Source organism: Candidatus Brachybacter algidus (genome assembly GCF_016707225.1).
Classification (GTDB): domain Bacteria; phylum Bacteroidota; class Bacteroidia; order Chitinophagales; family Saprospiraceae; genus Parvibacillus; species Parvibacillus algidus.
Genome location: NZ_JADJID010000002.1, coordinates 403,701 through 461,371 on the forward strand (window position 1 = coordinate 403,701; position 57,671 = coordinate 461,371).

Annotated in this window: 52 protein-coding genes and 1 pseudogene (1 of these 53 only partly in view); 14 read left to right on the plus strand and 39 right to left on the minus strand. The window is 36.3% G+C overall.

Annotated features, from left to right (window positions below; genetic code table 11):
* Positions 1–52 carry the start of a glycosyltransferase family 2 protein gene (locus tag IPI15_RS07555; protein WP_287400423.1) on the minus strand. It extends 872 nt beyond the left edge of the window, so 52 of the gene's 924 nt are visible here — the first part of the coding sequence; the start codon lies at positions 50–52; its stop codon lies beyond the left edge, outside the window.
* Positions 53–235: 183 nt separating this feature from the next.
* On the minus strand, positions 236–1,792 hold the full coding sequence (locus IPI15_RS07560; protein WP_287400424.1) for a YifB family Mg chelatase-like AAA ATPase: 1,557 nt from the start codon (positions 1,790–1,792) through the stop codon (positions 236–238).
* Between the two features lie 133 nt (positions 1,793–1,925).
* Here IPI15_RS07560 and IPI15_RS07565 point away from each other — a divergent pair, with 133 nt between their 5' ends.
* Both IPI15_RS07565 and bshB1 read left to right on the plus strand, forming a co-directional pair.
* Complete coding sequence (locus IPI15_RS07565) at positions 1,926–2,429, plus strand: nuclear transport factor 2 family protein (protein ID WP_287419756.1); 504 nt, start codon at positions 1,926–1,928, stop codon at positions 2,427–2,429.
* A gap of 4 nt (positions 2,430–2,433) precedes the next feature.
* The gene (gene bshB1 / locus IPI15_RS07570) at positions 2,434–3,162 is read left to right on the plus strand and encodes a bacillithiol biosynthesis deacetylase BshB1 (RefSeq protein ID WP_287400426.1); all 729 of its coding nucleotides are present in this window, start codon (positions 2,434–2,436) and stop codon (positions 3,160–3,162) included.
* 481 nt (positions 3,163–3,643) lie between these two features.
* On the opposite strand, the gene IPI15_RS07575 is transcribed toward bshB1, so the two are convergent.
* Entirely contained in the window at positions 3,644–4,741 is a 1,098-nt protein-coding gene (locus IPI15_RS07575) for an LptF/LptG family permease (RefSeq protein ID WP_287400427.1), read from the minus strand.
* Positions 4,742–4,955: 214 nt separating this feature from the next.
* On the opposite strand from IPI15_RS07575, the gene IPI15_RS07580 reads away from it, so the two are divergent.
* On the plus strand, positions 4,956–6,086 hold the full coding sequence (locus IPI15_RS07580; protein WP_287419757.1) for an HU domain-containing protein: 1,131 nt from the start codon (positions 4,956–4,958) through the stop codon (positions 6,084–6,086).
* A 408-nt stretch (positions 6,087–6,494) separates the two neighbouring features.
* Here the strand turns inward: IPI15_RS07580 and IPI15_RS07585 are convergent, their stop codons facing one another.
* Positions 6,495–7,592, minus strand: coding sequence for a putative type IX sorting system protein PorV2 (locus IPI15_RS07585; protein ID WP_287400430.1), 1,098 nt, complete (start codon positions 7,590–7,592; stop codon positions 6,495–6,497).
* A gap of 134 nt (positions 7,593–7,726) precedes the next feature.
* Between IPI15_RS07585 and ggt the strand changes: the two genes are divergently transcribed.
* Entirely contained in the window at positions 7,727–9,421 is a 1,695-nt protein-coding gene (gene ggt, locus IPI15_RS07590) for a gamma-glutamyltransferase (protein ID WP_287400431.1), read from the plus strand.
* Between the two features lie 841 nt (positions 9,422–10,262).
* Positions 10,263–10,838, plus strand: a complete 576-nt coding sequence (locus IPI15_RS07595; protein ID WP_287400432.1) for a nitroreductase family protein — start codon at positions 10,263–10,265, stop codon at positions 10,836–10,838.
* A gap of 114 nt (positions 10,839–10,952) precedes the next feature.
* Here IPI15_RS07595 and IPI15_RS07600 read toward each other — a convergent pair whose 3' ends face one another.
* Positions 10,953–12,413, minus strand: a complete 1,461-nt coding sequence (locus IPI15_RS07600) for a T9SS type A sorting domain-containing protein (RefSeq protein ID WP_287400434.1) — start codon at positions 12,411–12,413, stop codon at positions 10,953–10,955.
* Between the two features lie 189 nt (positions 12,414–12,602).
* Between IPI15_RS07600 and IPI15_RS07605 the strand changes: the two genes are divergently transcribed.
* Positions 12,603–12,857, plus strand: a complete 255-nt coding sequence (locus IPI15_RS07605) for a SemiSWEET transporter (RefSeq protein WP_287400435.1) — start codon at positions 12,603–12,605, stop codon at positions 12,855–12,857.
* Between the two features lie 59 nt (positions 12,858–12,916).
* On the opposite strand, the gene IPI15_RS07610 is transcribed toward IPI15_RS07605, so the two are convergent.
* The 4 genes from IPI15_RS07610 to IPI15_RS07625 all read right to left on the minus strand — a co-directional run bounded on the left by IPI15_RS07610 (position 12,917) and on the right by IPI15_RS07625 (position 16,922).
* Positions 12,917–13,858 carry a YihY/virulence factor BrkB family protein gene (locus IPI15_RS07610; RefSeq protein ID WP_287400437.1) on the minus strand — a complete coding sequence of 314 codons (942 nt, stop codon included), beginning with the start codon at positions 13,856–13,858 and terminating at the stop codon, positions 12,917–12,919.
* Between the two features lie 440 nt (positions 13,859–14,298).
* Positions 14,299–14,538, minus strand: coding sequence for a hypothetical protein (locus tag IPI15_RS07615; RefSeq protein WP_287419758.1), 240 nt, complete (start codon positions 14,536–14,538; stop codon positions 14,299–14,301).
* A 192-nt stretch (positions 14,539–14,730) separates the two neighbouring features.
* Entirely contained in the window at positions 14,731–15,318 is a 588-nt protein-coding gene (locus IPI15_RS07620) for an REP-associated tyrosine transposase (RefSeq protein ID WP_287400440.1), read from the minus strand.
* Positions 15,319–15,623: 305 nt separating this feature from the next.
* Entirely contained in the window at positions 15,624–16,922 is a 1,299-nt protein-coding gene (locus IPI15_RS07625; RefSeq protein ID WP_287400441.1) for a DUF2851 family protein, read from the minus strand.
* Positions 16,923–17,187: 265 nt separating this feature from the next.
* On the opposite strand from IPI15_RS07625, the gene IPI15_RS07630 reads away from it, so the two are divergent.
* Positions 17,188–18,639 carry an oligosaccharide flippase family protein gene (locus IPI15_RS07630; protein ID WP_287419759.1) on the plus strand — a complete coding sequence of 484 codons (1,452 nt, stop codon included), beginning with the start codon at positions 17,188–17,190 and terminating at the stop codon, positions 18,637–18,639.
* A 42-nt stretch (positions 18,640–18,681) separates the two neighbouring features.
* On the plus strand, positions 18,682–19,593 hold the full coding sequence (locus IPI15_RS07635; protein ID WP_287400444.1) for an FkbM family methyltransferase: 912 nt from the start codon (positions 18,682–18,684) through the stop codon (positions 19,591–19,593).
* Positions 19,594–19,766: 173 nt separating this feature from the next.
* Here IPI15_RS07635 and IPI15_RS07640 read toward each other — a convergent pair whose 3' ends face one another.
* Positions 19,767–22,646 (minus strand): fibronectin type III domain-containing protein, encoded by a 2,880-nt coding sequence (locus IPI15_RS07640; protein ID WP_287400446.1) that lies wholly within the window; start codon positions 22,644–22,646, stop codon positions 19,767–19,769.
* 261 nt (positions 22,647–22,907) lie between these two features.
* A complete protein-coding gene (locus tag IPI15_RS07645) occupies positions 22,908–23,420 on the minus strand; it encodes a DinB family protein (protein ID WP_287419761.1) in 513 nt (170 codons plus the stop codon).
* A gap of 211 nt (positions 23,421–23,631) precedes the next feature.
* Here IPI15_RS07645 and IPI15_RS07650 point away from each other — a divergent pair, with 211 nt between their 5' ends.
* Together IPI15_RS07650 and IPI15_RS07655 are read left to right on the plus strand one after the other, a co-directional pair.
* Positions 23,632–24,702, plus strand: a complete 1,071-nt coding sequence (locus tag IPI15_RS07650) for a WG repeat-containing protein (RefSeq protein WP_287400448.1) — start codon at positions 23,632–23,634, stop codon at positions 24,700–24,702.
* Between the two features lie 185 nt (positions 24,703–24,887).
* Entirely contained in the window at positions 24,888–26,381 is a 1,494-nt protein-coding gene (locus tag IPI15_RS07655) for a T9SS type A sorting domain-containing protein (protein WP_287419763.1), read from the plus strand.
* A 226-nt stretch (positions 26,382–26,607) separates the two neighbouring features.
* Here the strand turns inward: IPI15_RS07655 and IPI15_RS07660 are convergent, their stop codons facing one another.
* From IPI15_RS07660 to IPI15_RS07760, 23 genes and pseudogenes are all read right to left on the minus strand, one after another.
* On the minus strand, positions 26,608–27,318 hold the full coding sequence (locus IPI15_RS07660) for a LytR/AlgR family response regulator transcription factor (protein ID WP_287400451.1): 711 nt from the start codon (positions 27,316–27,318) through the stop codon (positions 26,608–26,610).
* Positions 27,311–28,372, minus strand: a complete 1,062-nt coding sequence (locus tag IPI15_RS07665; RefSeq protein ID WP_287400452.1) for a sensor histidine kinase — start codon at positions 28,370–28,372, stop codon at positions 27,311–27,313. Before IPI15_RS07665 ends, IPI15_RS07660 begins: the two co-directional genes overlap by 8 nt.
* 9 nt (positions 28,373–28,381) lie before the next feature.
* Positions 28,382–29,446, minus strand: a complete 1,065-nt coding sequence (locus IPI15_RS07670; protein WP_287400453.1) for a sensor histidine kinase — start codon at positions 29,444–29,446, stop codon at positions 28,382–28,384.
* Between the two features lie 33 nt (positions 29,447–29,479).
* Positions 29,480–30,139 carry a hypothetical protein gene (locus tag IPI15_RS07675; RefSeq protein ID WP_287419765.1) on the minus strand — a complete coding sequence of 220 codons (660 nt, stop codon included), beginning with the start codon at positions 30,137–30,139 and terminating at the stop codon, positions 29,480–29,482.
* Positions 30,140–30,278: 139 nt separating this feature from the next.
* Positions 30,279–30,932: an outer membrane beta-barrel protein gene (locus IPI15_RS07680; protein WP_287400455.1), complete on the minus strand. Its 654-nt coding sequence runs from the start codon at positions 30,930–30,932 to the stop codon at positions 30,279–30,281.
* Between the two features lie 10 nt (positions 30,933–30,942).
* Complete coding sequence (locus tag IPI15_RS07685) at positions 30,943–32,664, minus strand: serine/threonine-protein kinase (RefSeq protein WP_287400456.1); 1,722 nt, start codon at positions 32,662–32,664, stop codon at positions 30,943–30,945.
* A complete protein-coding gene (locus IPI15_RS07690; RefSeq protein WP_287419767.1) occupies positions 32,661–33,956 on the minus strand; it encodes a protein phosphatase 2C domain-containing protein in 1,296 nt (431 codons plus the stop codon). Before IPI15_RS07690 ends, IPI15_RS07685 begins: the two co-directional genes overlap by 4 nt.
* A 20-nt stretch (positions 33,957–33,976) precedes the next feature.
* Positions 33,977–34,714, minus strand: a complete 738-nt coding sequence (locus IPI15_RS07695) for a MotA/TolQ/ExbB proton channel family protein (protein ID WP_287400458.1) — start codon at positions 34,712–34,714, stop codon at positions 33,977–33,979.
* 39 nt (positions 34,715–34,753) lie between these two features.
* Positions 34,754–35,767 carry a hypothetical protein gene (locus IPI15_RS07700; protein WP_287419769.1) on the minus strand — a complete coding sequence of 338 codons (1,014 nt, stop codon included), beginning with the start codon at positions 35,765–35,767 and terminating at the stop codon, positions 34,754–34,756.
* 20 nt (positions 35,768–35,787) lie between these two features.
* Positions 35,788–37,044, minus strand: a complete 1,257-nt coding sequence (locus tag IPI15_RS07705) for a protein kinase domain-containing protein (protein ID WP_287419771.1) — start codon at positions 37,042–37,044, stop codon at positions 35,788–35,790.
* Positions 37,045–37,052: 8 nt separating this feature from the next.
* The gene (locus tag IPI15_RS07710) at positions 37,053–37,964 is read right to left on the minus strand and encodes a double zinc ribbon domain-containing protein (protein ID WP_287419773.1); all 912 of its coding nucleotides are present in this window, start codon (positions 37,962–37,964) and stop codon (positions 37,053–37,055) included.
* Positions 37,965–38,005: 41 nt separating this feature from the next.
* A complete protein-coding gene (locus tag IPI15_RS07715) occupies positions 38,006–38,881 on the minus strand; it encodes an outer membrane beta-barrel protein (protein ID WP_287400463.1) in 876 nt (291 codons plus the stop codon).
* Positions 38,882–38,924: 43 nt separating this feature from the next.
* A complete protein-coding gene (locus tag IPI15_RS07720; protein ID WP_287419775.1) occupies positions 38,925–39,533 on the minus strand; it encodes a T9SS type A sorting domain-containing protein in 609 nt (202 codons plus the stop codon).
* Positions 39,534–39,545: 12 nt separating this feature from the next.
* Positions 39,546–39,644: pseudogene (locus IPI15_RS19820) on the minus strand (hypothetical protein); the annotation flags it as partial.
* The gene (locus tag IPI15_RS07725) at positions 39,601–41,289 is read right to left on the minus strand and encodes a M12 family metallo-peptidase (RefSeq protein ID WP_287419776.1); all 1,689 of its coding nucleotides are present in this window, start codon (positions 41,287–41,289) and stop codon (positions 39,601–39,603) included. The pseudogene IPI15_RS19820 and the gene IPI15_RS07725, both read right to left, overlap by 44 nt.
* Positions 41,290–42,269: 980 nt before the next feature.
* Positions 42,270–42,617 carry a single-stranded DNA-binding protein gene (locus tag IPI15_RS07730; RefSeq protein WP_287400466.1) on the minus strand — a complete coding sequence of 116 codons (348 nt, stop codon included), beginning with the start codon at positions 42,615–42,617 and terminating at the stop codon, positions 42,270–42,272.
* Between the two features lie 526 nt (positions 42,618–43,143).
* Positions 43,144–43,284, minus strand: coding sequence for a hypothetical protein (locus IPI15_RS07735; protein WP_287419777.1), 141 nt, complete (start codon positions 43,282–43,284; stop codon positions 43,144–43,146).
* Positions 43,285–43,307: 23 nt separating this feature from the next.
* Positions 43,308–43,607, minus strand: a complete 300-nt coding sequence (locus IPI15_RS19825) for a DUF1801 domain-containing protein (protein WP_353845290.1) — start codon at positions 43,605–43,607, stop codon at positions 43,308–43,310.
* The gene (locus tag IPI15_RS07740) at positions 43,582–44,244 is read right to left on the minus strand and encodes a DUF2306 domain-containing protein (protein ID WP_287400469.1); all 663 of its coding nucleotides are present in this window, start codon (positions 44,242–44,244) and stop codon (positions 43,582–43,584) included. Before IPI15_RS07740 ends, IPI15_RS19825 begins: the two co-directional genes overlap by 26 nt.
* Positions 44,245–44,297: 53 nt before the next feature.
* The gene (locus IPI15_RS07745) at positions 44,298–44,978 is read right to left on the minus strand and encodes a nitroreductase family protein (RefSeq protein ID WP_287400470.1); all 681 of its coding nucleotides are present in this window, start codon (positions 44,976–44,978) and stop codon (positions 44,298–44,300) included.
* A 404-nt stretch (positions 44,979–45,382) separates the two neighbouring features.
* A complete protein-coding gene (locus tag IPI15_RS07750) occupies positions 45,383–45,934 on the minus strand; it encodes a hypothetical protein (RefSeq protein ID WP_287400471.1) in 552 nt (183 codons plus the stop codon).
* A gap of 320 nt (positions 45,935–46,254) precedes the next feature.
* Positions 46,255–46,653, minus strand: coding sequence for a hypothetical protein (locus IPI15_RS07755; RefSeq protein ID WP_287400472.1), 399 nt, complete (start codon positions 46,651–46,653; stop codon positions 46,255–46,257).
* Between the two features lie 111 nt (positions 46,654–46,764).
* Positions 46,765–47,934, minus strand: coding sequence for a dipeptidase (locus tag IPI15_RS07760; RefSeq protein ID WP_287400473.1), 1,170 nt, complete (start codon positions 47,932–47,934; stop codon positions 46,765–46,767).
* Positions 47,935–48,642: 708 nt separating this feature from the next.
* Between IPI15_RS07760 and IPI15_RS07765 the strand changes: the two genes are divergently transcribed.
* A complete protein-coding gene (locus IPI15_RS07765) occupies positions 48,643–49,296 on the plus strand; it encodes a porin family protein (protein ID WP_287419779.1) in 654 nt (217 codons plus the stop codon).
* 660 nt (positions 49,297–49,956) lie between these two features.
* On the plus strand, positions 49,957–50,859 hold the full coding sequence (locus tag IPI15_RS07770) for a mechanosensitive ion channel family protein (RefSeq protein ID WP_287419782.1): 903 nt from the start codon (positions 49,957–49,959) through the stop codon (positions 50,857–50,859).
* Between the two features lie 22 nt (positions 50,860–50,881).
* On the opposite strand, the gene IPI15_RS07775 is transcribed toward IPI15_RS07770, so the two are convergent.
* From IPI15_RS07775 to IPI15_RS07795, 5 genes are all read right to left on the minus strand, one after another.
* Positions 50,882–51,985 (minus strand): alanine/ornithine racemase family PLP-dependent enzyme, encoded by a 1,104-nt coding sequence (locus tag IPI15_RS07775; protein ID WP_287419784.1) that lies wholly within the window; start codon positions 51,983–51,985, stop codon positions 50,882–50,884.
* Between the two features lie 36 nt (positions 51,986–52,021).
* Positions 52,022–53,137 carry an alanine racemase gene (alr, locus tag IPI15_RS07780; protein WP_287419786.1) on the minus strand — a complete coding sequence of 372 codons (1,116 nt, stop codon included), beginning with the start codon at positions 53,135–53,137 and terminating at the stop codon, positions 52,022–52,024.
* Entirely contained in the window at positions 53,130–53,951 is an 822-nt protein-coding gene (locus IPI15_RS07785; protein ID WP_287419787.1) for a M20/M25/M40 family metallo-hydrolase, read from the minus strand. Before IPI15_RS07785 ends, alr begins: the two co-directional genes overlap by 8 nt.
* Positions 53,906–54,259 carry a zinc-binding metallopeptidase family protein gene (locus IPI15_RS07790; RefSeq protein WP_287419788.1) on the minus strand — a complete coding sequence of 118 codons (354 nt, stop codon included), beginning with the start codon at positions 54,257–54,259 and terminating at the stop codon, positions 53,906–53,908. The genes IPI15_RS07785 and IPI15_RS07790 overlap by 46 nt, the downstream gene beginning before the upstream one ends.
* Positions 54,260–54,423: 164 nt before the next feature.
* Positions 54,424–54,837: a GNAT family N-acetyltransferase gene (locus IPI15_RS07795; protein WP_287419790.1), complete on the minus strand. Its 414-nt coding sequence runs from the start codon at positions 54,835–54,837 to the stop codon at positions 54,424–54,426.
* Positions 54,838–56,007: 1,170 nt separating this feature from the next.
* On the opposite strand from IPI15_RS07795, the gene IPI15_RS07800 reads away from it, so the two are divergent.
* Together IPI15_RS07800 and IPI15_RS07805 are read left to right on the plus strand one after the other, a co-directional pair.
* A complete protein-coding gene (locus tag IPI15_RS07800; protein WP_287419792.1) occupies positions 56,008–56,805 on the plus strand; it encodes an alpha/beta fold hydrolase in 798 nt (265 codons plus the stop codon).
* A gap of 61 nt (positions 56,806–56,866) precedes the next feature.
* Positions 56,867–57,061, plus strand: a complete 195-nt coding sequence (locus IPI15_RS07805) for a hypothetical protein (RefSeq protein WP_287419793.1) — start codon at positions 56,867–56,869, stop codon at positions 57,059–57,061.
* Positions 57,062–57,671: the final 610 nt, after the last annotated feature.

The window sequence follows — 57,671 nt, forward strand, 5'->3', positions numbered from 1 at the left end:
CCTGATTGTAGATAGGGATACAGATGGATATAGATGTAATACTCTTTGCCAAAATAATGAATTTTAACTACTTCAAAAATTGGTAGCTGTTTGAAAAGTAAAGTTAGAAATAAGAAATTAGAAATTAGAATGAAACTCCGATGATTGTGTCAAGCAAATGAATTGAAAAAAATTGTTTTAAATGATAATAAACTTCAAAAATATTATGCAATTATATGATTCCTTTCCATATCATTTACGCCGCCCAACTCTCCCTGTCCAGACTCCTGAAATGTATAGCCTCGGCCAGATGCTCAATTTTTATCTCTTCACATCCTTCTAAGTCAGCTATCGTGCGACTTACCTTGAGTATTCTGTCATAAGCACGTGCAGAAAGCTGTAGTTTATTCATAGCATTTTTCAGCAAAGTGACTCCCGCCGTAGAAAGTTGACATACTTCTCTGACCATATTACCTGGCATCTGAGCATTACAATATATATCTTGGAGAGATTCAAATCTGAGATCCTGGACCTTTCTAGCAGCTTCTACACGAGCCCTGATTAGTGTGCTGTTTTCAGGTGAAGGTGCATAATCTGCCAACTTATCATAGGAAACAGGTGTCACCTCCACGTGCAGGTCTATTCGGTCAAGTAATGGTCCAGAGATCTTGTTCAAATATTTTTTAACAATTCCCGGAGCGCATACGCAATCTTTTTCCGGATGATTGTAATATCCGCAAGGGCATGGATTCATAGAGGCTATAAGCATTAAACTGGCGGGATAATCGATCGTCTGGCGGGCCCGACTGATGGTCACCTTGCGGTCTTCCATAGGTTGTCGCATTACTTCAAGCGCTTCTCTTTTGAATTCAGGCAATTCATCCAAAAATAAGACCCCGTTGTGCGCAAGGGATATTTCACCCGGACGAGGATTGGATCCGCCGCCTACAAGGGCTACATCACTAATTGTATGGTGTGGTGACCGAAATGGTCTTTGTGTGATTAAAGAAGCACCTTTTGATAGAATACCCGCCACTGAATGAATCTTGGTGGTTTCCAAAGCCTCTTTTAAAGTAAGCAAGGGTAAGATAGTTGGCAAACGTTTGGCCAGCATAGTTTTTCCGGCTCCCGGTGGCCCGATGAGTATGACATTGTGCCCACCTGCTGCGGCTATTTCAAGTGCTCTTTTTATGTTTTCCTGACCTTTGACATCCGCAAAATCTTCCAGATATGTCATTTGATTTTCGAAAAATTCTTCTCTGGTATTGACCTCTACCCGCTTTAGTTCGCCATGTCCATTGAAGAAATCAGCAACAGATTTTAAATTATCTGCAGCAAATACTTCAAGGTTATCGACAATGGCTGCTTCCCGTGCATTTTCAGCAGGTAATATAAAGCCTTTAAACCCTTCTTTACGTGCTTGAATAGCTATTGGCAAAGCTCCTTTTATGGGGCGTATTGCTCCATCAAGTGATAATTCTCCAAGGATGATATATTTATCCAGGAGGTCTTTTCTGATAAAACCTGTAGCAGCCAACATACCGATGGCGATGGGTAGATCATATGCTGCTCCTTCCTTTCGGATATCTGCAGGGGCAAGATTGACAGTCATCCGGATCCGGGGTAATTTCATGCCGCTGTTTTTGGCAGCAGCTTCAATGCGCATATATCCTTCCTTGACAGCATTGTCAGGGAGTCCGACTAAAAAATAGCCAAGTTTGCCGGCTGGTATTTCTCCTCCGGAATTTACTTCGACATCAATTGTTTGGGCATCTACGCCGTGCGTAGCACTAGCAAAAACTTTTACTAACATAATATTTTGGTGTATTTGATTAATTGGTAGGCGAATATAAGCATTTTGGCATTAATATGTACAGACTTTGTTATTTTTACGAAGATAATTCTACTTTTATCCCGAATCTTTCATTTACATAATTCAATTTTCCATGAAATTTACCTCAGGAAATTTCCTCTACCTTCTTACAATAGCCTTTTCACTCACTGGTTTGTCTTTTACAAATGTTCAAGTAGCATCATCTAATAAGGAGTTTGACGAAATCATAGATGCTTGGCATCATGCTGCTGCGACAGGCGACTCGGTTGGATTCTTCTCTCGTATGACCGAAGATGCATTATACCTTGGAACCGATGAAACTGAAAGATGGACCAGAACGACTATGGGGAAAGATCTCGGCAAGTTTTTCAACGGAAAAAAGGCTTGGCATTTTATTGCTTACAACAGAATTTACACCGCACTTGATGATAAAAATACCATCCTTTTTGATGAAAGTCTGAAGACATGGATGGGGCCTTGCAAGTCTACAGGTATGATGCGCAAGGTCAAAGGGAAGTGGTTGATATCATATTATAATCTCAATGTAGCTGTGTCTAATGCGGTTGTTCAAAATTATCTTAAATTATTAAAGGAAGAAGAGATCCTCAAAGATTAACGAAATGTACAAAGTAGATATATTAGCCATCGGGGCGCATCCCGATGACGTTGAATTGTGTGCCGGAGGAACTTTGCTTAGAGCGATCCATCAAGGCAAGACGGTTGGATTGCTGGACCTTACTCATGGAGAATTGGGCACAAACGGTGACGGACCTACCAGACTTCTGGAAGCGGAAGAAGCAAAAAAGCGCATAGGTGCCTCATGGCGTTCCAATCTTGGAATAGCTGATGGATTCTTTACTGTTTCAGAAGATAATATAAAAGCTGTCGCCAGGTATATTCGTTTGGCAAGACCACAAGTAATTCTAGCGAATGCCGTTTCAGATAGACATCCGGACCATGGCCGTGCTGCCAAATTGGTCAACGATGCGGTATTCATCAGTGGGCTTTCTAAAGTGGATTTGAGAAATGATGATGGTGAGATCATAGAACGATGGCGTCCTAAAATCGTCTTGAACTATTTACAAGATATGCATCTTGCACCTAATGTAGTTGTGGACATCACCCCTTATCAAGAGCAAAAAATGGAAGTCATCAGAGCATATGCTTCACAATTTTTTTGGAATAAAGACAATATTAAGACTCCTATCAGTGGTGAAGACTTTTGGGCATTTCTGGAAGCAAGAGCCAGAGAAATGGGTCGTGCAGGTGGTGTTGTTTTGGGAGAAGGGTTTACTAGTATGTTGCCTACGCTCGTTAATGACCTCTTTGATGTGCTTCCTGAGGCTTAACTTTTCTCTATATTTGAATCGTTCTTGACAAATTATGCTCAATCGCTTATAAGTAGCTTATTAAATTGCTATATACCAAATAGTTAGATTGATTTCTAATTTCTGACTTCTTCTATATAACTAAAACTAAATTTTAATAGTTCAAGTATTTGACATATGTTGTTTAGATTTAAATTTTATAATCTCATTTGAGCATTCGCCCAAAAAAAGAATTATTAGCCACGAATAACACGAATGATGCTTCGCATCTATCACGAATTTATTCGTGCAAATTCGTGCAATTATCTGCGATGCTGCTTGCTCGGTCGTGGCTAAAATATATGGAGTTTTGATCTATCATAAAAGTTAGTATCATCTCTGTTCTATTTTCATCAAGTTATCTATTTAGATTTTGGAAGCAAAGTATTACATGTGTACTAATTTCTGACTTCTGACTTCTAATATTTTTAGAGTTTATTGATAGAGCTGAAACTTCAGTTATCTATTTCTGTGCGCGTGTGATCAACCATAGCGAGACTCCAATAAATAATAAATTCGGGATCCAGACTCCAAGCATCGGAGGGATTAAATTACTCAAAGCAAAAGTCACTGAAAATCTTGAAAGTATCATATAAGATGCCCCGAGAGACACGCCCACAGCGAGATTTAGTCCCATACCACCCCTTACTTTCCGCGAGGCAACTGACACACCTATAAGCATAAGTATAAATAAAGTAGCTGAATCAGCCGTTCTTCGATGAAATTCTATCCTGTATTCTCCTGCTACTCCGGTGCCACGGGATTCTTCTTTGGCTATGAATTTTAGCAGTTTGGGTGTGGTGAGCGTTTCTTTATAGTTACGGATGGTGAAGAAATCATCCGGCGTTAGATTTAACTTCATCCTAACCGTATCCCTTGGTTTTATAAATAGTTTTTCATCGAGACCATTAAAGAGGTGTTGCTCGATTCCCACTAATTGCCAAATATTAGAATCGCCTGTAAACTTAGCTTCTCTTGCTTTGTACTCTTCTGTAAGTTGCCCATTTTTAAACCTTTCAATGCGCAGATCTCTGGCCATACTGTCAGAGCGGTTATAGAATCTAACGAAGACCTTATCATCTTGGTTGAGCATCAGATGCACATCATTATTCTGATTTTTATCACTTACCTTCTTGATATATTTGGCTTCGAATTCGATACGATTTTTGTTAAGCATTGGTATAAAAATATGATTACCCAATGCATGGAAAAAACACAATAAACCTGCTGAAATAAAGTAGGGTCTGAGGAATCTATTGTAGCTCACACCGGCATTCAAAATGGATATCACTTCAGAATTAGTAGCCATTCTAGACGTAAAAAAAATAACACTGATGAGAGAAAACAGTGGCCAAAGCAACCAATTAATGTGTGGAATAAATGCTCCATAATACTGAAATATGATCTCATGTAAGGTACATGGTTCCCGAAGAAATTTCTCAAGTTTATCACTCGTATCTATCACCACAGCGATCATCGTAAAGATAAATGCAGTGAAAAAGAAGGTAGTCAAGTACTTCTTTATTATGAATTGATCGAGGATCTTAAGCGGGTTTGCCACAAATATATTGAGTTATAATTCAAATGATAACGGTCAAAGGTATGAAAGATGTATTAATCGTTTCTATAAAAAGAATTGTAAAGGATTCCTGTAGAATTTATTTAGAAATTTACACTTATCGGATTTGTTTGTTAACTGCTGTGAATAATTACAATTCAACACTAAAACATTCCTATAAATTACATATGTTTGTGAACTTAATAAAAAGTGAATTGTGGTCGAACTGAGTGAACATTTATTGGATCTGGTTTTTAGACAAAAATCCGCCATTATACCCGATCTGGGTACTTTCAGATTTGTTACTACAAGTGCAAAATTGAATTTTGGCGAAAACGTCTTGGCTCCACCCAGCCAGACTTTAGTATTTACTGAATCTACTTTTGATCAGGGCGATTTAACATTTTTGGATTTCTTGGTCAAAGAAAAAGGTTTTGATCCATATGAGGCCAATATCAGGATCAAGGCTTATGTGCATCAAATCAGAAATAATTTTAAACAATTAGGATATTCTTATATCCCGGGGTTTGGTACCTTGCATCTACTTGAAAACGATACCTTGAAATTTGTACCTGGTGATAAGATCAAAGCAATCAAGCCAACTTTGGGACTTCCGGATCTTACAATCAAGCCAATCGCCAGAGAATTTGTAAAAAATGAAATACATGAAACGGAGGTTCCTATCAATTCATTTATTGACACAAGATCTGAAAAAGTTGCCTCTCAAAAAAATAAGTGGGCCCAACCCGCATTAATAGCTTTCTTTTTATTCGGCATCTCCTTAATTGCTTATTATCTATATACTACTTCCTATGGAGATAATATGGATGAAAAGGCAGTAGTTGCTATTCCCATCAACGAAGACAGTATCAAATTGGCTACAAGTGGTTTCGTGGACAGTACCATCATTGAAGTAAAGGATAGTGTATCTGATAAAGCTGCTATGGTAGATGAGATTGACTATGATCAGAGTTTGAATAAAGTACAAGAAGTTCCTATTGTTTCAGAACCTGTAAAGGAGAAGAAAGTCGAAAAGACAAAACAAGTACCTTCTATTGTCAAAACGACACCAGTCAAAACAACAACGGTCAAACCAGATACCAGCGAAGAAATTACAAGCCCTTCAGGTAAAACCTGTGCGGTAATTGTAGGAGCAATGGCGAATCCCGATAATGCCAAAAAACTTGCCAGACAAGTCAAAAGTAAAGGATTTACTCCATTTACATTCAAAACTAAAAACCTCACAAAGGTCGGTGCCGCATGCAATTGCGATTCCGAAAGTATTGAAAGTACACTTGAAGCCATGAAGAAAATCAATAGCTCAGCTTGGGTGTATGAGTCTGAGTGAGAGGTGAAGGAGTGAGGTAGTTAAGAGGTGATAGGTTGATAGGGTGATAGGGTGAGAAAGTGAGGATGCTCTTCTCAATGAAATTAGAAGACAGTTCACATAGAGTGCGTTGCTTCCAAAATCAAAAAGATAACTTGAGAAAAAGGGAACGCAGATGACGCAGATATTCATGATCAATTATGATAAAGGATGTCGATGTACGAATTTCCCCCTTTTTTAGGAGGCAGGGGGAGGAGTTATTGATACACAGATCTTATTTGACTGATTAACAGCACATTAAATTTAGTTATATAAGAGATTGGTGCTTCAAATGAAGATTGAAAAATAGAAAATAAAAAGATTTAAGACCTAATCTATTAAACTACTTTCTGCGTTGAATATTACTGATTACTGATTACTGATTATGAATCACTGATCCACTTCCACCTTCTTCGGTGATAAACTCAATTTCAAAGAGAAAACATGAGACAATCGCGTCTCAGATACATTACCGATATTGGTGAGTGCATAATCGATGTTGACTGCACCAATGTTAATACCCACACCGACATTGGGTTGAACATTCCAGGTCTTTTTGTTTTGGTTTGTGATGTCCACAATTTGCTGCAGGTTGTTGATTCCTCCTCTTAGGAAAAACAATTGTTTATATCTATATTCTACACCAATATGTGGATTGATAGAGATAGGATCAGCGCTGATCAATACATTTCTCTTGCCATCAGTAGTTGCGTCCAGGTTGAGTTCGAATAACAGGCCACTATTCTTGCCAATTAATGTCTTCACACCTCCGGCGATGATGATTGTTGGTCTGGTTGTTTCTGTGCCTTTCACGATGACATCATTGCCTGTGGCAGTAAGTATCGCCTTGTCTGCTTCAGAAAATGTTCCTTTCCATGTATTGAATGTGGTGGTGATATCCTTGGCCATTATTCCAAAATAAAACCTTTCACCTAGATGTTGTAATCCAAGATCTACACCAAAACCAATAGAATTAGCAAAATCACCAATAGTCCTGCGTACGATTTTGACACTTCCACCTACTCTCCAGTTTGGATTTTTTAATGCTCTAGCATATGAACCGAAGATACCGTAATCAACTGCACTGAAGGTCTTGATCCTGTTATAATCTATTTCACCATTTTCATCAATGAGTTCAAGCGTATTTGGTATACCATCGATCCCAAATCGGATCAACCCGATTGAAATAGCCGAATTATTATTATTGAGTTTTTTAGCTACACCAATGTAATCGTAATTACCCACGCCTGAAAACCATGATGTATGCATCGCAGCCACCTGAAAACCTGATTCAATCTGACTTAGTCCGGCAGGATTCCAAAAATTTGAAGTAACATCATTGACCGATCCCGTCACAGCTCCGCCCATACCAAGCGCCCTGGCACCTACTCCGATAGAAAGGAATTCATTACTATATTTGACTTGACCTAAGGAATAATAAGAGAATCCAAGGGTGAATAGCAAAAATAATATGTGTATTTTCTTCATAAAAAAATTCCAAGTGATAACGCAAAAGTATCTGATAAACGATAAACACGGAAATAAAAGTGTTACTAACTTACCAAATGATAAAAAAAAGCTAATTTTCACCATATTTTAGTATCCACATAAATCAAAAGATTATGCGTCATATCCTATTTAGTGTGCTCTTTTTTGTAATTGTTTTTAGCGGTTGTAAGACTACTAATAATGCTATAAGCAAAAATGGTTCCAAACTTTCACAAGGAATGGTTGTTTGTTCACATCCTGCTGCTTCCAAAGTAGGAATAGATATCCTCAAACAAGGTGGTAATGCTTTTGATGCTGCGATCGCTACTCAACTTGCGCTGGCAGTGTGTTATCCCAGAGCCGGAAACCTTGGTGGAGGAGGATTTATGGTATACAGAGATCAAAATGGACAAGAAGGATCACTTGATTTTCGGGAAAGGGCACCTTACACTTCCAGTACGGACATGTTTCTGGATAACCGTGGGCAGGTTATCGACAATATGAGTCTGGTAGGTGTTTATGCTTCGGGTGTGCCGGGGTCAGTGGATGGTATGTGGCAAATGCACCGTGAAAAGGGTAGTCTTCCCTGGTGTCAATTAGTCCAACCTGCAGTTGATCTGGCTCAGAATGGCGTAATTTTAACCTTCAATGAAGCGGAACATATGAATGAATATGCCCAGATTATTGATTCTGTATCAAAATTCTCTACTGCCTACGGTCAAAAGAAATGGAAAGCTGGTGATCGTTTTATACAACAAGATCTGGCCACAACACTTACTGCGATAAGGGATTATGGGAGAAATGGCTTTTACAAAGGTGCTGTTGCTACAAACATAAAAGCAGCTATGATCACTCATTATGGCCTTATTTCTCAAAAAGATCTGGATGAATATCATGCAGTATGGAGAGCACCGATAGTGACATCTTACAAAGGTTACCAAATAACTATGATGCCGCCTCCTTCCAGCGGTGGGATTATGATATCACAAATGCTATATGGATTCGAGCAATTAAATCTTAGTCAATATCCCCTTAATTCTGTTCAATATATTCATGGTCTTACTGAATTGCAACGACGTGCGTATGCAGACAGATCCACTTATTTTGGTGATCCTGATTATGTAGACAATCATGAAACGGAACTATTATCAAAAGAATTTGTAAAAAACAAGATCAAGAATATAAGCATGGACCATGCCACCCCAAGCCAAGAGATATTGCCTGGAAAAGCATCCACTGTTGAAAGTTTCGAGACAACTCATTTTTCAGTCGTCGATGGAAAAGGAAATGGAGTCGGAATTACTACAACTCTTAATGATAACTATGGTTCTAAACTAGTAGTTAATCATGCCGGATTTTTATTAAATAATGAAATGGATGACTTCAGCTCTAAACCGGGGGAAGCAAATATGTTTGGATTAATTGGCGGCACTGCCAATAGTATAGAACCCGGCAAGCGCATGTTGAGCAGTATGACCCCTACAATTATCTCGAAAGATGGTAAGCTATTTGCCGTTGTCGGAACACCTGGTGGCTCAACAATTATAACAGCGAATTTTCAAACAATTGTTGATGTGATTGATTACAAAATGCCTATGCTGCAAGCCGTACTATCCCCCAAAATGCACAGTCAATGGGTTCCGGATGTGATATACCTGGAGCAAGGAAAGTTTTCAAATGAAGTTATTTTGGGCCTCCAAAAGATGGGTCACAAAATAAAAGAAACAAAAGCACTTGGCAAATTGGATTGTATCATGGTGCACCCTGATGGCACACTAGAAGGTGGCACTGATAAAAGTAAAGGCGATGGTACAATCTCGGGTTATTAAATAAAGGTAGAAGTTAGAATTCAGAAATCAGAAGTCAGAAATCAGAAGTTGGAAGTCAGTTAACCTGTTATGCTTTGCTTCCAAATTAAAGAAATAACTTGAGAAAAAGGGAACGCAGATTATGCAGATATTTATGATATAAAAAGTCGTTTAGTACAATATCCCCTTCTGCAAGCTAGGGTTCATACACAAAAATTGATATCAACCAAAAATGATTGATATCCGATTTGATACATTGACATATTTTTGTATTATTAGGATCGTTTAATTACTCTATTTACTTTTTTTTCTTGGCAAAAAAAAGTAACAAAAAAACCCAAGGCTAGACACCCCGCCTTTGGCACCCCTCTGCAAGCTAGGGTTTATACACATCTTTTTTGTTAAGTTCAAAGTGAACTTTGGTGACACAACGACGTAGGTTAACCTACGCCGAGCCTCACGATCTAAGTTTTTACTTTAAATTTTGTTCATCATTCGCTATGAAGTGTTGAGCGTAGGTTAACCTACGTTCGGGTGTCTGCAAAATTAATTTTGCTTATAAGTAAATCAATAACAAACAAACAATTATATTAATATTCTAATTAAGCCTTTTATTGAAAAGGGGAAACTTCGATGGTTGTGTCCGGTAAATAAAATCATTTTAATAAAATTAGAATATTACACAATTAAGCTAATTATGTGATAATCAATAATGTAGTCAATGTTATTATAAAATATTAATTGTTTATACTAATGATTGTCAATATGATATGCAACACCAAACTTTAAGATATTATTTTTTTTATTAACTCGTGACAGAACAATATTTACAAAAATCTATTTACTAAGAAAAAAAACGAAGATGCAATCTAATATAGATACGTTAAGGGCGATTATTGCCTCCAGAAAAAGTGTTTTTCCTACTGTATATAACGATAGAAAGATCGAGAGACCTGTTATGGAAGCTGTTCTTGAAAGTGCAAATTTTGCCCCTAGCCACAGACTCACACAGCCATGGAAGTTTGTGGTTTTTGAAAACGATTCTTTGAAATCGTTGGGAGACAAAATTTCTGAAATATATAAGGCGAATGCACCTGCAGACAAATTCTCCGAGAAAAAATTTGAAGAGTTTTCAAAAAAAATCACAAAGTCTGCTGCTGTCATAGCAATAGTATTGGATGCACATCCGGATCTTTTGCCTGAATGGGAAGAAATTGCATCGACCGCATGTGCTGTACAGAATATGTGGCTTACCTGCACTGTTCATGGATTGGGATGCTACTGGAGCTCTCCGAGTATGATCAGGCACATAGGCCCTTTCCTTAGCCTTTCAGAAAATCAAAAGTGTATAGGCTTATTTTACATGGGCTACACGGATGTTTCTATCCCTACTTCGGAAAGGACACCGATCGGAAGTAAGGTGGAATGGCGGGATTAATTTCAAGAGTGTTCATTCTATGTTGCGCTGCAATTGGCTATTTTGACTAATTGCAGCGCTCCGTAATAATCATAGAAATTATAGCTATTTCAATATGCAGTGCAACGTCATTTCTTAAATCTTGACAAAGCGGCTGATCCATTTTTTATCTTTTGAATTCAAGACCACTTGATAAGTTCCCGGAATTAAATCACCGACACTTAAAGTGATCTGTTCATCACCTGATAATACTTTTCCTGAAAGTAAGTTTTTGCCATGGCAATCGATTATGGTGTAATTAATCAGTGAATTAATTTGGGATGGTATTTCCAAAATTAATTGTTTGTCTGCAGGGTTTGGATATAACAAAGTCGTTTGGACATCTTCACCAATAATAGAGGCAGGGCCACGATATCCAAATTTTAGAATGGTTGAGTATCCAGATAGAAAATCAAAGATTATGTCCTGTCGGAATTCTACCAATCTATCTTGATCATCCTTCACATAATTATCAAATTCCTGGCTATGCATTTGATCACTTTCATAGGTGATCTCAGAGATTCTTCCATGCTCATTGTATTTAAAAAATGCAAACTCAGAAGTATCACCTAGAATCTTAAAATAATATCTATCTAACTTATTGTCATCATTCAAACCATAATGAATCTGGTAAATTTCTGTTGAGAAACTAGTTTGAACAATAGTTCTTATTAAATCAGTCTTTTCGAAAACACATTTTTCGAAAAGTAGAGGAGGCTGAGTAACTCCATCAAGTAAGTATTTTTTATATTGGATGGGTCTATTTACATAAAACTGTGCAGCATCTTCTCTACTGAGAAAGAAATTGTCAACTCCTGCTGAATCTATTTCAAAAAATTCCTGTATTCCTTTGAATAAAAATGATTGGTCATTATTTAAAAAAACAAGATCATCATACAAGTAATCAATAATAGTGTCATTCCCCTGCTGCGTATATTCCTCTTCCTCTTTGGAATATTTAATTACAGCGTCACCATTATATTGGACATTATATATCCGGCTTCCTTTGTTCCACGCTCCTCCCTGATAAAATAAATAAGTTTGTGATGTCACTCTTTCATTGCTGTCGAAAGTAATGTTTAATGAGTCTGCATATACCAATTCATTGTCTTTTGTAAACTCTTTCGAGGAGATCAAAGTCCCTTTTATATTGTAAAGATGTGATTGAAAACCATCATATCTTTCTATCCCATTTTCCAAAAGGAAGTAATCCATGGTAGAGAACCTGCTTTCATCACCTTTATATTTGTAATAATAATTGTAATCCTCATCCGACTCATTATTAATTTTAGCTGAACTGATTCTACCTTTTCCGTCATATTCGACGACGACCGTTGTAACTAATTCGCCAGCATTCGGGTGGTCAGCAAGAAGCAAGTACAGGGTGTCAAACTTCATCTTGAAAGCCCTGTCACTTGTGTATTTCAGATTAATAGCCTCACTTATTAATTTGGAAAATTTGTTATGAATAATTAATTTTTCTTTGGCCGATTGAGATTGTGAAAACAGTTGAACCGTTGAAAATAAGCTTATAATTAATAAGAGATATTTACTCATCAGGAAAATTTTAATGCATTTGGATTTTTAAAAGTAGCAATTATTTTTGCTTAGGTGGACTTTTAAACACATTAAATAATTTTTTAACACTTCGATCTCAACAACATCGTTGAATACCATAAATTATTGGTTATAAGTGAAACTTTGTGAATAATGATCATTGTTTAGATGATCTAACTTGTGTAAAAAATGGAACCAGACACTATTACCGGAATTGTCGCAAGTATACTTACTGCGACTGCATCTATTCCTCAGTTAATTAAAATTATCAGGAATAAAGAAGCTAAAGATATTTCATTGCTAATGGTCACCGTTCTGATATTAGGTCTTGCCACCTGGATAGTTTATGGTATTTTGAAAGAAGATGTAATTATCATAGTGGCGAACGCTATTCCTTGTGTTGTTAATATATTGATAGGAGTGATGAAGTTGCATTACAAGTAAAAGTTTACTTTTTCTCTCCTCGTTTACAGCCCAAATTGCAGCTTATCAAATCACTTTTCTTAAAGATCTTCATGCTGCTTGGGCAAAGTATCTACATCTTTTTCTAATTCCTTCTGAATTACAGCAACAGCAAAATCTGCGGGTTCGATGTGATGCCCTTTGTACTCGGCATAAACCTGAGTAAACTCTGCGCCCAGATATAATATAACAGCTGTATAATAAATCCATACCAAAACAACGATAAGTGAACCTGCTGCACCGAATGTGGATCCGGTAGCTGTGGTAGAAATATATAGCCCTATTAGAAACCTGCCAATCAAAAACAAACAAGCCGTGAAAATAGCGCCTGTTCTCACATCTTTCCATTTTATCTTTACATCTGGCAGTACTTTAAAGATTGCGCCGAATAATATTGTAATTACAATAAAAGTAATAGCTGTATTTAATATGTTGGCGATCCAAACCGTCATATCTGGCAAGAACCTTGAGAGCCTGTCCATCATTGCAAGGATCATACCATTGGCGATCAGTGAAACAATTAATAAAAATCCTAGACTGACTATGAGAGAGGAAGAAAGTAATCTATTCTTAAGTAGTTTAAGCCAGCCTTTTTTGGGTTTTGCTTTAACTTTCCAGATAATGTTGATGGAGTCCTGGATCTCACCAAATATACTGGTCGCTCCAATGAACAATGTGAATATCCCAATTACAAGTGCAAATGTGGATTTGTCAGACAATTCAATAGCCTTGATCATGTCTTGGATTTGCAGTGCTGCAGATGCTCCTATTAGACCGTTTAGTTCTTCAAATACTTTTCCTTGAATTGCATCTTTTCCCAGAAATATTCCTGCCAAAGAAATAAGTAAAAGTAATAATGGTGCTAAAGCAAATATGGTATAATAGGCCAGCGCTGCACTCAACTTCATTCCTTTGTCGTCCAGGAAACCCATCAATGTAGCTTTTGCAATCTTAAAAAATGGTTTTTCAAAAAATTTGGCCATGTTTCCTTTTCTTTCTAATTATTCTAAAATATTTAGTTAGCGCTTTATTTAATCGAACTTAACAAAATGTATAGCTGTACGATCAACAGCAAAATAACAAAATTTTTGATAAAAAGTGCATTAGAAGAAGAACCAAATCAGAATATTGGAGCTAAAGATTTTAAAAAATGGTTGAAAAACTGTCGAACAAAGACTAGAGATGTTGAATTTCTTTCCACGCTGGCGCGAGTTTTCAACTCGTGACCTTCCGAAGCCAAAATTTAACTATATATTAGAATTCAATTATTAATATATTCTATAATCGACTATAGAATTACTTGATAGAATTGCAATGACACGAGTTAAAGACTCGCGCCAGCGAAGGAGTTGAAAGGCACGAGTTGAAAACTCGAGCTAACGTAATAAAACTCGCGCCAGCCCTACGCACTCTAGTTTTCTTCTCACTTCAATAACGCATGACCCACACTACAATTCAAGCATTTTTGATGATCGCAATAATTATTTTTCAATTCAAGAAGCGCTTGAGAATCACCGGCATGTTCACAACTTATATTCAGGTTGAGCCAATGCTTTATAATGCCATTTTGTTCTGCCGGAATGAAGCTCATTAATTCCAATGCTTTCTCTTGAAGGGCAGAAAGATGCTGCTCCTGACCATACATGCTGGCGCGAGTTTTCAACTAGTGACCTTGCGAAGCCAGATTTCAATTATATATTAGACTTCAATTATTTATATATTCTATAATCGACTATAAAATTACTTGATAGAATTGCAATGGCACGAGTTAAAAACTCGCGCCAGCGTAGGAGTTGAAAACTCGCGTCAGCGGAGTAAAATCCACGCCAGCGGGGGAGATTTGAACCTGCTTTTTTTATTCCATTCTGATATATCCAATATTACTCATAGGCAGATCTATTATCACTACATCGATCAATCCTTTTCCCGAATAGTAATTGGACGCACTAGAATAAATGTAAAAATGAGCCTCATCTACAAATCCTGCTTTGACTGGATTTAAGTGAATATAATCCAGTTTCTGGGCGATTACGGTTGGTGAAAAAACCTCAATGGGATGGTTACTTTGTTGCCAAAATTGATAACTTTTAACATTGGATCTACCTTCGCCAGCAATAGAAAATCTTTCCAACATCCATTCTTTCCGACTCTCCTTGGTATTTTTTATGATTGCTTTAATTAATTCTTTTGATGAGAACTTCTTAAAATCTCTGATTAGTTCGCCATGTTTAATATTTTCCTTTACGTCAAAGATTAGATGTATATGATTAGACATAATGCACCACGCAAACAATCTCATTCCTTTATGATCACAGCAATACTTCAGGCTTTTTACCACGATATCTTTATAAATTTGTCTCGTAAAAACGTCTATCCAATCAACCACAGCAAATGATATAAAATATATTCCGGAAGAATTGAGAAACTTGTATTTTGTGCTCATGTAGTTGGATTTGAGATTGAAAAGATCAATATTTTGGAGTTTAGAAAATTATTTGGCTTTGAAGGGATAATATCGCTGTCACCGCTGGCGCGAGTTTTCAACTCGTGACCTTCCGAAGCCAAAATTTAACTATATATTAGAATTCAATTATTAATATATTCTATAATTGACTATAAAATTACTTGATAGAATTGCAATGACACGAGTTAAAAACTCGCGCCAGCGGAGGAGTTGAAAGACACGAGTTGAAAACTAGCGCCAACGCAATAAAACTCGCACCAGCCTTACGCACTCTAGTTTTCTTCTTACTTCAATAACGCATGACCCACACTACAATTCAAGCATTTTTGATGATCGCAATAATTATTTTTCAACTCTAGAAGCGCTTGTGAATCACCGGCATGTTCACAACTTATATTCAGGTTAAGCCAATGCTTTATAATGCCATTTTGTTCTGCCGGAATGAAGCTCATTAATTCCAATGCTTTCTCTTGAAGGGCAGAAAGATGCTGCTCCTGGCCATACATAAATAATACCGGGATGATGCCATTGATGATGATTAGATCCCTGGTATTTTTACCTAGACTTTTCTTCTTTTTGATGGCAGGAACTCCTAATATAAAATGATCCTCCCAGTAGTGAGGCAAGGATTTTATTTCCAACATTTGATGGATCATTTTGTAATCTACTTGCTCAAGAATCGCTGAAAAGAACAATTCATGTTGCCTTAACAAGGATACGATCTGTGCAATTCGGATGTCCGGGAAGTTATTTGGATGCATTTTTGAGTATCGCCAAATCACAGGATTGATAGGAGTTAAGTCGTATTTGTGCTGGAGGAATCTGAAAGTTCGTTGTAATTCCAATGGATATTCTTCTTCAAATTCTTTCTCCAATAATCCTGCCATCCCGAATACCAGTGCATGAGAGGAAAGTCCGTCATGTCTATTCTTCATAAATATCCTAAAGTCCATGCGCTCTGCCAACACGCTGAATGCATGCTTATTGACACTCGTGCCCATAGCTTGAAACAGTTGTCGATACATCACTTCTTCCCAATTAGAGTTGGTAGATTCTATGTTATTATGAACCCATGCAACCTTGGACTGCATCCTTTCTATATTAAGGCGCTCTTTCCAGATGTTCCAGATATTGTACTGAACTCTTGAAGGATCAAGATTAGCGCATGGAATCCAACCAGGTTTTTGAAGTAAAGCATACCTCTCCGCCACGTCTGTATGAATGAGTTCGCCGAGCTCCAGCGTAATCAGTTCATGGTCATTATAGTTGCACACTTCCTTGTCATGTCTTGCCACCACGTGAAGGATGACACTATTATATGCAGGATCGAATTGATGACGATGAAGATCCCAGTCTGAGGAAGAGAGATGCATCTCAATATGACCAATGAGCAAGGTATCGTCCACTCTGACCTTACCATGAAGAAAGTCAGGACCGCTATTGGTGTTGTATTTGCCGAAATCTATGATCTCAACTTTGCGACCATCCGTAAGCTTTAAATTGAGCCGATTGAATTGTTTAGTCCGCCAGATGTAATGAAGTAAATATTCAGAAGTGATAACTGGAGCATGGGTTGTATACATGACTTGAAGTTTAATGGGTGTTAAAAATTGGGTGTAACGATGTAAAAATAAATAAGATTATTTGGAATTGGAAATAAATCGTTGATTTTTTTTGTGTTATTGATTATTTATGCATTTGGTATAGTGCATGTTATCACCCATATGGTATGGTATGCGGACAAGGGCAAGCCTTGTCCCTACCGTCATATTCCAATACTTTTGTAGTGTAAATACAATTTTACGTCTTGTTTTTAGAATCGTCTATCTTTATCGCTCGAAAGAATACATGAAGAAAGAATTTTCGGTCAATCTACTTTTATTACTTGGTCTTAACCTGCTGGTCAAACCGTTGTATATCTTTGGCATAGATGTTCAGGTACAGAATACCATTGGCCCAGAGCAATATGGTCTATTTTTCAGTATTTTCAACTATACCCTCATTTTTCAGATACTTTTGGAATTCGGCATCACCAATCTGGTAAAGCGGGATATATCTGCATCGAAGAATTTGGCACCAAAATACTTCTCCAACCTGATCGGATTGAAATTAATCCTGTTGCTCATTTACATCTTTTTGACATTTGCTGTGGGTTATTTTATTGGATATAATGAAGAAGGACTGAAGATATTATTCATAGTATTGTTGATACAGATATTCCTATCTTTTGTTTCATTTATGCGGGCTATACTTGCCGGAATAGGAGCCTATCGTATCGATAGCCTTCTTTCTGTTATGGACAAAATAATCATGATCTTGCTATTAGGTGTGATGCTATTTACCTCTTATTGGGAACAAGTTACACTCACTGATTTTTTATATGTATATCTGATAAGTGTTGCAATTACTTGTTTTACAGCCTATTTGATGCTATCAAAAAAAATCCATCTAAACAAGTTGACTTTTAGAAAGAAATACCTTGCGAGCTTTCTCCGACGTGCAGCTCCATATGCACTTATTACCTTTTTGATGGGAGTATATGGTCGCATCGACGCTGTATTTTTGGAGCGACTACTTCCTGATGGAGATTATCAGGCAGGTATTTATGCCGCGGGCTTTAGATTGTTAGATGCATATATGATGTTTGCATTGCTATTTTCAAATCTTTTACTGCCCATGCTTTCTACCTACCTGAAGGATAAAGTTCAGATGATGAATTTCCTATATTTCGTTCTTGGGTTATTGATGACTTTTTCCATCATTGGTGGCATCAGTGGGTTTTTCTATAGAAATGAAATCGGAAATCTATTGTATCATTACAGCAATGATGTATGGGGAGATACGCTTGGGCTGCTAATGCTATGTATGATACCAATTGGCTTGAGCATCATCATGGGTGCTTCCATTATGTCATTGGGAAAATTAAAAAAGCAGAATTTATTGTTTTTCGCAGGAGTAATCATGAGTATTATCTTGAATTTAATTCTTATACCCTATTATAATTCTACAGGGGCGGCGCTGGCAGCTCTTACAGTCAACTCTCTAATCGCTATAGGCCAAACAGTGATTTTTTATTCAATCGCCGGAGTAAAACCCCAAATATTATTTTATTTAAAATTGTTCATTCTGATTATAACGTGTTTATTTGTTTTTGGATGGATACATTATCTGGATTTGAAAATTAACTGGATCATTCCTCTTATCACAGGATTTATAATTACATCAGGAAGCGCATTTTTAATGGGTTTATTGCCGAATAAGTTAAATATGTTGCTTGGTATTTTAAAGGCCAGGAGCTGATTTAGATTATATTTTAATGAATTTGCATACACTGATATTTATATGAAAGAAACCTTATTAAATCAATTGTCAGAGGTACAGAAAATTGCAGAATATTCCAAAACAAAGAGATTCTTAAATCATCCTGGAAGGTATATTGAAGCTATATTTTTCAGAAAAGTTATCTATCCATTTTCTAAAAAAGAACGGTTTAAAGAAGTAAATTTATTCTTCTCCCAAATGATGAATATCGCGCTGCCTGCTTCTACTGATATATATCTGACTGGTGGAAAATCACATGATTCAGAGATCAGACTTGCAAAGTTTTTAATCAAAAATCTCAACCAAGGCGATAATTTTGTGGACATCGGAGCGCACTATGGATATTTCACATTACTTGGTGCACATTTAGTAGGCAAGGGTGGTAGGGTCTTCTCTTTTGAACCCGGGAAAAGTACTTATTCCTTACTTGAAAAAAATACTACTGAAATTCCAAACATTAATGTTTTCAATTTGGCTGTTTCTGATAAATGCGGCTTGATTTCTTTTTATGAATTTCCATCCATGTATTCGGAATACAATTCTAAAGATGTTGCACAATTTGAAAGGGAGGATTGGTTTATTTCAGTTAAGCCAAAAAGAGTAGATGTCGATGCTATTACAATTGACCAAATAGTCACCGATAATAAAATAATTCCTACCATTATTAAAATGGATGTAGAGGGTGGAGAATATGACGTGATCAAAGGAGCAATGAATTACCTTGCTATGAATAATACCTATATTGTCATGGAATACCTGGCTTCTGAGCGGGAGAATTCTAATCACAAAAAAGCGACAGAATTATTAAGATCAATTGGATATAAAAGTTATTTAATCAACGCCGAAGGCAAACTTACTTTAACTGAAAATATAGACCCCCATTTTCAATTAAATAATATTGATTCTGATAATATAGTTTTCAGAAAAACCTGAGAATAATACTGGGCAATTAAATAATTCTGCTTTGTATTACTTTTAGATGTATCAACAAAAAAAGGAGGCTTCTTTTCAGAAACCTCCTTTGTCTAATGTATATTAAGTTCAGGATTAATATCTACACGATCAGCTAATTATTTAATTAATTGATCACGTATTATTTATCCGAATTACATTTTAATCATTTTAACTGCTTCATTAATATTTTCACCTTGCAGTCGGACGATGTACATACCTGCCGGCAGATTACTTGTGCCACCCACCGGTATTTCATTCACGCCAATCACAGATGTTACATTATTTTTCAATACTTCTCTGCCATTGGCATCGAGCACTGTAATAGTAGTCTTAATATTGCCACCTGCATTGAAATGTACATAGAATTCATCTTTAAATGGATTCGGATAAGCTGTGTATTCGGTGATCGTATTATTGATCTCACTTACAAGATTAGAGCCACCGACGATCGTAACAGTATAATCCTCTACCTCTCCATAACTGAATGTCTCGCATGATGTAGAGTATGCATTATATTTCATTTGCACTCTCATCCTTGTAGCACCATTTTTAGCTGTAGTAGGTACTTTGAAAGTCCTATTGATATTGCCGGTACTTGATGAAGCATAAGAAGTGATCTTTTCACCTGCATCCGTGAAGTCGCCATCACTATTATAGTCGATCCATACTGACCAATACTCAGGGTAAGTAGATGACATTCCCGCACTAAAGGTTATTGTATTGCTACTTCCGGCAGTTAAATTGGTATTCAGTGCAGTGAAGTCACCATATCCGCCATTAGATGCAGATACATTATTGATCGTACCAAGTTTTACCAGGTCTATCCACTCATAAGTACTTGAATTCCCTTTTGAAACGCAATAACTATTACCTCCACCACCTGCAGTTGAGAATGTTACGGTAGCTGAATATGCGCTCGAACCTCCGCTGCAATTTGTTCTGACACTAACATCATATGATGTGCCAGCAGTCATGCCGGTAAAGTTAACGGCAGTTCCTGTAGTATTATAATTACTCCATGTGCCACTTGAGGTCAACTTATATCTAAGGTCATAGGTAACTGCTCCAGACACAGCTGTCCATGATACTGTTGCAGTAGTAGATGTAATATTGGATGCTGCAAGTCCGGTAGGTACATTACAAGTAGATCCTCCTGTAGTGGTAAATGATACCGTTGAAGAATATGCACTTGATCCACTTGCACAATTCGCCCTTACGCTTACATCGTATGATGTATTAGCAGCTAAAGATGTCAGGTTAACAGATGTTCCAGTCGTGTTAAATGTTGACCAAGTGCCACTAGAGGTAAGTTTATATCTGAGATCATATGTCGTAGCACCACTTACTGCTGCCCATGTTATATTGGCAGAGTTGTTGGTAATACTTCCTGCAGATAGTCCTGTAGGGACGCCACAGCTGGCACCACCACTTGTAGTAAACATCACAGAAGCACTATAATTGGAGTTGCCACTTGTACAAATTGTGCGCACTTGTACTTCATAGGTAGTTCCTGTAGTTAGACCTGTAATTAATTTAGTAGTTGGTGTTTGCTGTGATAAAACCACCCAAGATCCGCCAACATTTCTATATTGAACCTGGTATCCAGTCGCTCCAGATACTGCAGTCCATGATATCGTAGCTGAATTTGTATTTATACCAGATACTGCCAAGCCAGCAGGAACATCACAAGAAGTACCTCCTGTAGCGCATAGGCCAAGACATGATGCACTACTTACCTTACTTCTTATCAAATTACCAGGTTGGGTTCCAAATCCATTGTTGAAATTAATACCATAGCTTGTCAAATGGCAATAACTCATGATCGTACCACCATTGGTGGGTGCAGGACCAGGAGCACAACCGCCCTCTGTAGTATAACAATTGTCAAGAGCTCCTCCTGACCAGGTACAACTTTGAGTATGAGGCGAACCTAGATTATGACCCATCTCGTGAGTCATAACTTCAACTGTCCAGGAGTAAGTGGGAACATTTTGATATGTTGCCTGAATATTACTATATGCATATTTGTAAGAAGAACACAATGCATTTACCCATGCTACACCTCCGAGGTTATTGCCGCCTAACGCAGCCAAATGAGCAAGGTCTCCATTGAATGTTGGTCTTGCAGTTCTGAATTGGGTAAGAGCTGAACTACTACTCGATGTGCTATAGGAGTCCTGAGTCGTCCAAACATAGGTCGTTGAAATCTGAGTTACAATACTTTCATTGGCGTATAGCGCAGCTACGTTATTATATACAGCAGATATCCAGTTATTGACATTCGCTACTGTTCCTTTATTAAGGTATAATTTATAATCGCATTCAATGTAAACTTTTACACATTTAACATCCCTTGTTTCGATATAGTCTTCAAGATGTTTCTGAACTTCTTCTGCATAATTTTCCGGTTCTTCAGCACTACAGAAATTAGGGTTCTTAATTTTAAGGTCCCTATCCGAATAGATTAAATATCTGTCAGATTGCTCTTCTCTGTTGAAAGTTACATTTCCGTTATAATCGGAAGAAGCCATTCCGACCATTTCATCGCCAAAAAAACTAAGTGCCACCACAGAAGTAACATCGCCTGCAATGATTCCACGATAATAAACCCCTTGAGTATAATCTAAAGGCTGATCACCGGATTCGCTTGAATAGGTTTTGAAATCATCTGACAACACGTCTACTCTGACGAGATCCATTGTGATCTGATCTTCGAAATAGGGCACACTCAATTGAATAGCTTCAGGTTTATTGGCGACTAATTGTTTTAGAGCAGTTTTTTTGATTGTAGCGTAAGATGATTGTGCAAGTACTTCAGAATGGTTGGTTCTGGTATCGATGCTCTTATCTGCTTCAAAAAGATTTATAACCTCAAAAACTGTTTGCTTTTGCTGTGCCTTCTGGACAGCCATTGCGATTGGTTTAACTTTTGAAACATTGATCTGGGCGTTCAGATAAAGAGGGGAAGTTGCCACAAAAAAGCATAGAAATGCCAGGCAGAACTGCCGGAAAAAGAGTTTAATAGATAGCATAGTCAATAGATTAAAACATTAATAATTTACACACGGAAGGATAAGGCTATATAAATTACTGCTTTAAGGTTGTCTTTATAAAAACTTCAGAATAAAACTGCTAGAAATTAAGATAAAAACTATCTGAAAATACTTAAATCGGCTGCAAGGTATAAATAAAACTTGCTGCAAATTCAAATATAAGAAATAATGTATTGGGAATAGACAAAAATACAACTTTATTGGGATAAAACTAAAACTTTTTCCTTTGATGATTAAAAATTATAAATAGCGCTCTTTCAGCACATTTATATGATGGATGACATGCCCGATCAAGAAGCTTGCACCCGCTCTGGCTGTAAAAGGGTAAAGTCCACTTTGAGCACGGAATGAGCTTTGCTGGTCTTTCAAATTGTACAAAAGAAAAATTGATGATTCTCTTAATATTCTGAATTCTTCGATCAAGTCTTTGAGGTCTCTATGAGATACATCTGCATTTCTGGCATAATCATTTTCATCAAAACTTGATAAGTTTGCCGTACCATCCATTCTGGCCGCCACAAGTGATCTGTAAGCAAAAATCCGCTCAGCGTCATTTATATGATTCAGCACTTCCTTAATGTTCCATTTACCTTCAGCATATGCATAGTTTTCCTTCTCCTGTGGAATTGAAAGAAGAAACTCAACCGCCTCTCCACCATTTTGTCTCAGGAGATCTATCAAGTCACCTTCAGGAATCAGGTCAAAATATCTTTGAAAATATGGGTTGTATTCACCTGGTAATGGTCTTTGCATCTTCTTTGAATTATGGAGGTCTTTATTATAAGATGTAAATTTATGCAAAAAGATTAAATGTCCTATTGTATTGATCAATATCGATATAATCTAGTTTTGAATGATCAATTGCGAAATAATGATTTAAATTTGTGATGTTTGGAAGATTATAATTAGCAGCTTTAATTTTTTAATACTTCTCATTCATTACTTTTTATCAATAGATCTATTAATGAAGCATTTATTTCTTCTTGTATTGTTTATTCATATAAGCATTTCATTTACTTCAGCTCAAACCGTCTATCCTTTTTCTTACCAAGATCGATTTGGATTGATCAACAGCAAATTAGAAATAATACTGCCACCCAAATATGCTTTCATTGATTTATTTCCAAGGCAATGGGAAAACAACTGTGCAATTTTTTCGGAAATAATTTTTGAGAATGGAGCAGGAAAACCTTTATATGGTCTATTGGACAAGAAGGGTGAAGTAATAATACCGGCTAAGTATCCACAACTTGAATATGATGGGAATAAAAGATTTGCTTTTTGTAAGATTGGATATGATTCAGTAGAAGTGGTAGATATTCGCTACAGCAATATCATTCATCGGCAGAAATTCACAAATATTAATAGTCAAGGAGGTCTTGTTGCACTAGAATCAAACCAAACAGGGTCTACCACCATCTTATTTCACAATAATGTTGCTAAAATTTGGAAAGGTGGGTTTGTAAGAATAGTGTACTCAAATGAAACTTATTACTATGAGTGCAGCGATTTGGAGAAGTATACCTACTATAACTCTTTTGGGGAAGTAATCTCTGCACCACCTGATTATTTTGACATGGAAGAAATGGTGTCTGTTCAAAGTGATTACAATTCCAGAAATCAACAAAAACTATGGGATATTTTAGCAGAGAAATTTGGTGCGTATAATCTCAAGCCTGTGACAATTGATTCTGGAGAGAAAGTAAGTGCTATCTACCAAAATCCGGAAGATGGCTCTTTTAAATTACTGGACATGGATGGCAACACACGTTTTGAGTACAACGGTATGACTGCATTGTCATTTATTTATGACCAGAAATTGCCCTATTTGCAGTTCAGAGTAGGTATGTATTGGGGATTGATTTCTAAAGGTGGACAGTTAATATTAAAACCGGAATTTCAAAATTCATTTCAAAGACTCTCGAAGGATTTTGGGTATGATACTTTTGTAAAGCATAAGTCCGGATATGGTGGTGTGTTAAATAGCGCAGAAAAACTTTATTTGCCCAAAGAAAGCGGCTACGTGAGTGAGTAGAAAAGCTATTTGTTGAGCACACAATAGCAATACTTTACTAATTGGAAAAAGAAATGTCCATGTTTTAAATTTCGTTTGAGTGGTTGTGTTGTGGGGGGGGGTTGGGAGATTGGGGGTTATGGTTAACCGTTTTCGTTGAGTATAAATCATATTTTACTAATTTTGATTAACAAATAAATGTTGCTATGAAATTCTTATTTTCCCTAATCCTAGCACTCATTTTTACAGCATCTCTTTCCGCAAATACCCTCCACGTTGGCCCAGGTCAGCCGTATAATTCTTTATCGGATGCAGCTCAAGATGCTTTGCCCGGTGATACAATCCTCTTTCATTCCGGAACTTATCCGGGTGGTGAATTCGTCAATGAATTACAAGGAACAAACACTCAATGGATTTATATTAGAGCAGAGAGTGCCAGTTCAGTAGTCATTCAAGGGGGTACAAATTCCTGGCAATTGAGTGATGCGGCTTATTTAAAGATCGAAGGTTTTGTCTTTGAACAGCAAACCGGAAATGGATTTAATATGGATGATGGAGGAAGTTACGATACCCCTTCCCATCACATCACTTTCGAAAGATGCATTTTCAGAGATATTAATGCTTCCGGCAATAATGACTTGTTGAAAATGTCAGGGGTGAACGATTTTTTGATCAACCATTGTGATTTTATCAATGGATCTGCAGGAGGAAGTGGTGTTGATATGGTGGGTTGTCATCGTGGAATAATTGAACAGAATTTATTCGAAAATTTGGGAAGTAATGCCATTCAAGCCAAAGGCGGAACTCAATACCTTACTATACAGAGAAATTTTTTTAAAAATTGTGGACAGAGAAGTTTGAATCTGGGTGGTTCAACAGGTCTCGAATTTTTCAGGCCAATAGATGCAACTTTTGAAGCTGCAGATATTCAGGTTTTTTCCAATATTTTTATTGGTTCTGTTGCTCCGATTGCATTTGTGGGATGTGTAAGGGTGGAGGTGATCAACAATACGATCGTTTCTCCTGAAAAATGGGTCATGCGCATACTGCAGGAGACTGTTGATCCGGATAGATTTGAACTTTGTGGAAATAATTCATTCAGAAATAATATAATTTATAAAAGCAATGCTGTAAGTACGGATTGCAATATCGGTCCAAATACTGCTCCTGAGACATTTTTAATGAGTAATAACTTGTGGTATAACTATGAAAATACAGGAAATAGTGCGCCAAATGCTATTCCGGTAACAGATGAAAATAACATCATTGGTAGTAATCCTGAATTTGCAAATGTGGTACTTGAAGCATTTACGTTGCTGGAAAATAGTCCGGCGATAGCAACCGGATTTAATTCTATGTTGCCCGTAATTGACTATTATGGAGTTAATTATGCCGGGTTGCGATCAATTGGAGCGTCAGAAGGGAAGCCTGATTTATCAAAAGCAAACCGAATAATAAATGATATTGGGTTAAAAGCTTTTCCGAACCCTTTTCAAGATGAAATTATGATCACATGGGACGGAGATTATAGCAACAAACTTGATTTTGATATAATTGATATTTATGGCAGAACGATTCGAAAATTTAATATTGAAAATGGTAATTTTATTAAATTAGATATTGAAATACCAGGAAATTATTTTCTTAAATTAAAAGATAAAATAAGACTGGTTGATATATTAAAAATTCAAAAGTTTTAAAATTCCACGAAAGGACGAATTTGCAATGTTTTAAAATATTTATTTGCTAAAAAGTATAGGTAAATTAAAATGCAATTTATTGCTTCACTTTATAGAAATGTTTAAGCATTAAGTTGAATCTAACAAAACTATGGTTCGTATTATATAAAAAGCCTCATTCATGCATTTATGATCGGCTAAATTGCCTTTGGTTTTAACCAACAGAACAAATAATTTTGATACTTCTTTACCTTTTAAATAAAAACTTCTCAATGTGCAGCATTACCTCATCCTTGTAGTTTTTACTAATAGGGAGGGTAGCTCCTTCGAGGATCAGGTCGCTACCTTCAATCGTCTTAATCGCATTCAAGGCCACCATGTAGCTGCGATGAATACGAATAAACTGGTCACACGGTAGCTGATCTTCGACACTTTTGAAAGTAAGGTAGGTCATATATTTTTTGTCTTTAGTATGAATTATGACATAATTAGACATGCTTTCTACATAAGTTATATCTTGTACAATGATCTTTTCTATCTTTTGACTGCATTTTACAAAGAAAAAACCATCGTTAGAGATCTGGTGAGGTTCATGTTGGGCAAGAATTTCCTTCGCTTTCAGTGCTGCTTTCATGAATCTTGGAAAACTAATTGGCTTCAATAGATAATCTACAATATCAAGTTCATAGCTTTCAATAGCATATTCAGGATAGGCTGTGGTAAATACTGTCAACGGTGGATTTTTCAAATTTTTAACAAATTCAATGCCTGTGACTTTTGGCATTTGAATGTCCAGAAAAATAAGATCAACATCAGATTTTTGCATCCAGTTGGTTGCTTCAATGGCATTTTTACAAGTTGCAATTAATTTCAAAAAGTCGATTTGTTCGACATGTTCAGCAAGACCTTCTCGGGCAATTGGTTCATCATCTACAATTAAACATTTAATTTTATCCATGATTAAGTATGAGTTTTGAAAAATAGTGTGCTTTGTCTTTGTGATGGGCAAATGAATGCTGATCAGGATATAATATTTCGAGCCTTCTTTTAAAATTAATTAATTGTGTGTCATCTGTTACATAGGAGCCATTAGGTATGGCCGCACCTTCATTTGATATTTGAATGAGAATGCCATTATTTTCATAATTTGTTATGTTAAAATACATGACTTTATTATTACGGGTTATTTCAAGGTAATTAAAAGCATTTTCTACAATGGGCTGGATCAGAAGCGGGGCAATTGATCTGCATCTTACATCGGGATCAATAGTTAATTCAATATTCCCTCTGAAACCCTTCTTGAATTTTTTTATATAAATATAATTATTTAAATATTCGAGCTCTTTTTCTATATCAACCTTCGGCGCAGTGCATTCGTATAATTGATATCTCAGCATATCACTTATTATTTCCACCAATTGCCTTGCTTTTTTATTTTCTTTGGAGATTTGAAAATAAATTGTATTCATCACATTGAAAAGAAAGTGCGGATTGATCTGACTCCTTAGAAAGTTTAATTCAGTCGATAGTTTTTCCTCCTTAATTTCATTTAATTTTGTTTCGGATCGAAATCTGTCAGACATTACCTTTATTGTTCCTGAACTGATAAGAGGTACCATATATGTCCAGAAAATAATAAAGAAATGTTGGAGTAAATTGAAGAAAACATTTGATTTAAATGTCTCTCGGAATTCGTCTAGATGAAATATATAAATGTTGATATAATAGTATAAAAGATATGTCATTGTCATAGTTATGGCCATAACAGTGACTATAGAAAAGAAAATTATGAACTTCTTCTGGTATAGGTATTTTGGGACAAGATAATAAGCTGTAAAATAAAAGGGTACAAAGCCTATCATGACCATCATTATATTTTCAAATAGAGTAGCCATTAGAGGCACATCAGAATCGAAATAGACAAAAGAATTCATTGCAATTATAGCAAGCCAGAAGAATACATGGAGTAATTTATATTTTTTAGCCCAAATGTGTATTTTATTCCACTTCATTCTTTGGCTTTAATCAATTATCAATAACAATTCAGCGGTAAAAAAACCATTGAGAGATTTCGTCGTAAATACATGTGTATTGGTATAAAGCAATTCCAGCCTACGTTTTAAGTTTACAAGCCCGATGCCTCCAGTTTTTACCAGATGTTTTGATCCCTTGTTGTCTTCATATGTATTTGCGACTTTGATCAGGAGTTCCGTTGGTTTATCTCTGTAAATGTCTATATAGATTTTATTTCTGTAAGGGTCATTGAAATGTGAAACATGTTTAAATGCATTTTCTATTAATGGCAAAATCATCAATGGAGCAATTTTAAAATTAGTTAATGCTCCAGTTGTATTTAATTGAATATCTGATCCCACCTCCATTCTGTTGGATTGCACTTTAATATAACTTGCCAAATATTCTATTTCTTTTTCAATATTAATCTCATCATTATTACATTCAAATAATTGATAATTAAGTAAATTTTTGAAAGTCGAAACAGATTCCTGTACTTTTATACCCTCCTCGTTTATATTATCCTGAAGTGTATCCATGACAGAAATGAGAAAATTTGGATTGATTTGACCTCTTAGAAATAATAGCTCTGCCTGTATTTTTTCACTTTGAACACTTGCAAATAGATTCTCAATGTTATTCTTACTGAAATATAATGCGACCGCACCGGCTGAAAATGTCCCAAGTAAGGCATTCCAAAAGTATATGTGAAAATAGTAAATAACATATTCAGAAGAAGGCATTAATTCTTCATATGGTATGTAATAAGTCATTGAATACATAGTTCCATACATACAGATTAAGGCACATACAATGATAGAAATAACAGTCAGAATGACCAATGCATAAAATTTCTTTGTGTAAAGAAATTTTGGAATCAGCCAATAGTTTGTAACGAAGTAGGGCACAGAAGAAAAAATACTTAGAGAGGCCAAGAGTATAACCTTGAATTCCATATTCTGATTACCGGGATTGATAACCCAGAAAATTAAAAATGACAAAGCCAGCCACGCATAAATATTAAGCGTGACTGGTGCCGAAAAGTATTTGTTAAATCGAAAGTTATCCGCCATTAAATTGATATATCGAATAAATATAATGAATATTTATTCACAACCTACATATTCATAGGTATAGACATTTTGACCTGTTTGTTGGAAATTTGGTAAACTGTAAATAAATTCATTTACTTTAATTGGATAGCGACCCTTTAAGTCACCAGGATCAATCACCTTTTCTATGAATTGTTTGGACTTATAATCTTCAATGATCCTATCTACATAATAATTGATTCCATCAGGGAATAATGAAGCATTCGGATCGATAAACTGTTCAACAAATTTTTGATATGAGCTAAGGCTGGTTTCGTTCGCATCCTGATAAATGTAAAAATATGACCTGCTGTCAAGATTGGTGTAATCAAAGGTTTCTGAGTAACCACCTCCTCCATTGCAAGAAGTTGTAATCTTTTGAGGTAGATTGTTAATGTCGTAATCATATACATAAGTGCTGGTGCAGCAGTTGCCGGAAGCATTGTCACAAGTGATCACAGAAGCAAGATCTTCATGATCATTATAGGCATACTCCCATGAGGTGTATGCGTCAGATTTGCGACTAATTTTACCATCTTTATAATCGTAGCTTTCTGTCCAATCCTGACGAATTATATTATTTTGATAATACAATACCTGATCAATATTGAAAGAGCCATCGTCCTCATAAATCACCTCTTTCCATAGAAGATTATTCACAAATTCTTTCGACATGTAACATCTTTGGAACTTTGGTTCTAATAACGAAGTCTCCTTGTCTGGTGTGCTACAATTAGTAAGTGAAATGGAAATTATTAGTAGCAATGTTAATTTATATAGATTCATGATATTTTTATTTTGTACAATTAAACAATTATCTGCCTGCAAAGTGGTAGCTTATACCCAATGCGACCTGTGGTCGAGACCATTTAAGTGACTCCTTATATGTGATTCCGAGATATTCTGAATTTTTATAATTACCGGAATTGTAATTAAAATAAAGTGATGTTGAAAGGAATGGAGAGACGAAATAATCAAGACCTACTCCCGCATTTAATCCGACTCCTTTTAATTTTATATCTAAAAGAATATCAAATTGATCTTGCAATATTTCTGTAGTTGATTGTGCTGCCATAATTCCTGCTAATACAGTATATCTTAGTTTGCTTGAGGTTGACCCCAAATGTGCCATCAATCCGGCAGTAAAATTTTGATGTTTTACTTTGTCTGTATAGATCAAATATCCAATTTCGCTGGGTTCTAACGATACCGGAAATATATTTTGATATCCGGCATAAATACCAATCACCTCGCCAATACCATACATTGCTGTCGCATCGATACCGCCTCCAAATGTTGATTTGTCTGTAATGATTTCTCCTTTCCAAAAATCTCCTAATGCTGAAATTCTAATTCCAAAACCATTGAAAGTAGAAGACTGATAACTGTCCTGGCAAATTGCACTTAAATTAAACAAAATTATGAACAAGGCAGTAGTTGTTAAAGACGTGTATTTAATTTTTTTCATCATTTATATTTTAATTGATTAATACATTTTTTTGATAGGAGGAGGTTACTGGTCGGAACACTTTACCTTTTTTGTCACTTTCAATATTTATCTCAAAATTGTCCAGATTCAGTCCTTTTAATTTTGTGCCTCCTGAAGTGTAGACAATAGGAAATCTTATACTTATTTTTTTATCACCTTTCTTTTTTACTTCAGCAAAGACCTCAGTCCCTTTTCTTATAATTATGTCGCCATAACTAATCACATCCTCATTTACAATGAAGGATATCTTTGATCCTGATTTGTAATTATCTGAATTATTTATCTGTTCATTCAACATCAACGGAATGGAAATATTTGGTTTGATCACTGCAGTTTTACTGCTTTTATTTGGTTCTTTTAATTCAGGAATTGCAATCTTTTTCTCTTCTAATGGTGTCTTAGTTTCCGGTAATTGAATGTTGACTTTCTCTTCAGGAGTCATTACATTATTTTGAGATAGATCAGCGTTTGTATTTGTTTCATTTTGTTGAATAATTTTATTATTTGTTTTAAGAGTATTGAGTTCTGAATTAGAATGCTTCCTTAAATTATCTGTTATTGGCTCAGTATTGGCTTGAGATGAAGTGAGCTCTTTATCATTTCTCCCAGTAGGATCTACAAGACCCATGTGCGTCAGTGTGTCGTCAGATATTTCTATCACTTGTTGCGCGTTGGGTTCAGATCTTATTTGATCATTTAAGGAAGGATTACCATCTTTTTTAAATGTAAAAGCTATAGCAATGGCCGTCAAGACGAAAAAAAGAAGTAATATATATATGTATTTATTTGATTCTCTCTTATTTTCTGTTTTTTGAATTCCCGGAGTAAATGGTGTCGCCGTCAACACTTTTTCATCACCAATTTCTGACTTAGGTTTTGGTAATATTTCTGTATTAAGTATAGATGGACGATCCATTGGGTCAAGTTCAAGGCAAGCAGTCAACAAAGGAATAAATTCATCATATTCAACGATCTCAGGAAAGTCAAGCACTTCTTCTAATTCATGATTTCCGCTTCTCATCATAATCAATTGACCTAGTCCTCCCTCGCCATTGAAGGGCAATTGTTGGTATAAAGTATGATATATAGTGACCGCAGCAGACCATATATCTGCCTTGTTGGTTAGTTGCGGTTGTGACCAGTTTTTATATTTAAAATGTTCCGGAGAACGGTATGCCATTGGTGTGACGCCTTTACCCAAACTAGACTGTGAGGACATCAGCATGGTCTCAGTAAATTTCTCTTGAAGTCTGGTACTGATGCCAAAGTCTGTCAAAAAGAAATTGCCCATTTCGTCGATGAGGATATTATCGGGTTTCAGATCACCATGAATAATAGGATTTGTCTTAAAATGCAGGTATTGTAGTGCTGATGACAATTGGGTGATCAATCGCCTCACTTCCTCTTTTGATAATTTACCTTCTTTTGCAGCCAGTGTACCTCCAGTTAAGTATTTCATGACAAGATAAGGTCTGTCGTGATCCACATCAAAATGAAAAGGCGTCATGATGTAAGGATGAGACATTTCGAAAGCCTTGAGATACTCTTCTTTACACAATGATATTCCTTCGTCGTCTTGTTTGCGAAATATTTTAATAGCTACCTCCATGCCAGAGCGCATATCATGTGCTTTCCACACCTCTGAGAAGCCTCCGGTGCCAACTCTTTGGATCAATTCGTATCGATTGTGAAATATTTCTGAAATGTTCATCGTACTACATTTTTATAGAGAATTACTGCATCCGGATATGCGCTCTTTTCCAGAAACTTCATTGCATCATCTTTTGATTTGAAGTCTAGCAGACAGATCTCATATAGCCCTTCACCTGACAATCTCACCTCATAATTAAGCTGATCGTTTTTTCCTTCCAAAGTTTTGGCGAGCGCATCAGCTTGCTTTTTATTAGAGAATACTTTGATTCTGATATAGTAACTTTTATTACTGTTAGATATGGTATCCTGATTAGTTGTTTGGTTAGCCACAGTTTGCGCCGGAAGGGAATTGTCTGTATTTAAATTATCATTAATTGAAGCCTGTTTTCTTTCTTCAATTTTAGCAGGTTTTAAAGTGGAACTCTGCTTGGTCTGATATTTAAATACGAGGACGAAAAGTGAAATAAGACAAATACTAATTAAGGTTAAAATCCATGTGGTTTTTCTTTTAAAAGGTTTGACAATTGGATTCACAAGCGATTCAGAAGTCCCATTTTTTATTTTTTCTTTGGGATACAGATGAATAAGAATAGAAGATATGTTATCATCTCCTCCTTTTTCATTTGCCAAATCTACTAGTTGCTGATTTAACTGATCTACTGGAAGATCCTTTAGTAGTATGTTCCGTATTTCTGTATCGGTGAGCATAGAATTCAATCCATCAGAACAAAGTAATATTTTGCTGAAGCTATTTAGTTCAAACATTTCGAAAGATGGAATGATCGATGGCATTCCAAGACTTTGATTTATTATGTTTCGATTTGGATGGTCAAATGCTTCTTCTTGAGTGATTTTTCCTTCATCAACAAGGCTTTGAACAAAAGAATGGTCATGGGACAATTGAGTGAGTTCGCCTTGTTTGTCTAGGCCATAACACCTGCTGTCTCCAACCCAGCCAATGAACAATTTTTCATCCTGTATGAGCCCCATCATTACGGTGGAGCCCATACTCAAATCATCAGGATGAAAATTCAGGTGGCTTAATATCTGCTCATTAGCATGATAGATTGCACTATTTATAAGTGAGTAAGAATCATTAGGTAAGAGTTCTTTGTGCTTTAAAACATATTCACTAAGACCTTCTATGGCCAATTGTGATGCCAGGTCTCCACTTTTTCCCCCACCCATGCCATCAGCTACTGCAAATATGGAAGCATTAGAATCATCGTAATAATCTTGATCTGTAAGGGAATCATTGTTGTGGATCAGTTGAGGAATAGACAAAATGCTATCCTGCTGCGACGTCCTGTTGGCCCCGATATCTGTTATTTCTGAAAATTGTAGTAGCACGGTCTTGGCTTTTTTAAATATTATTTGCTGTAGATCCTGTTGATAAGATTTTCAATGACATAGTTTTCATTGTCACTGTGTAGCTTATCTATTTTTTCTGACACAAGGCTATAGGCATACATAAGTATAATACTCAAGAACAAGGCCATCAAAGTACTGTCGAATGAGACACCTAGCAATCCTGTTACTTTGTCGATACCTTCCTGGCTGGAGATCTCATTGGCTGCCTGAAGTGACATGCCGATACCCAATACCGTACCGACTAAACCAATGGACTGGCAAGCCCATGCGAAGTATTTGACCAGGTTTTGCTCAGAATCTGTGTTTCTTAAATTAATCTCGGTTTGTGTAGTGACGATACTAAGTGCTTCACCGACGCTTTTGTTTGATCGAAACTTGGTACATGCTTTTTTGATCATATCCAGGATAAGATAAGGATGCCCTTTTTCAAGATCGACCATCTTTAGTTTTAGATCATTCACCTCATCAGCAGATATTACGAATTGCTCTTTTTCTGGAAGCAGATTAAGCACTAATCCTTTCTTTTGAAAATCTACATATCTGTAAAACCTGAGGACTTCCAACATTCCGTAGAAGAAGAAGAAATAAGTAGCCATCTGAATTAGACCATGCGGCATCTCTCCACCAAGTAATTTTAACAATCTCGTTGGAGCATAAGAATATGAGATGGAAAGAATAAGGCCTAAAGCTGTGGTGATGATAACGGTTAAGATCAAGTTTGCTATTCTGGTATTCATTGTTTTTAATTTTTAGTTTGTTATTAAGTTTTGGATTGTTTAGTTTGGATTCCAGGTGATGTCGTCCGCAGTTACTGTCAGGCTTCCCAACAATGTCTCTGTAGAACTACCTGTATAAGGTGGTTTTGAAATATTGATTTTCTTAGCAGAAAGGTTATACTTCTTGATGGGTTTATCCGGTAGTTTCATTGCGATAAATCCTGTCACATCCACGCTACCTGCTTTAGCTGTCTGTGGCTGAGCGTAAATCTCATATGTACCTGGCACCAATTGGTCTTTCTGTACGATTGCTTCAAATGGTTTGCTGGTGAGTTTCCTTAAACTGTTGTCCCAAGTTCCAAAGCTTGCACGTCTTCTTTTCGTTTGATAGAATACCCAGTTGCTCGTGCCACTTTGCCTCATGTAAAGGTGTACTTTATCCGATTTATCTTCCCAATTGATCATAATGGTCAGTGGAGGATCTATCCCAAAGATGGCATCGCCGATACCCGGTGTTTCATCCCTTACGGCAGCTGCATCAGGCTCTTTTTTACTTGAGACGACCGGTGCAGAAGCTATCGGCTTGTTACTCGGTGCTGGTTTGGAAGGTAGTTTTTCCACTTTGGCCGCCTTCGCAGCTTTAAGTTCTGCTGCCATTTTATTGTATTGGGCTGCACTAGGGGCATTCTTGAGCTGTGTATTCAGGCTATTAATATTTGCCATCGCCTGATCATATTTTTTGGCAACATTGTTATATTGATCTGTTTTTCGCTTTAAGGCACTTTGAACATTATCAACATCCACTTTGAGTGCCTCAATGGAAGCTTGCAAGGTTGCCGAACTCTGAATAAGGTCTTGATATTCTTTTTCAGGAACTACAGACTTCAGGGAAACAAGCATGCTATCCATGTTGGCTTTATTGATGGCAAGTGAATCTAGTGTTTTGATCTTTTCAAGATCGGAAAAGGACACTTTAGGTACGATGATAAAGAGTATCATGACCGCTCCCAGTGCGCCTGCCAGCATATCTATAAATGATATGTTGACCAAGTGAATTTCTTTTGCTCTACGCATAATATTGTTAAATTAAGTTTCTAATAAATTTTGATCGATGTATTTCCTACGGTAATTATGTCATTGCGGTGTAAATGGTGGCCTGCGAGGCTACCTATCAGTATTCCGTTTACATAGGTGCCATTTTTAGAGGTCACCCATGTTTGTATTTTATTATTCCACTGTCCATCTCTGATGAATATTCCATTGCCAATTCTTTCGAAAGTGGCATGTCTTCTTGAGATGTAATTGGATATGGTTTCTTCCAGCACCACTTCATTTTTAACTGAAGAGGATCTTCTTCCCAGGCAGATAGTTCTTTCCAGGGCTACTTCATATAGTTTTCCATATTCTTCACCATCCAGAATCCTTAGTTTGAAATCCGAAGTGCAAGGCATATTGTCATTCGAGAAATGCTGTCCTTTGAGATCCATTCGAACCTCTCCTACATTCTGGTACCGTTTTTCTCTGTCAGATGAAAGGCACTTTGCGATGATCTTTTTCCAGGTTGGATCCAGTTTGAGCGATGATTCAAAAGGAACAAAATCTCCTTTTGAAGCCTTGCGTATATATGGGTCTATATCGTCATGCGTCTCCCATGGCCCAAAAGGCAGCTTTGAACTGATCATCTCATAGCACACCACGCCGAATGAAAAAATATCAATTGTCGGAAGCAAAGTATTCTTTCGCTTGACCGGTGACAATTGTTCAGGTGCCATATATGCGTAGCTACCAAAGATCTGTTCAGGTTTACCTTCATTGTTGACGACGGTCAGCTGTATGTTGATATGACCTGATATACCGAAATCTGTTAGTTTAGGATTGCCTGCAGAATCGAAAAGTACATTCTCTGGTTTGAGGTCTCTGTGGATCTTACCATTCATATGTAAGTCCTGTAGTCCGGTAAGGATCTTTTCAGCCACGTCCAATGATTCGGCTAATGAAATACCTGAGTCTATCTTTCTTTCAAGATTGCCGCCACTGCAGAATTCCATTACGAAGTAGGGTATTCCTTCCAGTTGATTCATCTCTATAGATCTGATCAGGTATTGACTTGCGATCTGACCAGTTTCGAATTCCAGTTCAAATCGTTTTATCAGATTTGCTTGAGCGTGATCTGGAACTGACCAGACTTTTAAGAATTTGATTGCGACAAAATCCTTGTCTGAAATGCGTTGTGCTTTGTAAACGATACCAAATCGACCTTCGCCCAAGACTGACATCAACTTGTATCCATGTACAGATTCTGTATTTTGGATCAATGCCTGCCAGGAGGATTCTGTATGTTGGGTCGTCATTTCCATCATTATTCGGCTGAGAATTTAAACATTTTATTTCCCATCAGTATGATGTCACCTTCGTTTAAAGTAACCTTTCCACTTACTTTGATAAAAGTAGTTTGCATAGCACTCGTATCTTCTATGGTCCATGCGCCGTTATCAAAGCTGATCACCGCCTGACCTGACGAAGTAATGGTTGTGTTGGAAGGATCCAGCTGCTCTCTAGTAAGGTGGTTGCTTTTCTGATCAAGTGTAATTGGGCCCTTTTCTGCACTAAGGTCTGAATGCAACGGCGTTAAAAAGCTTTTAGCCGGTTTTGCAGCTTGCTCAGCATATGGATTAATAGTCAAATCCATTGCTTTGCGAGTTTTAACAGGAGCCGAGGTATTGTCCCTTACAGCAATAACTGTTGATTCTACTTGCTTAACTACCGGGGCTGATTGTGCCTTTAATGGAGTATCACATTTGACACAATTTTCGGCCATTGGTTGATTAGGATAGCCGCATCCAGGGCACTTATTTGTATCCTGACCAAGCTGTTGGTGGATGGCAGTAGTTGACTTATCTATTTTGGCCTCTTTAACAGGTGAGCTATTTCTTATGACCAGGGATCCATCCAATGGCGCATTACATTGGTGGCATTTGAGCGCGTTTGCAGGATTGGTAGCTTTACAGTTTTTGCACATGACCTGAGAGTCACCCAGTGAAGCACGATTGCTGTGATCTACCACCATAGAACCATCCAACGGTGCATTGCATTGATGACATTTAAGGGCATCTGCGGCATTGGTAGCGTTACAATTCTTGCAAGTAACATTGCCTGAATGAAGGGGATCGGAAGTTCTTGCCGCTACCATAGAACCATCCAGGGGAGCGTTGCAATTGCTGCATTTTAAAGCTTGGGCACTGTTTTGTGTGCCACAATTTTTACATTTCATCTGATAATTTTTTTTAAAATTGAATACAAATTTTCCCTTGCCTATCCACCTAAAGGGAAGAGATATGTAATTGAGAACTGTGCCGACCTGCTTTTGATGGAGGCTGAACTATTGGCTTTTCCATTGATGTTTTTTAAACCCCATAATATGCGTGCATCAAAATATAACCTTCCCATATCGAGTTCTTTGTAAATACCTGCTCCAACGGCAATACCCATATCTGATTTTTTAAATTGGAATTCTTGTCGGTCTCCTTTAAAGGGTTTGAAATCAAGTAGTAGATCGTTTGGATAGGACTTCAAAAGGTCTGTATAGTTCTCAGTGATGGAGGCGTCATTGGCAATCAATTGATTATCAGATGTTTTTTTGCCATCTTGGTTTACGATTGTGCTAGTGCCTTTGGATCCAATTCCTAAGGAAAAGAATGGACCTGTTTCAAGGTATAGGCCATTGGATCCTCCGATGAATTCATATTTAAACATCAGTTGACTTTCAACATAGTTAAGTTTGATTTTGATGTTTTCGTATAGGTTCGGCAAGTCAAATCGTTCTTTTTCATCTGCCTTACCATTGTCTCGATCTTCAGGTTCAGCAAGATTGTCGAGGGAATAATCTGAAAAATAATTTCCCTCAGCTATGATAGCTTTTGCTTTATTGCCTGTGCGAATCGCTTTAAGTTTGGTTCCACGGGTGACGAACTGAACTTCCGGTTGTATAGAAAAACCAAATACGATTGGAATTTCTACCATTATACCAGCGAGAGGATTGAGAAAGATAGGGCTGCTTTTATGATTTGGTTGTGATTCGAAGCTCATTAGAGATGGTGCCAGTCCAAGTTTCGCGCCGACATAAAGTTGGCCTTGTAAAGAAGAGGAGGCAAGAGTTATTGCTATTATTAGAATTAATATATTTTTCATTTTAATGTTTTTAGTATTGATGAATGATAATCGTATTTGGTGATTATTTTATGATGACTAACTTTTCCTTTATTACAGAATCGCCGTGTTTTATAGTTATTGTATAGAATCCTGGTTGCAGATCATTGATCTGATATCTGTGATTGAATGCACCAAATATCTTTTTGCCTTGTTCAAGTACTTTGACTATTCTGCCAGAAGCGTCATATATTTTTGCATCTATTTGTTCTTCTTTCACTGTGGATAATTCAATGTTGATAAAATCACTTGCAGGATTAGGATAGACCTTGTCTTTAATATTAGAGTTGCCTGAACGCTCTTTCAATTGATTGATGTTGACAGTTTTTACAATAGAATCATTGCCGATTGTTTTAGCTATAAATGTTAGTGTGCCAAATCTCTCTACACCCTGGTCGTTGTCTGTTACAGTCAATGTTACGATTTGATTTTTTTTACCTTTCAAAGGAGCGATGTCCTTTATCCATGGATTGTCATTGATTATTTCCCAATCTAGGTCAGAAAGTACCTGAAATCCATAGGTATTTTCATCTTTGAATGCTGTGAATTCAGAAGGTACATTCAGGTAACCTGAATTTTCGCTAGGTTGAGAGATAGTAAAGTATGTCGTGTCCAGCCCATTGTTATAAACCATCGTGATTCTGGAATATCTATTTAACGGTGTTGTATTTTTCTCAACCTGTACGGTAAATTCTGCATTTTTAGTACCGGATTTTGCTGATTTGATAGTGACCCATTTTTTGATCGTATTCCTTTTGTATAAGTTTCCAATCAGTATTAGTTAGGATATCTAGGCTGAAGGTTTCTTTTGTGAATGGGGTGATTTTTTCGTTAACTGGATAGAAAACAGCTGTAGGCTCATGAACAGAATCCTGACGAATAATGACCGGTATCTCTGTCGTTCCATCGTATATAAAAAGTCTTGTGTATAAAGGAACAGGAAGCGTATTTTTACTAGCACAGAGTTTGATTGTCGCGCTGGCGGTGCCTGAAAGAGGTGCTGCACTTGTTAAAAAGAAAGGAGGATAGTCTGTGTCAAATCCTGACTGCCATGGAGCTGAAGAAGTCACAGCGATGTTTTGACAATCACCAGAAGGCGGTATCGTTATAAAGGTTGGGTTGACAGTCAATGTTCCACTTCCGCCTCCAAGGCAAGCGGCATTATTGATTCTGTTAAGAATGTAATTTTTGGGTTGAGGCCCAAAGCCAAGAGACATATTGATTCCTACGGATTGCTGATGGCAATAACTCATAGTGGTTCCGCCTTCTGCAGGATAACCGGGTAAGTTACATTGTCCTTCTATATAGTCTGCACATCCATCAATTGCTGTATTGTTGCCATTCCATACACAAGCATGCGTGTGACGGGAACCTAATAAATGTCCGATTTCGTGTGTGCATACCTGTACGTCCCAAGAGAAAGTAGGTATATTTTCAAAAGTACCATCTACGCCAGCGATACATTTTGAACTATCCGGTTCACTTGCACACAATGCATTGAATCCTGTAGCAACGCCACCTCCAATGTCTTGAAGTGTGATCAACTGAGCTACATTTCCTTCAAATGCACCTGAGTTTTTTTGGAAGGACACAAGATAGTCGCCTGTCTTATCTTCTGAATTTGGGTCATATGAATAAGGACTCGCTGTATCCCAGGCTTTAATCTTTGAAACCTTGAATGTAATTCCGTCCTTGGCATACATCGCTAGAACCTGATTGTACATCGCAGTGGCATAGCTCACTGCATTATTGACAGAGCCTGCTGCTATAATTATATCATGATCTAGTTCTACATAAAGATTTACTGTTTTTGCATTACGTTCTTCTATAGGCTGCTCACCTGAGATATCATGCTCCAGAGGTTTATCTTTTACTGAGCATACGTAATGTTGGTCAAAAGCAGTTTCCCTGTCATTGTAAAATGCATATGTCTCAGCACCTTTTATTTTACCAACGTTATAGTTGCCAGAAGCATCACTCATGATGCCAAAAATCTGATCTTCAAAGATGCTAAAAGCTACAAATGAATGCTCATTATCTCTGATTGTTCCCCTAAAATGTCTGCCCAATGGCAAGTTGATTATATCCTCCTTTGAGTTGACCACAGTAAAATTATCCGCGAAAATGTTGGCTTCGATAAGATCTACTTGAATTGTTTTTTCAGAAGTAAAAGGCAATGATAGTGATACTGCTTTATTGCCATTTTTAAACAGGTCATTTACAGACTTTTTGTTCAAATCCAGGAAATGAACAGCTGAATTGCGCGATGCAGCAAAATTTTGATTTTTTGAAATGCTGAACAGGTCATTATAAACTTTAAGGGCTTGTCCATTCAAATGATTACTTGATACCGATAGGACCAGAAGTAAACTAAAAATTAATGATTTCATTTGTAAAAATTTTTGTGATAACAATTTTGTTTTTTTGATTAAGATGATAGAGTGATGCTCTTTCATGTAATTTGACTGCAAGATATGGTGTGGTGTAGGCGGAATATTTTGTTTTACATGGTAGGGAGTTCTCGCATGACGGATGGATAGATTCGCGTGACGAATGGATAATGGGTAATTTGTAAACGGTAATGGGTGATCGGGTAATAAGAGCAGGCGGAACTTCTTGATGTCAACTTCAGAAAGATGGGTAATCGGTAATGGGTAATAGGTAATAAGAGCAAGCGGAACTCCTTGATGTTAATTTAAATCGATTATTAAACTGTCGAAATAGAGATTGAATAATGTCGTTTGCGGTAATAATTCTAATTTCATATTTCTAACTTCTAATTTTGCAAAGTAATCAGTGCAATCATATAAATCAATTAAATCCCTGCCCTTGTTGGCAGGAAAGCGTGGTTCAGAAAGATGGGTAATTGGTAATGGGTAATCGGTAATAAGAGCAAGCGGAACTCCTTGATGTTAATTTAAGTCGATAATTGAACTGCCGAAATGTAGATTGAATAATGTCGTTTCCGGTAATAATTCTAATTTCATATTTCTAACTTCTAATTTTGCAAAGTAATCAGTGTAATCGCATAAATCTATTAAATCCCTGTCTTTGTTGGCAGGCAAGCGTGGTTCAGACGAATAGGTAATCGGTAATGGGGAATCGGTTATAAGAGCAAGCGGAACTCCTTGATGTTAATTTAAGTCGATAATTGAACTGCCGAAATGTAGATTGAATAATGTCGTTTCCGGGAATTATTCTAATTTCAAATTTCTAACTTCTAATTTTAAAACGCAGTCAGTTCAATCATATAAATCAATAAAATCAGCGGTTCAGACGAATAGGTAATCGGTAATCACAGCAATTAAAAAGACCGACAAGAGAATTTCACTCTTGCCGGACTTTCAGGTGTTTTGAATTGTACTTTTAATTAGACTGCTTTCTTAGTTAGGCCCAGCATCAATAGTTCGCTGATCTGAATTTCGGTAACGTACTTTTTAATCCCATTCTTGTCTGTGTAATTACGATTAACGAGCTTTCCTTCTACTGCGATTTCCTTTCCTTTTTCCAGGTATTTCTCTGCGATCTCTGCAGTTTTACCCCACGCGATCAATGTGTGCCAGGTGGCTTCATTTACTAGTTCCCCGGAAGCGTTTTTGTACCGTTCGTTTGTCACTAAACTTATGCGGGCCATTTTTTTGCCGCCATCGAATGTTTTTACTTCCGGAATCTGACCTAAGTTACCGATCAATTGTACTTTGTTTTTTAGTGCATTCATGATAATGAATAATTTAAAGGTTTAAATTTTAGCTGTAAGCTATAGGCTTAGGCTATAAGCCAGTACGTATTTTTATTGGTAGCGGCTTACGGCTTATCGCTTATCGCTTATTGCCATTTGACATTACAAAGATGAGGTGGCTGTCAATAATTAGTCGGTCTTCAAACGTTTATAGTCGAATGTAAAGGTTTGTAAGCGTTTACAAACGTTTATACACATAAATTATTCATTAAAAAATCAATACAACAGTGAGCTGGTTAGGGCTTTCAAGTCTTTTCTGTTTTAAAATAATAGTATAAAAAAATAATTTTAAGTTTCGATAAAAAAAAAATTAGAAGCTTAGCCATATTTAAAATGTCAATAAAATACTTAAAATCTAATCATCGGAGCAATTGTCAACCTATGGTCTCATTCTAAACTTATTTCTACTTGTTTGACCTTATGCCATTATTTCCTAAACTGAACTGCTTTTCTAATTGAATAGCAATAAAACTGAATATTTAGATGATAAGTATTCGTAATTGCATTATTCGTTTTTTTGTTCTTTAGATAGATTCTCCAAGGCTTTATTCAAAATCATCCGTATCATCTCCAAAGGCAGATCTTTTTCGGGATCTACTCTAAAGATCTTCATTCTGGAGCGCTTTCCTTGCTCTAATTCAGGCATATCAAAGAGTTTGCCATCTGCAACTAGAATATAAGGTTCGTCCGTTTTTCTATCCGTCCATAGATAACAGATGATCTTTTTTTATAACAAAAGCAGGGCATAAAATATTTCTGTGTTTCTGTGATCACCGGGTTATGATCAAGAATAATTTCACGCAAAGCCAGAAGGCAACTTCTGAAAGGTTCTACTTTGCTCAGGTAGTATGATTGAAGTTTTTCGGTCATTCGATAGTGTACATCTTGATTAATTTTTTTTAAAGTTGAATACCTGACAAAGCATAATAAAGCAAATTGTAAATCAAAGTTGTTTTTTTTTAACCTCATACATTCTACTCCATTTAAGAATCAATGGTAAAAAAATTAAAGTAGGTAATAACCAGAATACGAACGCTGGAACTTGTGGTAAATAAGCGACATTCACTACTAGAAAAGCAGTTAGAGAAGCGATGTATCCGCCTATCATTCTTTGAAGATGTGCGAGCAACCAATAATTTTTTGACTTGAATTTTCCTTTAAAGTGGTTGAAATCAGTCTTAACAAAGCTAAGGCCCAAATAACCGAATACAATAAATACTAATCCAAAATAATTACTTTTAACCACAAAATAAATTCCGAATACTATGAATACGATTCCAAACACTAACATAATAATTGTGATTATCCAATCAAGCATTTGTGGTTTTTGTTTTGACCCCAATAATTTCAAATAAATATATCTTTTACCCGTAATAATCATATATAAAGTGAATATACCTACAATAAATAAAAAGTAATTAGTATGCAAAATAGATAAAACGAGAGATGAAAATCCTGCTGTTATCATTGCGTAAACGAATATATTGCCTATGAGTCGATGATTTTTGTCTGCCTTTTTTCTAATGATATTTATGGTTCCTGTGATAAGTCCGACTGAGCCACCGATGATGTGAATGATTAAAAATATTTTAAATAAAGTGTCCATGTGTTTTGTGATTTTTTCTCTAATAAAGGTAAATTATTATTTAATTATTCGGTTCAGATCCAATTACATATTTCTGAAATACCCTTCCTCTTTATATCCGGCACCCAACATTCTTCAACAGGATAACCTACCGGAATCAACAAAAAGGGCTTCTCATTTATAGGCCTGTTCAAGATCTTGGACAGGAAATTCATAGGACTCGGTGTATGTGTCAATGCCACTAAACCTGCGTGATGTATGGCAGCGAGCAGAAAGCCACAGGCTATTCCACAGCTTTCTGTCACATAATAATTTTGGTGTTTGTGGTTATTCTCTTCTATTTCATAGCTCCTTTTGAAGACCACAATGAGGTAAGGCGCAATTTCTAAAAAAGGTTTATTCCAATCTGTTCCAATGGGCTCAAGATCTTTCAACCATTCTTCCGTCATTCGATGATCATAACTTTCCCGTTCTTCCTTTTCTGCAGCAATTCGAATTTGTTTCCTTATCTCCGGATCTTTGACTACACAAAAGGTCCAGGGTTGTTTGTGTGCCCCTGAAGGAGCTGTGGAGGCCGTGAGCAGGATATTTTCAATGACACTTTCCGGGATTTCCTTGTCTGAAAAATCCCGCACACTTCTTCGGCTATCCATCGTTTCCAGAAATTTATGACTTCTGCTTTCCATTTCTTCGATATCATAAGCCTCCTTTGAGTAAGTTATGAATGGGTAGTTGTTGATATATTTTATGGACATATAATTTCTAATTTATTTTTTCTAATTTAAAATAATTTAATGGTAATCAACCTATTAATATCTGTCCGTAATAGTCTCTCCTTTGGCCACCACAAAAGGGTGAAATTCGCCCATTGACAAAACAAATCATAATTAATCATGAAAATCCGCGTCATCTGCGTTCCATTTTCATCAAGTTATCTATTTTTATTTTTGGAAGCAAAGCATTCCAGCTTTACTAATTTCTCCTTTATAACTAAATTTAATGTACTGTAAATCAAATAATTAAAATAATTAGTGAAAGCTCCCCCTTGGCCCCTCAAACAAGGGGGATATGTTTTCACCTCTTACTCTTCACTCTTATTGTTACCTTTTTGATTTTGGAAGCAAAGAATTACAGTGGAACTAATTTCTAATTTCTAATTTCACACTTCAACAAACTTCGACATATACATATACCAGTTCCATTCCCATGTTTCTCCATTATCATCTGAAAATGCCTGACTCCAAATCAGATTATTTTCATCTCTTGCGTCCCATCGAAAGGCAACCAAAATGGGTCTTCCTTCGAAAATGTCTTTGGTGATGAAGTGTCCGATCTTGTTCTCAAATGAACCCTGCACCGGAGGATCCATTTTTCCCGTGTTGGAATCTGCCCAATAAATACTCCACAGTTTTGTAAGCGGATCAAATAACCTGAGTGACATGCCTTCAAAAGGCTCACCATCAAAGGTGGCAAGAAAGTTGTCAATATTACCCAGCCCATTTAGTATTTTATACATTTCCTGTGTAGATTGAAATTCAGTCCATTCGGTACAATTATTTAGTCGGCTGGCTAACTTTTTGTTCCTCAGATTCCATTTACCAACAAAGAAATCAAAGTCATTCATGGATGAGGTAGAAGTTGGATTAATTATTAATTCTCCATTGGAATCGAAGTGTATTTCCGGAATTTTAATTTCTATTATTTCGGCCATCGGGATTTATTTTTTTGTTAAAAATACATTTTGTTGGTGAATTATCTGTGTTATCATTGTAATCCGAATAATCTGTGATTCAGACAAAAAAAAGCAATTCACGCAAAGAAAGTAAGAAGCGCGAAAGACGCGAGGATAGAAAATACATGAAAAAATTTAAGAAAATACTGAACGGTGTAGCATTTGACGATAGTCAAATAGCTTTGTGAACCTCAAAAGATGCTGGCCCGAAGTGCGCTCTATAAAATTGGCAGAATAATTAATTCAATATTCTAATAAAAGAATCTTTGTGAAACTCAGTGATACAAACCTCATATTCATCAATCCATCACCGACCCATTATTCACTTCCTTGACCTTTTCCATTTCAAAGATCAATTGTAAATAATTGTATTGCCAACCTAATCCTGCTGATGAAGATCCCAGATCATAATTCCATACATTGAGAGAATCACTATTGTCAGGTCGACCTATTAGTTCAATTATCTGTTTTTTACTTTCTCCCTCCAACAATCTATTATCAACTATATCTTCTTTCATTTCATATCTTAAAGCTGGATCTGAAACCCATCTTTTTCGATCAAATTCTCGCTCAGGTTCATACAGAAACCAAGATAAATAAATAAATGAAATAATTATAAATAGTATAGGTGAGATAAAAACAGCAATTCCAAGGGAAGTAATATTTCGTTGTTTCTTTTCTGCAACATAATTTTTCAAAATTTTGAGCAATACAAAATAACTTGAAATAATTAATAAGAGAAACGTGAGTAGAATTTCCGGTAACATGTTTATTTGTGAATTTAATTAAGACGAATTAAATTACCTCAATTATCTCTCAACTGCCTTCATCACCCTCAATATATTTCCCCCATAGATCTTATTAATATCCTTTTGACTGTATCCTCTGGATAAAAGTGCTTTGGTGATCAATGGATATGTGGTCACGTCATCCAGCATAAGTGGTGGTAAGATGATTCCGTCAAAGTCAGAACCTATACCAACGTAGTCAATTCCGACTAACCTAATGATATATTCTATGTGATCGATGAGCAATTCGAAAGGAGCACGCAGCAATTGGGATTCAGCTCTATATAATTTATGAATAGTTTCTTCAGCGATATATTCATTGACTCCTGTACTTTTGAGGCTGTCCATTTCAGCCTGATGCTTGCTAAGGAATGCGTCCTCTCTTGCACCTTCAGTTGGATCTATAAATCCGGAGTTAAAATTGACCTGGATGACGCCACCGTTTTTTGCTATAGCTTTTATCTGGTCATCTTTCAAATTACGTTGATGTGGACAAAGTGCGTACACAGAGCTGTGGGAAGCGATGATGGGTTTAGTCGAAGTGGCTATGACATCCCAAAAAGTATGTTCACCGACGTGAGAAACATCAACCATAATGCCGAGTTCATTCATTCGTTTGACGATATCTTTTCCAAATATGGAAAGCCCTTTGTCTTTATATTCAGCGTTGTGTTTTTCGTCATAGGCGCTGGTCGCCCAGTCAGTGCTATTATTCCAGGTAAGCGTTATATAGCGGACACCTCTGTCGAATAAAACATTCAAATTATCTAAATTATTCTCTATCTGATGACCTCCTTCGATACCGACCAATGCAGCTATTTTGTGTTGTTTTACTACTTTCAACAATTCATCGACACTGCCAACTTTGACAATTTTATCAGGATTGCGTTTGATGACAGCATCCAGGCTGTCTATTTGTCGATTGGCATACGCATATGGATCAATTTGTTTACCATCGCTCCAGACGGAGAAAAATTGTACATCCAGACCGCCTTTTTTGAAACGAGCCAAATCGCTATGTGTCTTCCCGGTCAGGTCTGCATCCAATTCGTAACCATATTGCATTGTCTTGGTGAGGAAGTCATTGTGTGTGTCTATGAGAATAGCTTTATTGTGAACGTCCATATAAGTTTGGCTATATATTTTGAAAGAAAAGATGGTAAAGAAAAGTAATAGGAATTTATACTTCATAAAAAATATTTTAAATGGTAATGTCCAAAGGAATAAATATAAGATATTTTAGAAAGCTCAATGAATATATATGATTGCATATCACGATTTTTGTTTGAAGTTAAGTGTGATATTAACATGATAATTATTAAGGTGGAACGCAGATTTTCATGGTTGTCATGATCGGGTTATGATTTTTTTAAAATAATTTGAAGAATTGACCGATGGGAGCAGAATTTGACGACAGCCAAATCTCTCTGTGAACCTCAAAAGCTTTCCAATCGAGGTATAATCTCAAAACCAAGCGCTGCATTAAATCAATTATGCATTCAAAAACCTCTGAGCAACTATGTGATATCAACTTAACTTTAGTTCACGCAAAGGAAGGAAGAAGCGCTAAGGACGCGAAGTGAGTACATAAATAAAAAAAATTAAAGCCAGTCTGAACGGTGTAGCATTTGACAAAAGTCAAATCTCTCTGTGAACCTGAAAAATATCCAATCGAAGTATAATCTCAAAGGCAAGCGAATTTCTAAAACATATTTATAATCAAAAACCTCTGTGCAACTCTGTGATATACCTTCAAAATCTCTTTTTCCCTCCATCGTAAAACATCCCTGAAAACTACCATTTTTTCTAAATATCAACAAAATACACATGGCGCATATATTTAATGTGTTAGTTTTGTATTCTTTCAATTTATTAATTTATCATTTAAACATATATCTCATGAAATATGCAATACTCTTTATTGGCCTGCTTCTAGCAGGAACAGCATCCTCTCAACATGTAAGATTTGGTGTAAAAGGTGGCGGCGACGTATCACTTTTCAACGCTTCCGGTCCTCAGAATATCACAGCAAAGCCGGGATTCGGTGGTTATGCAGGTGGAATAGTGGAGATCGGCAAATTCGATGGATCCAGACCAAAACTACAATTCGAATTGGTAGCATCTCAGCGCGGTATCAAAAACAATTATAAAGTAGGCGATGACATTATTTCCAAGCGGTCAATTTCACTATTTCAGTTGTCTTTCCCGGTTTTATTCAGGTATTTTATCAGGCCATCATTTAGTTTAAATGCCGGTGGTGCTTTTAATTATAATGTTTATGCTCAAGGAAAAACGACTTCAGTCAAAAACAATGCTACAGTGGTCAATAAGTATATGGATAAAGACCAATTGCAGAGCGTGCAGGGTAATTTATTGTTGGGTATCAATTATTATTACATGTTGGGATTTTTCCTTGATGTGAGGTACAATTTCTTTGGCACACCATTATTGAAGGATATTGGTTCGCTTAACTACAAGGATAATTTACATACAATACAAGTGGGTGTTGGGTACAAATTCCAGCATCATGTGAAAGGGAAGGGTAAGAAGTAGTAGATTTTAAATACCTAAATTCCTAAATTCTAATAATCTATTCAAAAAGTGAAGCAACTGAATAGCTTGCCGTTGACTTTAGTCAACGGATATTAGATCAGAAACTAAGGACTTTATTCCTTTAGATTTAAGAAAACATTCGACTTTAGCCAGAAATTTAAAAATTGAATAGCTAAAGCAATTGTGTCGAACATCATTTAAAGCGACTAAAGTCGGAAGTTTGTAAATGCGAGGTCCGTCGGTTAAAACCGACGGTAAAATATGTGCTTTGAACAAGGAAATAATAGAATACTGAAATAGCTTGCCGTTGACTTTAGTCAACGGATATTAGATCAGAAACTAAGGACTTTAGTCCCCTGGAATTAAGAAAACATTTGGCTTCAGCCAGATATCAGACAAATTGAATAGTTAAAGCAATTGTGTCGAATTTCTTTTAATGCGACTAAAGTCGGAAGTGAGAGAAGCCTGGATCCGTCGGTTAAAACCTAGGTAAAATATATACTTTGAACAAGGAAATAATGGAGTGCTAAAATAGTTTGCCGTTGGTTTTAACCAACGGATAAGGAGTGTTAAGCCAGTTTTATTTCTCCTTCCAATTTTGTTTTCGTACTAATTTTTCTTATTTTTATAAAATTACGAACTAAAATTTAAATTATTTTCATGGATTTTGATGAAGCATATAGTCTAATTGTAAAAAAAATTACCAATTGGTCTCATGAGTTTGTGCTCATGTTGCCTAATTTTCTAGTCGCATTAATAGCACTTGTATTGGGGTTTCTAATAGCAAGGGGAGTAAGGAGAATTGCAAGGAAAGTTATATTTAAGGTTTCTACCAATAGCGCTTTGAATGGGTTGTTTATTTCAGTGATTTATTTTGTTTTTATTATTATAACACTATTTGTAGTGTTAAGCATTCTTCAACTTGATAAAGCTGTGGTATCTATACTTGCGGGAGCAGGAGTTCTTGGATTGGCTCTTGCCTTCGCCTTTCAGGATATTGCAGCCAATTTTATCTCAGGAGTATTTATCTCTTTACGTCGTCCTATTCAGATCGGAGATATAGTCAAAATAGGAGAATACATGGGAGAGGTAACAGACATTAATTTGAGAGATACTGTGCTTCTTACCTTTCAAGGGCAATTGGTTATTATTCCAAATAAAAGTGTCTTTCAGAACCCTATCGAAAATTATTCTATGCTCGGTAAACGACGGATGGATCTCGAAGTTGGTGTCTCTTATGGCGAAGATCTGGAGAGAGTAATGCGCATTACATTGGATGCGGTGAAGAATATTGAAGGATTGTCTAAAGATGAACAAACCACTATGTTTTATAAGGAATTTGGTGGGAGTTCGATTAATTATACGATCCGACTATGGCTCGAGAATGTCAAACCAGCATCTTATTTGATCGTATGTAACCAAGTAATAATCAATATCAAAAAGGCCTATGATGAAAATGATATTATGATTCCATTCCCGATCAGGACATTAGATTTTGGAATTAAGGGTGGCAAAGAACTTAGTGAAGTTAACTTGAGTATTTTGGATGGAAAAAGTAGCTAATTAATCTATTTTATATTTGTATTCAATTAACTAAGAAATAAAACATGGAGATTAATCTTCTACTTTTATCGACATAATTGGAATTCAATATAGACAATGCTCCCATGTAATCTAGTTTGAAGGAAATCAAATCTCCAACTTTATATTTCTTTTTCGTATGGGATATATCCACCACTGTCATGTCTGAACTGGCATCAATAATTTTAAGTTTTGTATCTTCTAATATAAGATATTGAGGCTGCATGTCCAATAGTCCTATATCAAGAATAGCCCTAGTTGAACTACCACTGAGGTCATCCTGGTCATCCATTGAAAAAGAATTACCAGCCACATTTTTACCTAATTCACCAATTGGCAAATCAGGTTTTTCTGTTATTTCTATGATTTCTGCATACAGTTTGAATACATCATTGTGCATCCCTTTCATCGTTTTTCCTGTGAAAAGATCTTTTCCAAAATACAATGCCTCACCTACTCGAAAATGATTTACTGCCATTGGGCTGGCATTTTTAAGTAATAATGGAATAGCTACACTTGTGCCCCCGGAAACCCATGGAATAGTTTTTTGAAATTTTGTCTCAATCAATAATTTATACAAACTTAATTGGATCAATTTATCTTGATTGGGCATTACGCCACTTAGACAATTTAGATTAGTACCGATCCCTGAAATCGAAATTCCATTTAAGCTCATCGCTCTTTGATAAAAGTCCAAAAGTTCTTCTCCTAATACGCCTTCCCTGAGATCCCCCATTTCAACCATGATGATGATCTTGTGAATCTTACCTTGTTTGATAGCTTCTTCTGATAGCCATTCGATTGTTCTGATCTCTGTATTGAAACTCACATCTGCATAACGAACTATTCTGGAAATACTTCTTTTAGCTGGTGGTTTGATATAAACTGTTTGAATTCCCGGATTTAATCTTTTAATTTTTTGAATATTACTTATTCGGGAATCATGGATTTCCATTGTTCCTAATGCAATTATTTCTTTTAGATAAATTTCATTACCCCAAAGCATCTTCGAAACGACACCCCATTCAATAATTCTGGACTTGAATAAATTATCCAGAAATTGATAATTCTGTTGAAGTTTCTTTCTGTTTAAAGTTATATATGCCATAAATCAAATAATTTTTCTGGGTATTTCCTGACTCAATCAGGTCAGTAATTCATAATTTAATAAATTGCTGAAGTCACTAAATGACGCAACAGATAAGTCCAAATTGTCCTGCCTGCCTATTAATACAACTTCATCTCCAATGTGGATAATTAAAATCTCAGAAACATCTACCAACATCATATTCATATTAATAGTGCCGATGACCTGGCAGCGATACCCGTTGATCAACACCCTTCCCTGATTACTAAGTGTACGACTGTATCCATGCGCGTAACCTATGGGGACGACCGCAATCTTCATATTTTCGGATGCCATGTAACTATTGCCATAACCGATAAATTGTCCCTGCGTAACCTTTCTGATGCTCATGACCTTTGATTTCCAGCTGATAACTCGACGAAGTGGATCAATGCGTTTTTTGCTTACATTGAGGTAATTGACAAATGCTTCCGGACTTGGCCAAAGGCCATATTGCATGATACCAATACGGACCATATCCATGCAAGTCTCAGGATACATCATTGCGGCGGCAGAGCAGGCAGTATGTCTAAGAATGGGAGTAAGCCCTTCAGCACAAAATCTATCGTACATTTTTGAATATTGTGCTATTTGATTCCTGACACGATAATAATTAGCGATGCTTTCTGCCCCGGCATAATGAGTGCATAACCCTTGAAAAATGAAATGATCTTGCTCCTTTTTTAAATATTTTATTAAGGAAGAAATCTCTTTAGGTTGAAACCCTGTCCTATTCATCCCGGTTTCGATCTCAATATGCAACATGACTTTTTTGCCAAGTTTCTTAGCTGATTTAATCGAGGCTTCCAATCTTTTCTTTTCGAAAACGTAAATCGAAACATTATTTTCAATTGCCCAAGGGATGGAAGTATTTTCGATCCAACCCATTATCATGATTTCTGCCCGATTTTTTACCACTTCATTGACCTGTCTGGCTTCGTTGCAGTCAAAAACAGAAAAATGAGTCACACCGGATTCTAAGGCCATTGTAACAAATGGTTTAATTCCATGACCATAAGCATTTCCTTTTACTACAGATGAAATTAGGACTTTTTTGCCAAAATGTTGTTTCAGAAATTGCCAATTGCTTTCAAAAGCTTCCCGGTTTATTTCGATAAAGGAATTGTCATGCATCCAGGGCCACTTTACTGATATTGTAAAAAATGTCTATGCCGGCTTGAATGATTTCATCTGGAAAGTCATAATCGGGATTGTGCAAAGCAGGTACATTTTCACCACTTCCCAAGCCAAACATGGCTCCTGAAAAATGCTCTGTAAAAAGCCCAAAATCCTCTCCCCATTTAAAAGGTGCATCTCTTTCTATTTTTGTCAATCCTGAATTAGTTACTGCTTTTCTCACAATATCAACAGCTTCCGAGCTATTTTCATTGGCCTTAAATTGTTGTGTCCATTCTATTTCGATGTCCAGTTTGTATTGTGCAGCGATGATGCGAGCAGTCTTTTCCAATGTTGTTTCGAGTTCCAACATTCTGTCATTTCGGGTTCTTCGGAAGGTGTAATGTACTTCTCCATTTCCTGCCGATATTCCGTAATCCTTAGTTCCCAAATGTGCATATATCAATGTCAAAACCGCAAAATCATCGCTCTTGAAATCGGGCTGATTTTTCCTTTCAAACGACTGAATTATGGCAGCAATAGCTTGTCCCGGATTAAGCCCAAATTCAGGTTCTGCGGCATGGGACGTCTTTCCTTTCAACTTTATAATAATGCTATTGACAGCACAGGTAAAGGTATTATCTTTGACCACAATTGCATTTTTTGGATAACCTGGAAGGTTGTGCAGTGCAAAAGCCAAATCCGGATGATAAGGTTTGAATTTTTCATCATTGTACATAGCCACTGCTCCCATGCCATTTTCCTCAGCTGGTTGGAATAATAGAATTATTCGTCCTTTTTGAGGCCTGTCGGAAGTGAGTTTCTTTGCCAAGCCGCACAAAATGGTGGCGTGTCCATCATGCCACATTTATGAGAAACATCTTCTGTCAATGATTTATAAGAAAAATCATTGATCTCCTGAATAGGTAAGGCATCCAATTCTGCTCGGAATAAAACTGTTTTGCCGGGTTCTTTTCCATTGAAAACGAAAAGTATTCCATCGCCTCCGACGTTAGTAATTATTTCATCCGGACCAAATGGTTCAATAAAATTTACCACTCTTTTGGCTGTTTCTTTTTCAAAACTGGAAAGTTCAGGATGTTGATGTATTTCTTTTCTTAGTTGAATTAAGTCTTGCATATTACAATGGTATTAATTTTGTTAAATTAAAAGAGGGTAGTTTTTAAGTTGAAATGGTGATCGGCGAGAAGCGAACGGCGAACAGTCAGGCAATTAATTGATTATAACCCCAAACGCCAAACATCAAACGCCAAACATTCAATTTATTTCTGCAAACGCATTTCTCAATATTTATTAGTAAAGCCCAATTTCTCATAGAGTCCTTTTGCAGGATTATTAGGTTCTACATGTAAAGCGATCGCTCCTTCAGTTATTTCTATTGCTTTTTGCATGATTTTTTTGCCATATCCCTTACCCCTCTTACTGCTATCAACAGCTATGTACACCAGTATGTTTTCGGGAATATATCCGCTCATGCCGGTGTTATTGAGTATTGTTAGACCCACAATCTTTTCTTCATCAAATCCGATAATGATGTTTCCACCTCTTTTGGGATCTAATGCATAATCGACGCATTTTAAAATATCTTCTACTTTATCGCCATATTGTTCTAAATGTTTAAATAAAAAGGAAGCGACTGTATCGTCATCGGTGATTCTATTGTTTTTATTCGAAGGATTTATTATTTCAAATTGCATATTTAATTGTTTTGAGGAAATAATTAATGAGTACTAGTTTGTGTTTCCTTTATTTAAAAAATATAATATAAAACCCACAGAGTAGATCATGTAAATAATGAATATAGTAATGTCTATAGCATCCATTTAACTACTTTTTTTGCGGTTTAATTAAAGACATATTGACATTGCCGCAAGTAAACTACGGTGTACTTATGAGAAATCAACGAATATTTTAGAGTAAAACCGAAAAATAATTCTATTGTGGGTGCAAATACGGTGTAAAGGTACGATTTTTAAAATAAATCACCTAAATCATTGATAGTTAGTCATTAATGAGCACTTTGCAATATCTTGTTTTATTATAAAGAATAATTTACTCTTTATAATTGTTGGTTTTAATTCTAGTATATTGAATTAGATGAATTTTCTTACAAAGTTCACAATTTGTAACTCAAGTTTCGGCAATTAAAAAACAAATGTAGATGGCTGATGTTAGATGTTAGATGGGGTTTAGTCAATTGATTCATATTTTTTAATAGGTTTATTAGAAAAAATATCCATGTGGTTGATGGAAGGCCATCTAAAATCTACCCCGCCTTCGCTATAGCTTTGTCGGACAAGCCCGCCATCTCTGCCTTAGGCGGACAAGCTTCTAACATCTCACATCTAACATTTTACTAAAATTAAAAAAAAATCTTTAAAAAGAAAAATTTGACTAGAGAAACTTAAGTTTCTAATAATACATTACAATCTTTTATTTGATTCAGTGAGTACTTTTGAGCATTTAACGATTTCAGAAGATAAACGTGTATATACAGTTACTACTTTATTGCAATCCCTTTAATTTCATTCAAATAATCTCATAAACCTCCAAAAAAGCAATTGAGATCGATTGCAAATAATTCTAAAGTACCCTTAAGGAACTAAGGCATTGCTGATATACGAAAGTGCATGTTAGAGAATATTGAGACATATATTGAGGATTTTGTCAAACTGAATGTTGATGACAGCTCTTTTGTACACCAAAATATACTAAAAAGTACTAAAATCAATTTAACAAATTATCGTCAAAACTATTGATCTTTGTCACTCTAACTCCTGAATTGATTTTTATTAATCTTTTTGACTTAAGAATAATCTATCTTTAAAATAATTTCACACTCATCTATCTAAAGTGTTATAATAATTATGGTTAATGTTATCAAAAGAAACAATGTAGTGGTATCCGGACAAGGGGAACAAGTTATTTTGTTCGCTCATGGTTTCGGATGTGATCAAAAGGTTTGGAATTACATAAAGAGTTCCTTTGAAGACGATTATAAGATTGTCATGTTTGATTATGTAGGTGCCGGCAATTCAGATCTATCCGCGTACAAAGCTGAAAGATATGATTCTTTATATGGATATGCTAAGGATATCCTTGAGATTTGTGAAGAATTAGATCTTAAGGAGGTGATTTTTGTGGGACACTCGGTCAGTGCAATGATAGGAGCTTTGGCATCAATTGACAAACCTGATTTATTCAAAAAGTTGATTTTTATAGGACCTTCTCCATGCTACATTCATAAGGAAAATTATAAGGGAGCTTTTGACCAGGAAACTATTGACGGCTTATTTGAAGTAATGGAAGAGGATTATATTGGATGGGCCAATTCCCTTGCTCCGGCTATCATGGATCGAGATAATGGTCCGGAACTTGGCGAAGAACTAATAAATAATTTTTGTTCAATAGATCCTGTAATCGCCAGACAATTTGCCAAAGTTACCTTCCTGTCTGATAATAGACCTGATCTTCCCTTTATTCCAGTTGAAAACCTTACTATCCAGAGTTCTGAAGATATGATAGCGCCACTCTACATAGGACAATATATGAATGAGAATGTCCCGAATAATACCTTAGTAGTTGTGAATGCTAAAGGACATTGTCTCCATATGAGTCATCCTGAAGAGACTGTAAGAGCAATAAAGGATTTTATAAAACTTTGATTGTCAATTAATTTTCCTAAATTTAAGTTGTTTTTAGTTTAAAATTTTAGAATTGAAAGAAATGAGCAAATCAGATGACAATAAAATAATTGAGGAATATGACAGGATTGCACCTATAATCTATGGTAATATTTTGAATCAAGTCCCGCAGGAACCTATTGCAAATAATATTTTTGAAAAGGTAATGGTTGAAGTTTTGGCAGAAGATTTACCTCAAAACGAGAGCTTGCAAAAGTCCCATTATAACCATACTTAATAAAGCCCGTAAAAAAAAGTAAAAGACCATCGATTCACTGAATTTATTTAGGGAATGTAGTGGTGTAATTGAAGTGAAAAAGAGTTGAGACGTTAAAAGTTTTTAGAAGTCAGAAGTCAGAAGTCAGAAGTCAGAAGTCAGAAGTCCCCTGGATGACATTATTCAATCTACATTTCGACAGTTCAATAATCGACTGAAATTAACATCAAGAAGTTGAGATTGATCTTATTACCCACTACCTATTCGTCTGAATCACGCTTGCCTGCCAACAAAGGCAGGGATTAGGATTAAAGGATTTCCCTGATTTAAAAATTAAGTTAAAAATGAAATTAGAATGATTCCCGGTTATTCAATCTACATTTCGACAGTTCAATAATCGACTGAAATTAAGATCAAGAAGTCGAGATTACTCTGATTACCCATTACCAATCACCCATCTGTCTGAATCACGCTTGCCTGCCAACAAAGGCAGGGATTAAACGGATTAAAGGATTACACTGATTTAAAAGTTAGAAATATGAAATTAGAATGATTCCAAGTAACGACTTTATTTAATTTAAATTTCAGCAGCTCAATAATCGCCTTAAATTAATATCAATGAGTTGAGATT

Excerpts from the sequence above, each read along its gene's own strand:
- IPI15_RS07560 (WP_287400424.1), bottom strand. The coding sequence starts at position 1,792 with ATGTTAGTAAAAGTTTTTGCTAGTGCTACGCACGGCGTAGATGCCCAA.
- IPI15_RS07565 (WP_287419756.1), top strand. The coding sequence starts at position 1,926 with ATGAAATTTACCTCAGGAAATTTCCTCTACCTTCTTACAATAGCCTTT.
- bshB1 (WP_287400426.1), top strand. The coding sequence starts at position 2,434 with ATGTACAAAGTAGATATATTAGCCATCGGGGCGCATCCCGATGACGTT.
- IPI15_RS07585 (WP_287400430.1), bottom strand. The coding sequence starts at position 7,592 with ATGAAGAAAATACACATATTATTTTTGCTATTCACCCTTGGATTCTCT.
- ggt (WP_287400431.1), top strand. The coding sequence starts at position 7,727 with ATGCGTCATATCCTATTTAGTGTGCTCTTTTTTGTAATTGTTTTTAGC.
- IPI15_RS07595 (WP_287400432.1), top strand. The coding sequence starts at position 10,263 with ATGCAATCTAATATAGATACGTTAAGGGCGATTATTGCCTCCAGAAAA.
- IPI15_RS07600 (WP_287400434.1), bottom strand. The coding sequence starts at position 12,413 with ATGAGTAAATATCTCTTATTAATTATAAGCTTATTTTCAACGGTTCAA.
- IPI15_RS07605 (WP_287400435.1), top strand. The coding sequence starts at position 12,603 with ATGGAACCAGACACTATTACCGGAATTGTCGCAAGTATACTTACTGCG.
- IPI15_RS07610 (WP_287400437.1), bottom strand. The coding sequence starts at position 13,858 with ATGGCCAAATTTTTTGAAAAACCATTTTTTAAGATTGCAAAAGCTACA.
- IPI15_RS07620 (WP_287400440.1), bottom strand. The coding sequence starts at position 15,318 with ATGAGCACAAAATACAAGTTTCTCAATTCTTCCGGAATATATTTTATA.
- IPI15_RS07625 (WP_287400441.1), bottom strand. The coding sequence starts at position 16,922 with ATGTATACAACCCATGCTCCAGTTATCACTTCTGAATATTTACTTCAT.
- IPI15_RS07630 (WP_287419759.1), top strand. The coding sequence starts at position 17,188 with ATGAAGAAAGAATTTTCGGTCAATCTACTTTTATTACTTGGTCTTAAC.
- IPI15_RS07635 (WP_287400444.1), top strand. The coding sequence starts at position 18,682 with ATGAAAGAAACCTTATTAAATCAATTGTCAGAGGTACAGAAAATTGCA.
- IPI15_RS07640 (WP_287400446.1), bottom strand. The coding sequence starts at position 22,646 with ATGCTATCTATTAAACTCTTTTTCCGGCAGTTCTGCCTGGCATTTCTA.
- IPI15_RS07645 (WP_287419761.1), bottom strand. The coding sequence starts at position 23,420 with ATGCAAAGACCATTACCAGGTGAATACAACCCATATTTTCAAAGATAT.
- IPI15_RS07650 (WP_287400448.1), top strand. The coding sequence starts at position 23,632 with ATGAAGCATTTATTTCTTCTTGTATTGTTTATTCATATAAGCATTTCA.
- IPI15_RS07655 (WP_287419763.1), top strand. The coding sequence starts at position 24,888 with ATGAAATTCTTATTTTCCCTAATCCTAGCACTCATTTTTACAGCATCT.
- IPI15_RS07660 (WP_287400451.1), bottom strand. The coding sequence starts at position 27,318 with ATGGATAAAATTAAATGTTTAATTGTAGATGATGAACCAATTGCCCGA.
- IPI15_RS07665 (WP_287400452.1), bottom strand. The coding sequence starts at position 28,372 with ATGAAGTGGAATAAAATACACATTTGGGCTAAAAAATATAAATTACTC.
- IPI15_RS07670 (WP_287400453.1), bottom strand. The coding sequence starts at position 29,446 with ATGGCGGATAACTTTCGATTTAACAAATACTTTTCGGCACCAGTCACG.
- IPI15_RS07675 (WP_287419765.1), bottom strand. The coding sequence starts at position 30,139 with ATGTCGAAAGAATTTGTGAATAATCTTCTATGGAAAGAGGTGATTTAT.
- IPI15_RS07680 (WP_287400455.1), bottom strand. The coding sequence starts at position 30,932 with ATGAAAAAAATTAAATACACGTCTTTAACAACTACTGCCTTGTTCATA.
- IPI15_RS07685 (WP_287400456.1), bottom strand. The coding sequence starts at position 32,664 with ATGAACATTTCAGAAATATTTCACAATCGATACGAATTGATCCAAAGA.
- IPI15_RS07695 (WP_287400458.1), bottom strand. The coding sequence starts at position 34,714 with ATGAATACCAGAATAGCAAACTTGATCTTAACCGTTATCATCACCACA.
- IPI15_RS07700 (WP_287419769.1), bottom strand. The coding sequence starts at position 35,767 with ATGCGTAGAGCAAAAGAAATTCACTTGGTCAACATATCATTTATAGAT.
- IPI15_RS07705 (WP_287419771.1), bottom strand. The coding sequence starts at position 37,044 with ATGACGACCCAACATACAGAATCCTCCTGGCAGGCATTGATCCAAAAT.
- IPI15_RS07710 (WP_287419773.1), bottom strand. The coding sequence starts at position 37,964 with ATGAAATGTAAAAATTGTGGCACACAAAACAGTGCCCAAGCTTTAAAA.
- IPI15_RS07715 (WP_287400463.1), bottom strand. The coding sequence starts at position 38,881 with ATGAAAAATATATTAATTCTAATAATAGCAATAACTCTTGCCTCCTCT.
- IPI15_RS07720 (WP_287419775.1), bottom strand. The coding sequence starts at position 39,533 with ATGGTTTATAACAATGGGCTGGACACGACATACTTTACTATCTCTCAA.
- IPI15_RS07725 (WP_287419776.1), bottom strand. The coding sequence starts at position 41,289 with ATGAAATCATTAATTTTTAGTTTACTTCTGGTCCTATCGGTATCAAGT.
- IPI15_RS07730 (WP_287400466.1), bottom strand. The coding sequence starts at position 42,617 with ATGAATGCACTAAAAAACAAAGTACAATTGATCGGTAACTTAGGTCAG.
- IPI15_RS07735 (WP_287419777.1), bottom strand. The coding sequence starts at position 43,284 with ATGCCTGAATTAGAGCAAGGAAAGCGCTCCAGAATGAAGATCTTTAGA.
- IPI15_RS19825 (WP_353845290.1), bottom strand. The coding sequence starts at position 43,607 with ATGAGGTTAAAAAAAAACAACTTTGATTTACAATTTGCTTTATTATGC.
- IPI15_RS07740 (WP_287400469.1), bottom strand. The coding sequence starts at position 44,244 with ATGGACACTTTATTTAAAATATTTTTAATCATTCACATCATCGGTGGC.
- IPI15_RS07745 (WP_287400470.1), bottom strand. The coding sequence starts at position 44,978 with ATGTCCATAAAATATATCAACAACTACCCATTCATAACTTACTCAAAG.
- IPI15_RS07750 (WP_287400471.1), bottom strand. The coding sequence starts at position 45,934 with ATGGCCGAAATAATAGAAATTAAAATTCCGGAAATACACTTCGATTCC.
- IPI15_RS07760 (WP_287400473.1), bottom strand. The coding sequence starts at position 47,934 with ATGAAGTATAAATTCCTATTACTTTTCTTTACCATCTTTTCTTTCAAA.
- IPI15_RS07765 (WP_287419779.1), top strand. The coding sequence starts at position 48,643 with ATGAAATATGCAATACTCTTTATTGGCCTGCTTCTAGCAGGAACAGCA.
- IPI15_RS07770 (WP_287419782.1), top strand. The coding sequence starts at position 49,957 with ATGGATTTTGATGAAGCATATAGTCTAATTGTAAAAAAAATTACCAAT.
- IPI15_RS07775 (WP_287419784.1), bottom strand. The coding sequence starts at position 51,985 with ATGGCATATATAACTTTAAACAGAAAGAAACTTCAACAGAATTATCAA.
- alr (WP_287419786.1), bottom strand. The coding sequence starts at position 53,137 with ATGCATGACAATTCCTTTATCGAAATAAACCGGGAAGCTTTTGAAAGC.
- IPI15_RS07790 (WP_287419788.1), bottom strand. The coding sequence starts at position 54,259 with ATGCAAGACTTAATTCAACTAAGAAAAGAAATACATCAACATCCTGAA.
- IPI15_RS07795 (WP_287419790.1), bottom strand. The coding sequence starts at position 54,837 with ATGCAATTTGAAATAATAAATCCTTCGAATAAAAACAATAGAATCACC.
- IPI15_RS07800 (WP_287419792.1), top strand. The coding sequence starts at position 56,008 with ATGGTTAATGTTATCAAAAGAAACAATGTAGTGGTATCCGGACAAGGG.
- IPI15_RS07805 (WP_287419793.1), top strand. The coding sequence starts at position 56,867 with ATGAGCAAATCAGATGACAATAAAATAATTGAGGAATATGACAGGATT.